The sequence below is a fragment of the Salinisphaera sp. SWV1 genome, from assembly GCF_052044155.1.
GTDB lineage: Bacteria > Pseudomonadota > Gammaproteobacteria > Nevskiales > Salinisphaeraceae > Salinisphaera.
Genome location: NZ_JBQDYE010000026.1, coordinates 1 through 57,671 on the forward strand (window position 1 = coordinate 1; position 57,671 = coordinate 57,671).

Here is a 57,671-nt window from a genome sequence, read left to right on the forward strand (position 1 = left end):
TCTGGATGCTATCGCAGCGCTGTTTGGTCTCGATTCGGTGGCTGAAGTACTGCACGGGCCGTACGAGTGGCTGGGAGTGAGCTGGACCCCGGAATTCGGACAGAGCGCTAAGTGATGATCTGCTCCACAATGGCCGGACAGGGCCAAGGAGCATTTATGCGACGCAAACGCCGCAATCACTCATCGGCCTTCAAGGCCAAGGTGGCACTGGCTGCCGTTCAAGGCGATCGGACGCTCGCCGAGCTGGCCCAGCAGTTTGATGTGCATCCGAACCAGATCACGCAGTGGAAGCGCCAGCTGGTCGAAGGCGCGTCCGACACGTTCGATAAGGGCCCGTCGGCCTCGGACAGTCAGGCTCAGATCGACGCCTTGCACGCCAAGATCGGCGAGTTGTCGATGGAGAACGATTTTTTGGAGCGCGGGCTCGCGCGCTTCGACCCGAAGCGCGGCGGGCCATGATCGATCGCGGCCATGATCTCCCCGTCACACGCCAATGCGCGATACTCGGCGTCGCCCGTTCGACCGTCTATGATCGGCGTCGATCGATCTCCGGCGCGGATCACACACTGATGCAGCGCATCGACGCGCTGCATCTTGAGCGGCCTTTTCTGGGCAGCCGACGCATCGCGGATGCACTGGCCGAAGAAGACGGCCTGGCGATCAATCGAAAGCGCATACAGCGCCTGATGCGAACGATGGGCATCACGGCCCTGTATCCGAAGCCGCGCTTGTCACAACCGGCGCCCGGGCACCGCATTTATCCGTATCGCCTGCGCGGACTCGCCATCGACCGGCCGAATCAGGTCTGGACGAGCGACATCACGTACTTGTCGATGGCTCGAGGCTTTTTATATCTCGTCGCCGTCATGGACTGGTACTCGCGCAAGGTCCTGGCCTGGCAGGTCTCGAACACGCTCGACGACAGCTTCTGCGTCGATGCGCTACAGCGCGCCCTGGCGCGCTATGGGCCACCTGAGATTTTCAATACGGATCAAGGCAGCCAGTTCACCGGCACAGCCTTCACCGGCGTCCTCCAAGACCATGAGATCGCCATCAGCATGGATGGTCGCGGGCGCTGGATGGACAACGTCTTTATCGAGCGGCTCTGGCGTAGCGTGAAGTATGAAGAGGTCTATCTGAAGGCCTATGACAGCGGGCGCGACGCGCGGGCCGGTCTGGCCGACTACTTCGCCTTCTACAATGCCGAGCGCCATCACCAGAGTCTTGATCGGGCCACGCCCGATCAGGTGTACTTCAACAGACAGCCGCTACCGCAGGCGGACTAACCCGGCAGGTCATCACTTAGAAATTCCTGCGGGCTGTCCAACGGATGGGGTCCAGTTCAGTAATAACTCGAAGATAGACCCATTTATTCGCTATCGAGCTATCGAGCTATCGAGGACAAGTTCCATTGCCTCGCTTGAGACACGAAGCATAGCAATCCGCAAGGTTAAGAGCCGAGAAGTTTGAGCAGTATAGTTTTACAGAGAAATCTTTCCTATCTTCTCTGTCTGTCCATTTGCCTGATACATTTCTAGCTGGTTTGGCCCGAGTATAGTTACTAAGACTAGGGTGTAATCCATGAATGCAATCGAAAAAAATAAAAAATTTCATTGGGTTAAAAGACTGATTGCATGGCGAAGCTATGTATATACGTTAGCCATATTCGCCGGCTTACTCGTTCTATTTTTTGTAGCTACGTATTCGGCATGCGATTGCGAAAGATCGTCGCCAGGAGGAAACGGGGAGCGGCTACAAGCGATCCTGCTAGGAGGTATCGTCTTGTGGCTCCTTCAAAATATTTTTACATATAGCCTATCTCGATATCATTGCGTCAGGTTATTAAAGGCGGACATTGATGGGCGCTGGCTCGGTGCCCAATTAGCAGCGGAGCACTTGGATCAATGGGTCGAGAAAAATAAAAATAAGACGCGGAACTACGAAACGCTTTTAATTGCGCGCGAAAATCATTTGGTATATCCCAGTCTCCAAGGACCGCTGCGCTTAGCTCTATGGGGAGGTGAAATTCCAGCGGTTCGGTATTTTTACCAATGCATGGAAGAAGTGGAATTACGCGCCGGCATTATAGCGGACCATTACAAGGATCTGGATTTAACTGGTGCCGGATATGAAAATAAAAATAAAAATAGAATATTTAAAGAAATCAAAAGCAATAAGGAGCGTATTACTGGTATCATTGGCGCGTGGTCAAAGGTCTATGACGAATCTGAGAAAAGTGTCGGCTATATCAGGAAGGTTGTTGCGAGATGGGTAACTGATGAGGACTCTGCAAAAAAAGACGGGGTTACACAAAAAAATCTCGCCAGAAAATTAGTCGCTAATCGCTTCCCGGCATACTTTGTTCTGCTCTTTATTCCAGTTTGGTTCACAGTGACTGTCGCTTGGGTCTACTGGCATAATTTGCAATGTTCGAAAACTAGCGGGTTTTTTGTTTGCATTTCGGCGTTTTTTATAATCGTATCCGGTATCGTTATGATTCTATTTATTTATGAATTGAATAAGAAACAAAAGTTTCAGTCGGATGTTCGCAAAGAAATCATCAGTAAAAAAGTGAAGACGCCGGCGGCCCAGCAGTAGATTAGGTTCGTTCGTTGCTGTGTGTTCAGTTTCAAAGGACGGCCCGCAACTCATCGGCGTACTGACTCGCCTGGCTGGCGGGTACGCGCCACTTAAACCGTAGGCACTGAGCCGCCTCCCATGGTGTATTCCACTCGCGGTATCGAAGCGGCGCGCCGTGAAACTAAAAAATGCGATGCACATAACCCTTGCGGGTCCCTATCAGTCAACGTAGTTGTCGCCTCAACGCAAACAGAAGGTGACGGGTTCTCCCCCGTTAATGCGGGCACTTCAAAGAAGGCTCATCATGGGGCCGAACAAGGAGTGTTTATGCCACGCAAGAAGTACAGCGCCGAATTCAAGGCCGAAGCCGTCGAACTGGTGCGATCGTCATCAAGCAGCGCGAGCACGGTCGCCCGCGATCTCGGACTGAGCCCGACGATGCTCAACCGTTGGTGCCGCGAGACCCGGCGCTCGCCGAAGCCGAGCTTTCAGGGCACCGGCACGCCGCGTGATCAGGAGCTGGCCCGCCTTAAACGCGAACTCGCACAGGTCAAGAAGGAACGCGATTTTTTGCGCGACGCGGCAACGTACTTCGCCAAGGAATCGTCGTGAGGTACGCGACGATCCAACGTTGTCGCTCTGATTATCCCGTCCAGCTGATGTGCCGTTGCCTGAAAGTCTCGACCAGTGGCTTTTATGCCTGGGCGAGCCGATCGCCCAGTGCTCGGGCTCGTGCCAACGCCCGGCTGACCGAGAAGATTCACACGCTGCATCGCGACAGCGACGGTGTGTACGGCGCCCCGCGGATCACCGAAACGCTGCAGTTCGAAGGCGAGACTGTCAGTCGCAATCGGGTGGCCCGGCTCATGGCGATCCAGGGACTGCAAGGCATCCCGCAACGGCGGCGTTGTCGGGCCAAGCCTTCCGGCGTTCGTCCGGCTCATGTCCGCAACCACCTCGAGCGCGACTTCGTCGCGCTGGAACCCAACACGAAATGGGTAACCGACATCACCTATATTCGTACCGCCGAAGCCTGGTTATACCTGTGCGTCGTCGTCGACCTCTATAACAAGGCCGTGGTCGGCTGGTCGATGAGCACCCGCCAGACCCGGGATCTCGTACTCAAGGCCGTGTTGATGGCGCTCTGGCAGCGTGAGGCGTACGACGAGCCGGTCGTGTTGCACTCGGATAGTAAGAATACAGCTATCCGATTTCTCCAGATGGCTTGACTCGCACAGCGATCGACCGATTCTGGACAATCGGATGCCGTAAGGGTCCCCGGATGACCTGACCCGCACTCTGATCGACCTGTCGTGTCTTTCCACGGACCTGTCGGTCATCCGGGGATGCTTTGCGGTGAGGCTTCGCCTCGCCGACGCATGTGACCCGAGAAGGGCCTGAGCACTGTCCCGTTACTGTCTTGTCCAGGCGACCGGTTGAAGTGAAGCCATGTCCTTGCGTTTCGCGTTCAACCGGAGCACGCCATGAACAAGTCTGTCACGGACGACCAGCCTATTGTAGGCGGCGTCGATACACATAAGGAACAGCATGTGGCCGCCGTGGTCGATGCCCATGATCGCGTGCTGGACAGCGGCTTCTTTGCCGCCACACGGCACGGTTACAAGCAGATGGTGCGCTGGATGCGCACGTTCGGATCAGTCGAGCGTATTGGCGTGGAATCGACCGGTTCCTATGGCGCCGGTCTGCTCCGTTATCTCAACCAGGCCGGGCTCGACGTGCTCGAGGTCACGACGCCCGACAAGACCGATCGGCGCAAGCGCGGCAAGAACGATACGATTGATGCCGAGAGTGCTGCTCATGCGGCATTTGCCGGCATACGCACCGTCACGCCGAAGACACGCGATGGCATGATCGAGTCTATACGGGTCCTCAGAACGGGCCGCAAGACAGCCATCTCAGCGCGCCGTGTGGCGCTTCAAATGATCCAGATGAACATCGTCAGTGCGCCGGACGAACTGCGAGAGTTGATACGGCACATGACGCGGATGCGGCTGATCCGGACGCTGGCCGCCTGGCGCCCCGATCTGACGGGCTACCGAGACGTCACCACAGCCTACCGGATCACGCTGAAATCACTGGCCCGCCGGTATATCGAGCTGGATGACGAGATCGCCGACTACGATGCCATGATCAAGATGCTCGTCGATGAACTGGCGCCCGATCTGATCGCCCGCCGGGCGATCGGCTACAACTCCGCGTCTCAGCTGCTGATCACGGCCGGCGACAATCCGGAACGACTCCGCTCTGAGGCGAGCTTCGCAGCCCTATGCGGCGTGAGTCCTATCCCCGCATCATCGGGCAAAACGCATCGGCATCGGCTCAATCGCGGCGGCGACCGGGCGGCCAACAGCGCCTTGCATATCATCGCCATCGGACGACTAAGAACCGAGGAGCGCACACGCGTCTATGTCGACAAACGCATCGCCGAAGGCCACTCCAAGCTCGAAGCCATCCGATGCTTGAAGCGCTATATCGCCCGCGAGGTCTATCGGTTGCTGCGGGATCGCAATCAGGCAATCAATCAGGCACAAATTACCGCTTGACTCTTAGAAGGGCGTCCGCGGTACGCAATTTACGAGCGACGACTACCAACGCTTTCTACGCGGCCACCACCTGATCTGCAGCATGAGCGCGGTCGGCCACTGCGGTGACAATGCCGCGGCCGAAGGCTTCTTCGGCATGCTCAAGCGAGAGCGCGTGAACCGGCGCCGTTACCAGACGTTGGCCGAAGCTCGAACTGATGTCTTCGATTACATCGAGCGCTTCCATAATCCGCGTATCCGAAAACGGATGGCGGCTGAGGACCAGAAGTATCCGTTAACCTTTTCTCAACCGTCCGCGGAAACGGCGTAGAACCCATCCCAGGGCTACTCAGAAGGATAGGGTCGCTGAAACCTGAGGTCGAGACGGTCAGCTGTAACGGCGAGGGACAAGCCCGATCGCGAGGATGTCCAGGCGCGACTCCATCCGCTGACGCATCACATAACCTCTCCGTTCCATGGCCGCCGAGCCAAGACTCTCGATCGTATGTGCGTTGGCAGACAGATTGAGTTTGTGCCGGCGTGTATTCATGGCCTCACAGGCGGTCCCGGTCGGCGATTGGCTGCTGCTGCTGACGAACTCGCAAGCGGGCTGCTGCAAGGCGCCATCGTGATGAGGTGACAACAGGCCCGACACGCGTCGAGCAGTGGTAGATAACTTGTCCAGCGCCGATGGTCCGTACCTAATTCGGTGCGGGGCGGGAGTCGCCTCGGGTTTGGCAACACAACACGGATGATGGCTATGGATGACCGCAAAGCGTGCCAGCGAAGCAAGCAGGGTAACGGGTGTTGTGCTGTTATTCATAAGCACTATGCGCTTGTTGTCAGGCGGATAGAATGATTCGCGGCCGCCCATTCAAGCTCAAGACCTTGTCCAGAGTGGCCGGTGTTATGCGCGGCCGCGGTGTGGCTAGCGAAGATGCGGATGTAGATGCCACGCCATTGCACGCGGAGTTGTTCAGTGTTGAGCAGATGGCCCGGCACGGCCAAGCGCTGGCCGGGTTGCATGTATTGGGCAATGGGCGGCTGATCGACCCTTTGCTGAGGCGGTTGGACGACAACGAGCGGGTGCTGATCGCGACCTGCCGCGTGCTCACTACAGCGACGGCTTCACGGCTGCGGATCGCGCCGGCCGGTGAATGGATGCTCGACAATCTGTACCTGATCGAGGAACAGATCCGTATCGCTCGTCGGCATCTGCCGCGTGATTACAGCCGCGAACTGCCGCGCCTGGCGAACGGTCCTTCCAAGGGGCTGCCGCGGGTTTACGATCTCGCGCTCGAGGTCATCGCTCATGGGGATGGCCGGGTAGATTCTGAACTGCTCAGCGGCTTCCTGGCGGCCTACCAGACGGTTACGGCGCTCACGCTCGGTGAGCTGTGGGCGATTCCGATCATGTTGCGCCTTGCGTTGATCGAGAATCTGCGTCGCGTCGCGGCCCGCACCAGCGCTGCGCGCCTGCAACTGAACCAGGCCCAGGCCTGGGCCGACCAGATGATGGCGATTGCCGAGAAAGATCCGAAGAGCCTGGTTCTGGTGATCGCCGACATGGCGCGCTCGAACCCGCCCATGACCAGCCCGTTCGTGGCTGAACTCGTGCGTTGTCTGCAGGGCCACGGGCCGGCACTCGCGCTGCCGCTGACCTGGGTTGCACAGCGCCTGGCTGAATCGAGCGAGACCATCGACCGGCTCGTGAGCACAGAGAACCAGCAGCGGGCCGGCGACCAGGTCTCGATCAGCAATACCATTACCAGCCTGCGTTTTCTGGGGGCCGAGGACTGGCGCACCTTCGTCGAGACCCACAGCGTGGTCGAGCGGATCCTGCTCACGGACCCGGCCGACTGCTACGCGGCTATGGATTTCGCGACCCGGGATCTTTATCGACAGGTGGTTGATCGGCTGGCCAAGCGCAGCGACCTTTCCGAGAGCGAGGTTGCGCGCTCGGCGATCCGACTGGCCGAGAATGCCGGCAATGGCGCGAATCACGATGCGCCGATCCGCCATATCGGTTTTTATCTGGTCGACGCCGGCATCGATCAATTGGAAGATGCAATTGAGGCTCGACAGACGCTGCTGGCGCGCGTGGGCCGCCATGTCGGCCGCGCCCGCGTACCGCTGTATCTCGGCTCGATCGCCTTGATGACGCTCATCTTCAGCGCTGGCCTGCTGGCGCTGGCTGACAACGGTCGGCCGATGGGGTGGCTGCTGGTGTTGCTCGGCTTGATCGCGCTGCTGGCTACAAGCCAGCTCGCCTCGGCCGTGTCCAACTGGTCGGCGACGGCGATGATCATGCCCAAGCGGTTGCCGCGGATGGATTTCTCGGCCGGGTTGCCGCAATCGCTGCGCACTCTGGTGGTGGTGCCGAGCATGCTCGGCAACAGCGAAGGGGTGGAGTCGCTGCTTGAGGCGTTGGAGGTTCGTTTTCTCGGCAACCGCGACGCCGTGGTGCATTTCGCACTGCTCACCGATTCGAAAGATGCTGATGTCGAGACCGCGCCGGAGGACTCTGCTCTGCTGGAACAGGCGCGGGTCGGCATCGAGACGCTCAACGCCAAATACCCGGGCATGGGTTGCGACCGTTTTTTCCTGTTTCACCGGCCGCGTGTCTGGAACGACGCAGAGCAGTGCTGGATGGGGCGCGAACGCAAGCGCGGCAAGCTGGCCGATCTGAATGCGGCGCTTAGAGGGCAGGGCTGGCAGGCGTTTTCCTGCGTGACGGGCGACGTCGACACGCTGACCGCGGTGCAGTACGTGATTACGCTGGATACCGATACCCAGCTGCCGCGCGATGCGGCGCGCGAACTGGTCGGCACTATGGCGCATCCGCTCAACCGCCCGCGCTATGACGAGGGCCGGCAACGTGTCCGTGCTGGCTACGGAATCCTGCAACCGCGCATGGCAGCAAGCCTGTCGGCCACGAGTCGTTCCCACTATGGCGCTCTGTTCGGCAGCGAACCGGGCATCGATCCGTATACGCGCTCGGCCTCGGATGTGTATCAGGATCTGTTCGGCGAGGGCTCGTTCATCGGCAAGGGCATCTACGATGTCGATGCCTTCGAGACCACGCTCAAGGGCCGTTTTCCGGATAACCGCATTCTCAGCCATGATCTGCTGGAAGGGTGTCACGCCCGCTCCGGATTGATCAGCGACGTGCACTTGTACGAAGCCTATCCGACGCGCTATGCCGCGGATGTCGGCCGGCGGGCGCGCTGGATTCGCGGGGACTGGCAGATCCTGCAGTGGCTGATGCCCTGGGTGCCGCGCGCCGATCACGGCTTCCAGCGCAACCTGTTGCCGTCCTTGTCGCGCTGGAAGATCGCCGACAACCTGCGTCGCAGTGTGGTGCCGGCAGCCCTGGTGGCGTTGCTGGTGTTCGGCTGGTGGTGGGTGCCGCAGACGGCGGCCTGGACGTTGGCGGTGCTGGGGATCCTGCTATTGCCGACGGCGTTGATCAGTGTTGTCGCGGCGGTGCGCCGTCCCGAGGACATCCCGTGGCGCCAGCATCTGGCTGCTGTGCTGATGGTGGCACGACATAGTTTTGCCCAGGCCGGTTTCACGATTGCCTGTCTGCCGTATGAGGCGTTTTTCAGTCTCGACGCCATTGCGCGCAGCCTCTGGCGGATGCTGATCAGCGGCCGTGGTCTATTGGAATGGCGGGTCTCGGGTGGGCCGGATGACGACCACTTGCCCGATGTCCGGACGACCTATCGCGTGATGTGGGCTGGCCCGGCCGTGAGCGTGATTGCAGCATCCGGCATCGTGCTGTTCCAGCCGTGGGCCGGGTTCGCGGCGGCGCCGGTACTGCTGCTGTGGTTGTTGGGTCCGGCGCTGGCCTGGTGGGTCAGTCAGCCGCTTCGACGGGCCGATCCGCACCTGAGTGATGAGCAAACGCTGTTCCTGCGCCGCACGGCCCGCAACAGCTGGATGTTCTTCGAGCACTTCGTGACTGCCGAAGACCATTGGCTACCGCCCGACAATTTTCAGGAGGAGCCGGGGCCCGTGATCGCCCACCGTACCTCGCCGACCAACATCGGGCTGGCGCTGCTGGCTAATCTGGCGGCCCGCGATTTTGGTTATATCACCGCGGGCACGCTGCTCGATCGCACTGCCGATACCTTCGCCACGATGAACCAACTGGAGCGTTACCAGGGCCATTTCTACAACTGGTACGACACCCAGTCGCTACAGCCGTTGCCGCCGCGTTATGTGTCATCGGTCGACAGCGGCAATCTCGCCGGCCATCTGCTCACGTTGCGCGCGGCTCTGGAAGCGCTGCCCGATGAGCCGGTTGTCGAGCCGCGCCTGTTGGAGGGACTGGCAGATACGCTCGCGATGCTGGTACAGGCCGCGCCGGAATCACTGCAGGACGACGTCGCCTGGCTGGATGCCCTGCTGGCACCCACCGGACGCGCCTGGCCGACCACGCTGTCCGGCATCTGGGACCGGCTGAACCCGCTGAGCAAGGCGGCCATCGATCTGGAAGATCGCCTGGACGGCGCGGTGCCCGAGGCGACGCGGGCGACGCTGGCGGCGCTGCTGCGACAAACCCGTGCTGCGCTCGCGGAGCTCGATCGCTTTGCGCCGTGGCTGGGCCTGCCCGAGCCCCCGGGGCCTCTGCAAGGCTTCCTCGATCTGGATGCGATCTACACGCTCCGGGCGCTCACCGCGAGCAGTGTCGAGCTGGTCGCCCGGGTCGATGCGCGTATCAACCTCTGTTCGCCGGCGGACTACGATGCGTGGGTGTGGCTGCACGATCTGCGGGGGGCCATCGTCACCGCGGGACAGCGCGCGAACGCGCGTATCGATCGCTGCGGGCTGCTGGCCGGGCAAGCGGGCGCCTTCGCCAGCATGAACTATGCGTTTCTTTACGATCACACACGTCACCTGCTGGCGATCGGCTATAACGTCGACGATTTCCGCTGTGATGCCAGCGTCTACGATCTATTGGCCTCCGAGTCCCGATTGTGTTGTTTCGTAGCGATTGCGCAGGGGCAGCTACCGCAGGAGGCCTGGTTCGCGCTGGGCCGTCTGTTGACGACTGCCGCCGGGTCACGCGTGCTGCTGTCCTGGACCGGCTCGATGTTCGAGTATCTGATGCCGCTGCTCGCCATGCCCTCCTATGACGGCACGCTGCTCGACCAGACCTATCGCGCCGCCGTGTCGCGACAGATCGCCTACGGCAAGCAGCGCGCGATGCCCTGGGGGGTCTCGGAGTCCGGCTATGGCAGCCTCGATGCCAGCCAGAACTATCGTTATCAGGCCTTTGGCGTGCCGGGTCTCGGCCTCAAGCCCGGCCTCGCCGAGGACGCGGTGGTAGCACCTTATGCCTCGGCGCTGGCGTTGCTGATCGCGCCCGAGGCGGCCTGTGCCAACCTGCAACGACTGGCGGACGACGGTCTGGAAGGCCGCTACGGTTTCTACGAGGCTATTGATTACACGCCCACCCGATTGCTCGCTAGCCAATCGAGCGTGGTGGTGCGCTCGTTCATGGCGCATCACCAGGGCATGAGTCTGCTGGCGCTGGGTTCGCTGCTGCTGGGCCCTCGCATGCAGCAACGTTTCGCATCCGATCCGCTGTGCCAGGCGACTCTGCTGCTGCTGCAGGAGCGTAGTCCCAAGACGCCGATCGTGCATACCCACGTCGGGCAACTGGCGCGCCAGAGCGTGCTTGATGAAGTAGCGGCTGTGCCACTGTGTCTGCCGATCGGCGCACATACACCGACCCCGGAGGTGCAGTTGCTGTCCAATGGTCGGTATCAGGTGATGATGACCAATGCCGGCGGCGGCTACAGCCGCTGGAAGGATCTGGCCATCAGCCGCTGGCGCGAGGACGTCACGCGCGATGACTGGGGCACCTTTGTCTATCTTCGGGATGTCGACAGCGGCGCGGTCTGGTCGGCCACCCATCAGCCGACCCGGGCGCCGGCGACGGCCTATGAGGCGATGTTCTCCGAAGGGCGCGCTGAATACCGGCGTCGGGATCACGACATCGAGACTTATACCGAGATCGTGGTCTCGCCGGAGGATGATATCGAGCTGCGCCGGATCCGCCTGACCAACGGGTCGCGCATGCCGCGCACGATCGAGATCACCAGCTACGCTGAAGTGGTGCTGGCGTCACAGGCGTCCGACATGACCCAGCCGGGCTTCGGCAATCTGTTCGTACAGACCGAGCTCGTCGAATCCCAACGCGCGATCCTGTGTACCCGACGCCCACGCGCGCCCGAGGAAGCCACGCCGTGGATGTTCCACCTGATGGCGGCCAACAGCACGATACTGGACACGGTCTCCTGCGAAACCGATCGCATGCGTTTCATTGGCCGAGGTCGAGATCTGGTCGCGCCGGCGGCCATGGACGCGGCCGGGCCCTTGTCGGGGACCGTGGGCTCCGTGCTCGACCCGATCGTGTCGATTCGGGCTCGGATCGTGCTCGCGCCGGAGCAGTCGGCCACAGTCGATCTCGTCAGTGGCGCGGCCGACGACCGGGCTGCCTGCATGGCGCTCGTCGGTAAATATCAGGATCGACATTTCGCCGACCGAGTGCGCGATATCGCCGCGACCCATAGCGGCGTGACGCTGCGCCAGATCAATGCCAGCGAGGTCGATGCCCAGCTCTACCGGCGTCTGGCCGGCTCGGTGATCTATGCCAACGCCCGCCTGCGCGCCGATGCGGGCTTGCTGGCGCAGAACCGGCGCGGCCAGTCGGGCCTTTGGGGCTATGCCATCTCGGGCGATCTGCCGATCGTGCTGCTCAAGATATCCAGCAGCGAGCACATCGAGCTGGCCCGCCAGCTGATCCAGTGCCATGCGTATTGGCGGCTGAAGGGCCTGATGGTCGATCTGGTGGTCTGGAACGAGGAACACGTCGGCTATCGCCAGAGCCTGCAGGACGCCATCATGGGTCTGATTGCGACCGGCACAGAAGCCAGCGCGGTCGACCGGCCCGGTGGCATCTTCGTACGCCAGGCCGAGCAGATCTCGCACGAGGACCGCATTCTGCTGCAGGCAGTCGCTCGAGTGATCGTCATCGACGGGCATGGCAGCCTGGCGGACCAGATCGAACGGCGGCCGTTCGTGGCCAAGCGCGGCGACCGTCTGGTACCGGCCCGCTGGAGTCGCGCCACGACGCCGATGCGGCGGCGCGTCGTCGCCGATGCGGCGCGCGACCGACTCATCCTAGGCAACGATCTCGGGGGGTTTTCGGCGAGCGGGCGGGAATACGTCATCACCAGCCGCGCCGAGCACCGGACGCCGGCGCCCTGGGTCAATGTGCTGGCGAATCCGGTATTCGGCACGGTGATGAGCGAGAGCGGGCCAGCCTATACGTGGCATGAAAACGCCCACGAGTACCGGCTCACGCCCTGGAGCAACGACGCTGTCGGCGCGTCCGCCGGCGAGGCGTTCTATCTGCGCGACGAGGACAGCGGCGCGTACTGGTCGCCGACCGCGCTGCCCAGCCCCGACGGTCTGGGCTATCGTTGTCGTCACGGTTTCGGCTATACGGTGTACGAGCACGACGCTCAGGGCCTGCGCTCGCAGCTCTGGGTGTACGTCGATCGCCATGCGGCGGTGAAGTTCTCGGTGCTCAAGGTACGCAATACCTCGGGTCGTCGACGGCGGCTGTCGGCGACCGCCTACGTGGAATGGGTGCTGGGTGATCTGAGATCCAAGTCCGCGATGCATCTGGTGACCGAAATCGATCCGGCCAGCGGTGCGCTGTTCGCACGCAATGCCTACAACACCGATTTCGCCGGTCGGATCGCATTCATCGACGCCGACGCGCCCGGTCGTACGCTCACCGGCGATCGAACCGCCTTCATCGGGCGTAACCGCGGGCTCGCCCAGCCCGATGCGATGAGCCGCAGGCGGCTGTCGGGACGGCTCGGCGCCGGTATGGATCCCTGCGGCGCGATCCAGATCCCCTTTGAGCTGGCGGACGGCGCCAGCCATGAGGTGGTTTTCCGTCTCGGGGCGGCCACCGATATTGATCAGGCCCGCGCACTCGCGCTGAGATTGCGCCAGCCCGGCTCGGCTCGTACCGCGCTGGACGCCGTGCGCCAGTATTGGCGCGCTACGCTCGGTACGGTCCAGGTGCATACGCCGGATCCGGCGATCAACGTCATGGCCAACGGCTGGCTGCTGTATCAGACGCTGGCCTGCCGGGTCTGGGCACGCAGTGGCTATTACCAGTCGGGCGGAGCCTACGGTTTCCGTGACCAGTTGCAGGACGGCATGGCGTTGGTGCATGCCGCGCCCGACGTCGTTCGTGCGCATCTGCTGCGGGCCGCCGAGCACCAGTATCCCGAAGGCGACGTGCAGCACTGGTGGCATCCGCCGGTCGGTCGCGGCGTGCGCACGCGGTGCTCGGACGATTATTTGTGGCTGCCGGCGTCCGTTTGCCGCTACGTCCGCAGCACCGGCGATCGCGCCGTGCTCGACGAGGACCTGCATTTTCTGGAAGGTCGGCCTTTGGAGGCGGAGGAGGAGTCTTACTACGAACTGCCGGGCCGCTCGGAGGCGAGTGCGACGTTGTATGCGCACTGTGTTCGGGCCATCGAACACGGCCTCCGCCTGGGCGAGCATGGCTTGCCGCTGATGGGGTCGGGCGACTGGAACGACGGCATGAACCTGGTCGGCATCAAAGGCCAGGGTGAAAGCGTATGGCTGGCGTTTTTCCTCTACGACGTCCTTCGGAACTTTGCGGCGCTGGCCGCCGACTACGGCGATGCGGCATTTTCCGAACGCTGCATCACCCAGGCTCGGCAGTTGCGCGTGCAGATCCATCACCACGCCTGGGATGGCGAGTGGTACCAGCGCGCCTGGTTCGACGACGGTACGCCGCTGGGATCGAAGACAAATGTCGAATGCACGATCGACTCGATTGCCCAGAGCTGGTCGGTGCTCTCCGGAGCCGGCGAGTCTGAACGTTCGCGCCGCGCGATGGACGCGGTCGATGTGCGACTCGTGCGCCGCGGCTCGGAAAGCGGTGATGGCCTGATCCAACTGCTTGATCCGCCGTTCGATACCACCCCCATGAACCCCGGTTATATCAAGGGCTATGTGCCCGGGGTGCGCGAAAACGGCGGTCAGTACACGCATGCGGCGGTGTGGGCCGCCATGGCCTTCGCCCGACTGGGCGACAGCCGTCGCGCCTGGGAGCTGATGGCGATCATCAACCCCGTGAACCACGCGGTGTCTGCCGCCGGCGTGGCGATCTACAAGACCGAGCCCTATGCACTGGCCGCCGATGTCTATGCACTCGCGCCGCACACCGGGCGCGGCGGTTGGACCTGGTATACCGGTTCGGCTGGCTGGGCCTATCGGCTGATCGTGGAGTCGCTGCTGGGGCTGCGGCGCACGGCCGATCATCTGCAGATCGTGCCCTGTATTCCCGACGAATGGCGCAGCTATGCGCTCGACTATAGCTACGGCGCCACGGTTTATCACATCGAAGTCACCCAGACCCTGATCGCGGCGGGCGCATCCACGCAGCGACTGTTGCTGGACGGCGTCGAGCAGGGCGCGGCGGGCGTTGCGCTGGTCGACGACAGCCAAGCCCATACGGTCGAAGTGAGTCTGCGTACAGTCGGGGCAGACGGGATCGACATCAGCGGGGGGCGATCGCCCCAGTTGCTGCTTTGCCACGACCGGCCCACGGCGACGCAGGCCGAGGCCGACGACCACTATCTCGACGAGCCTGCCGCATGAACCGTGATACCCGACCCTCGCGCCGGTCGTATCGCGGCGCTGCTCGACCCCGTCACCGGAGATGACTATGACTGCTATCAATCGTTTACGAAGCCTCGGCCAGAGTCTCTGGCTGGATGGCGTCGGCCGGGGAATGCTCGACGACGGTCGCCTGCAGACCCTGATCGACGACTTCTCGATCACCGGCCTGGCGTCGATGCCCACCCGGGTCGACGGTTTCAGCGGTGCGATCGACGTCGACGATATCGAGCATCGAATACCGTCGACGGCCGGGTTGCACGGCGAGGCGCTGCTCAGGACGCTGGTGCTGGATGACGCGCGGGCCGCAGCCGACCTGTTCCGGCCGCTGTTCGAGGCAAGTGCCGGCGCCGAAGGTTGGGCGTCGCTGGCGGTCTCGCCGAAGGTGGTCGCGGATACGCCGCGTCTGGTCGCAGCGGTCACCGAATGCCATGCCCGCGCCGAGCGGCCGAATCTATTGATCGAGATCCCCGGAACGGCGGCCGGTATGCCAGCGATCGAAGCAGCGATCTTCGCCGGCGTGCCGGTCCGCATCACGCTGCTGTGCTCGCGCGCGCAATATCTCGCGGCCGCCCAAGCCTACATGAATGGTATCGAGCGCCGACTGGCCGCGGGTCTCGATGCCAACGTGGCATCCATTGCGTCGTTGGTCGTCAGCCCCTGGGACAGCGCCCTGCGTCTCGGCCTCCCGGCCGATGTACGCCAGAAGGTCGCTGCGCCCACGACGCGTAGCACCTACTATCGGCGCTATCGGGAAGCGGGGGTGGATTCACAGGTCGCGGCGGTTACCGCGATGCACTTTGACTGGGATCAGCCCAACGAGCGCACGGAAATTCCGCAGGACCTACATGATCGGGTCGGGACGGCAGTGGCTCAGCGCAGTTACCGAGCGTATCGCAAGTTGCGTGATTCCCGCCGATGGCGGCGGCTTGCGGCGGCCGGAGCGCCCCCGCAGCGGCTGCTCTGGTCGGATACCGCCAGCCTGGATCCATTCGCCTCCGATACGTTGTATGTCGACGCGCTGGCGGCCCCTGGGACCATCAATGGCGTGACCGAGAAAACGGTGCGCGCCTTTGCCGACCATGGGCAGTTGCGCGGCGCCATCGCACACCACAGCGAGGACGGCGAAATCGTGCTCGCGCGTTGTACCCGCGCCGGAATCAATCTCGACGCAATGGCCGGCATGCTGCAGCGCGATCGCCTTCAGAGCGCCGCGACTTCGTGGGACGCACTCCTGCAGGCGCTCACGCAGCGGCACGTTACCATCGCGCAGGCAACCGCATGAGCGCATCAATCGATCCGCAGGGCAGGCAACCGATCGGCGCGGCAGCGCCGGTCGACGCGATGGCCCTTTTCGGGCTCTATCTGCATTTGCGGCCGGATCCGGCGGTTGCCGCCCGGCGGGCGACCTTCGGCGCATCGGGGCAACCGGTCGTGTGGCTGCAATCCGGGCCGAGGCCCGGCAGATCGTTGATGGCGCGCCGGCGGGCCGCGCGCTAGCTGGATGACTGCGATGGCGACGACGGTATGGGTCTATTACGACCTGGGCATGCTCGGCCATAACCCACACGGCTGGGATCCGGAGCATCCCGAATGGACCGACGCGGTCAAGGCGATGATCGCGCTGCAATATCCGGACGCAAGCCTGGAGACCTACAGCCACCCGGAACGACCCGAGCGCCTGACCGCGATCGTCGATCGGCTGCTGCTGGAGCCCATCGACGGCGTGCGCTGGGTGCTGCCGGCCGCCGCCACTGCCCGCCAGCTCGAACAGGCCCATGACGCGGCGTATGTGGCCCATATCCAGTCGCTGGACGGTCAATCGGGCTGGCTGGCGCAGGATACGACTGCAGTATCGCCGGGTAGCGTGGTGGCGGCCGGCCTGGCGGCGGGTTCGGGCATCAGCGCGCTCGAGGCCGTGGCGGCCGGTGACGCCCGGCGGGCGTTTTGTATCGTGCGCCCGCCCGGCCATCATGCGCCGGCCGATCGTGCGATGGGCTTCTGTCTGTACAACAACATCGCGGTCGCGGCTGCACATGCTCGCACCACGCTCGGCTATGAACGGGTGCTGATCTGGGACTGGGACATGCATCACGGCAACGGCACCCAGGCCATTTTCTATGACGATCCCAACGTGCTGGTGATCGACAGCCACTGCGCGGCGCCGTTCTACCCGGGCACCGGTCTGCTGGCGGAGACCGGTGCCGGACCCGGCATGGGCACCAACCTCAACGTGCCGCTGCCCGTGGGTATTGGCAACGCCGCACTGCTGGACGTGTTCGCGAAGGTGGTGAGCCCGGCGGCGCGCGCGTTCGGTCCCGATGTTCTGCTGGTATCCGCCGGCTTCGATTGTCACTACCTCGATATGACCTGCGCCATGGACGAGACTGGCTATGCCGCCATCACACAGGGCATGTGCGCCTTGGCCGACGAGCTCTGCGACGGCCGTCTGGTGATGCTGCTCGAAGGCGGCTACAACGCCAAGGCGCTGGCCGACAGCGCATATGCGGCGATCGAAGTGCTGGCGGGGCATCCGGTGGCTGCGATCAATGTTCTGCCCGATGACCCGGGCTGCGCGGCCGTGGCCGAGGCCGCGGCGTTCCATGCCGAGTCCATCGTCGCGCTGGCGCGCTAGCAGGCAGGCGTTTACCGACCCGAGCGCGGCGATCACCGTAAGCCAGCGTGGGTTAGCGCACGGACGCCGACTGCTGGCCGGCGCATCGTCGAGTACGTCCTCCACTGCGCGATGGAAGCCCTCGTCATGAACCCGATCACTCTATTCTGCGTTGCACTCTGTATTGCCGCCGCCGCCGCGGCGGGCTTCTGGGTCAGCCCGTATCTGGCCGGCGTCTTCGTCCTGGCCGCGGTGGTCGTCGCGCTGTCGCTGAAGATGGCCAACGTCTGGCAGAAGTTCGTCATCCTGCGCATGGGTAAGCTGCAGAGCGTCCGTGGGGAAGGGCTATTCGCCATCATTCCGGTGATGGACACGGTTGTGGCCGTCATCGATCAGCGCATTCAGACCACCGGCTTCAACGCCGAACAGGCGCTGACCCGAGACACGGTGCCGGTCAATGTCGATGCCATCATCTTCTGGCACGTGCATGACGCCGAAAAGGCCGCGCTGGCGATCACCAACTACCGCCAGGCCATCGACCAGGTCGCCCAGACCTCGCTGCGCGAGATGATCGGTTCGTCGATGCTCGCCGCGCTACTGTCCGACCGCAAGGACGCCGATGAACAGCTCAAGCTCGAGATCGGCGCCAAGACCGCGCCGTGGGGTATTACCGTGAGCTCGGTTGAGATTCGCGATGTCGCGATTCCCGAAGCCCTGCAGGACGCCATGTCCCGCCAGGCCCAGGCCGAGCGCGAGAAACAGGCGCGCGTGATTCTGGGCTCGGCCGAGGCTGCGATCGCCGGCAAGTTCGTCGAGGCTGCCCAGACCTATGCGGGGCATCCGCAGGCGCTGCAGCTGCGCGCCATGAACATCATCTACGAGACCACCAAGGAACGTGGTGCGACGATTCTTATCCCTAGCGCCATGGTCGACAGCCTCAATCCGTCGTCGGCCACGCTGGCCTTCGCGCTCGCTGGTCAGGCCGTGCCCAATCCGGATGCTGAGGCGCAGCCCCCGCTCCAGCCGGCTGCCGCGGCCTGATATCCGTCGGCCCGCGAGGTCTCTCGGGAGGGGCCGGGCGCCGGAGTGAAGTCGGTCGGGCTTTTAGCCGCCAGCGGTGAATTTTGATGGGTAGATCTGCCGTCGAGGGCGCGATTCTCACCGTTAATGGTGGTTCGTCTAGCATTCGTTTCGCGCTTTTTGCACGGGGCGAACCGCCATTGCTGACGCTACGCGGCAAGATCGAGCGTATCGGTAAGGCCGGGGCCACGCTGTCGTTCACGGACACGGCGACCAACGAATCGGGCGAGACGGCGCTCGACGGCGCCGGGCATGGCGCCGCGGTGGCAGCACTCGTCGACTGGCTTGAACAACGCGGCGCCCTCGATGGCATCGCGGGGGTTGGCCATCGCGTGGTGCAGGGGCTCCAGCACGCCGAACCGGCCTGCATCACGCCCGCATTGCACGCCGAGCTCGAACGCTTGCGCCCGCGTGACCCCGAGCACATGTCGCGCGAGCTCGAACTGATCGAGGCATTCGGCAAACGACTGTCGGACTGTCCTCAGATCGCCTGTTTCGATACCGCGTTTCATCGCCACATGCCACGAGTGGCCACCCAGATCGCGCTGCCGCGCCGCTTTGAGGCGCTCGGCGTACAGCGCTACGGATTTCACGGTCTGTCCTATGCCTACCTGATCCAGGAGCTGGCGCGACTGGGCGACCCGGCGGCCACCCGTGGGCGCGTGATTCTGGCCCATATGGGCAGCGGCGCGAGCATAGCCGCGGTGCGTGCTGGCATCGGCGTCGATACCAGCATGGGATTCACACCGGCCGCCGGCCTACCCATGGGGACGCGGTCCGGTGATCTCGACCCCGGTCTGGTGCGTTTTCTCGCGGACGAAGCGGCGATAACGCCCGCGCAGTTCGACCACATCGTCAACCACGAATCCGGTCTGCTCGGGCTGTCCGAGACCAGCGGCGATATCCGCGATCTGCTGGCCAGCGAGGCGGATGACCCGCGAGCCGCGGAGGCAATCGCCCTGTTCTGCTATCAGGCAAAGAAGACGATCGGTGCCTACGCCGCGGCGCTCGGCGGGCTGGATACGCTGGTCTTCGCTGGGGGTATCGGTGAGAACGCACCCGTCATCCGCGATCGCATCTGTGACGGGCTGGATTTTCTAGGCATCACGATCGACCCGATGCAGAACGCGGCCGGTGCCGCACTGATTTCTCGCCAATCGGCCCGCGTCACTATACGCGTCATCGCCACCGACGAAGAACAGATGATCGCGGCCCTGGTGTCTCGTGTACTGGGCCCGGTCTGATCCGTGGCGACGGCTTCTGTGACCGGGCATTGAAGCGGTGATTGGCTCGGGCAATATCAGCCCTCTCGACTGGTTCGCCGACCATGTTCTAAACAGTCCCTACGCGACGCGTTTGCAGGGGACGCGTTTGCAAGGTATGCCGTGCAGGGCCCGCGCCGTTCTGAAAGACACCAGTCGACGTTCCTGCTCGTCCCATAGCACCAGCGGCACACAGCGCAGGCTTTGCCAGAGCGTAATGCGGCCAACCGCGCGTAGTTCGGGATGGTCGCGCAGCACTTCCGCCAGCCGATAGGAGGGCACCCGGCTGCATAGGTGATGGACATGGTGCACGCCAATATTGGCCGTGAACCAGCGCAGGACAGGCGGCAGGTCGTAGTGCGAGCTGCCGTGCAGCGCGGCGTCGTGAAAACGCCAGTCCGATTCCCGCTCCCAATAAGTGGTCTCGAACTGGTGCTGGACATAGAACAGCCAGACGCCATAGGTCGCGGCGACAAGCGTGATCGGCACTTGCACCAGCAGGAACGGCACGAGTCCGATGCACCAGATCAAAAGGCCAGCCAACGCGATGATCGCCACGTTGGTGCCCTGGGTACTCAACCACGGCATCCAGCCCGCGCGCATGAAACCCACCGGCAAACGGTTGTGGACGATGAACAGATAGGCCGGGCCGAGGCCGAACAGCACCAGCGGATGCCGGTACAGTCGATAACGGAGTTGCTGCCCGCGCGACAGGGCCCTGAATTCGCGCACGCTGAGCGTGTCGATGCCGCCAAAATCCTCGCGATCGAGATTACCTGCGGCGGCATGATGCATGGCGTGGGTATGCCGCCAGAAATCGTAGGGCGTGAGCGTCAATACGCCGATGGCGCGGCCGAGCCAGTGATTGGCGCCCCTAGAAGCAAAGAACGAGCCGTGGCCACAGTCATGCTGGATCATGAACAGCCGCACCAGAAAGCCCGCGGCGGGCACGGCCAACAACAAACCGAGCCAGTAGCCGTGGTCCACCGCCGCCCACATCAAGCACCAGATGCCGGCGAACGGGATTAGCGTGATCATCACTTCCAGTACGCTGCGCCTGGCGCTGGGCTCGCGGTATCCGGCCAGTATGCGGACCCATGATTGCGGTTTAACCGTGCTCTGATCGTGGGTGAATTCTGGTTCCATTACAGACTCATGCCCGGACCGGCGGTCCATGGCGTATATCGGAAGCTTTTAACAACAGGCTTCTGGGGCTATCGCGGGGATATCATCCAGGCTGCGATCTTTCGCTCGGTGTGTTTTTCCCGGAGATGTGTCCGGGACGTTCCGGCTGCCTGCTGAACAGCACCGCCCTCATTTTCCCAGCACGAAATCGCACCGTCGTCAGATCCTGCAGGCAAACGGGTGCGTCGCCGGGTCGCCTCGGTCTCGTTGACCAACGGGATGGTCATTATTATGTGCCTTGAATAGCGGTGGTGTTGTCTATCAGTGTCTGCCGCCGTGTCCGGCGTGTCTGTGCGCCAGGCAACACGGTTGAGCGTCGCGGGGATCGCACCGGCCGTCGCGCGCGGAGTCTGGTGCAGTTCATCGGCTGTGTCAGCCTTTGTGATCGAATGCCCGGTCTGCGGCGCCGAGAACATACGCAGCTCGGCGAGTGTTTCTGTGCGTGTTCATGCGGGTCGTGCCTGAGTTTGATCGATTTCGGCGCCCATCGGCTGCAAGGCCAGCGGCCCGGATGAACGACCTGCTGCAGAGATCACGGCGAGCGGACACTGGATCGGGCCACCCGATAGCGGTGGCACGGAGTTGTCCGGTCGTTATCGCCTGAGCCACCCGCGCTGCAGCCATGTGGGCCAGCGCGGCCGAGGGGTTCGGCGACAAGCCTGTGCGGCTTTTCTGATCGCTTCGGCCTGAGTGGGGTAGGCATGAATCACGCCTGCCATGGTGTCCAGACCGATGCCGGCCACGATCGCAAGCGACAGGTCGTTGATCATTTCGCCTGCGTGTCGCGCCACGATGGTGGCGCCCAGGATGGTGTCGGTGCCTTCGCGGACATGGATTTTAACAAACCCTTCCTCCCCGCCGTCGACGATTGCGCGATCGACCTCGTGCATCGGTACCGTGAAGGTCTTTATCGGGATACCACGCTCGCGTGCCTCGCGGACATACAGACCGACATGGGCAATTTCCGGGTCGGTATAGGTACACCAGGGAGTCGTCAGGGCACTCACGCGCCGGCGCTGCCGACACAGCGCATTGTGGACGGCGATTTGCGCCGAGGCATGGGCGGTATCGACAAACTGGTGTTGCATGCAGACGTCGCCAGCCGCGAAGATTCGTCGATTGCTGGTGCGCAGGAAGTCATCCACCCGGATGCCGGCCGTTGTGTCGAAAACGACCCCGGCTGCTTCGAGGTCCAGTCCAGCCACGGCGGGCACGCGACCGATGCCGGTCAATACCGTGTCGGCGGTGAGGGTTGTCACGTCGCCGTCGTTGACTGTTTCGATGACCTTCCGGCCGTTGTCCATGCGGACATTGATGGCGGTGGTATTCAGATGAATCTCGACGCCGTCCTGAGCCAGCGCGGCGCTGAGCAGCTGGGCGGCATCGCGTTCTTCCCGGGGCAGGAACAGCGGTTCGTCGTGGACGATGATGGTGTGCGAGCCGAAGCGGCAGAAAGCCTGGGCGAGCTCGCATCCCACCGGGCCGCCGCCGATTACCAGCAGGCTGGCGGGTAGTTCGGTTAGATCGAACACGGTTTCGTTGGTCAGGTAGCCGGCTTCGGTCAGCCCCGGAAGGGTCGGCAGCAACGACCGCGAGCCGGTGGCGATGAGCGCTTTCTTGAACGTCAGCCGGGTGCCATCGAGATCGATGGCATCGTCGCTGACGAAACGCGCCGCACCGAAAAACAGGTCGATGCCCAGGGCGGCAACGCTCGCTGCGGAATTGAGATGGCCCAGACGCGCGCGGATGCGACGCATACGTTCCATCGCGAGTGGGAAATCGACGTCGACGTGTGCCGGGGCGCGTGCGCCGTAGTGAGCGGCATCGCGCATCTCTGCGTATAGACGCGAGGTTCTGATCAGCGCCTGTGCCGACACCGAGCCGTAGTTCAGCGAAACGCCGCCCAGCAGATGACTTTCGACCAGCGCGACGCGAGCGCCGAGGGCTGCCGCGCTGCGTGCCGCAGTCAGCCCGGCAGGCCCGGCGCCGATGACCAGCCAGTCGTAGGGCAGGCGGGGCCGCGGGTTGCGCCAGTCGGCCGGCCGAGCGTGGGCGCAGAGTTCCTGATCTGAGGTGCTCGCGCAGGGATAGTCGAGCGCAGGGCCGACTGACTTCATGGCTTGGCCGGTTCGGAGTGCTTCAACCAACCGCCACGAAAGCCGGCGCGGCGCAGGCCGGCTCGAATGCAGGGCAGATTTCGTGTCAGGCGCCAGGGCAGCCCGGACCGGTAGTTTTCGATCATCAACACGATCATGCCCTGGTCTAGACCAAACAGATCGGTCGTGGTCCAGGCTTTCGCGGGGGTGTCTCCGAGCGTGGCATTGAAGCCGCTGGCACGGATCAGATCGACGCCGTGTGCAACACCGTCCGCCTGAAGCGCACGCAACGCCGGCAGAACGATCTCGGGCGCGAAGACCAGCGACGAGGCGGTCGCCGAACCGGCAATCGTGCCGTCGTCGAGGCCGAAGGGCACACCACGCGCGGCATAGCCATAGAAGAACTGCTCGCGCCCGGCCACCTGTCGGGCATCGCCGCTAGGGCCGTCGCCGGCCGACAAGCCCCAATGCTCGGCGTCGTAGCCGGCGAAGCTCTTTGGATTGTGGATCGCATACTCGCGCTGGATATAGGTCGCGCGCCGGCTGTTCTCGAAATAATCGCAGTTCTTCTCGCGCATGAAGTCATCGCGGATGCCGCGGAAATCGATCCAGGCTTGCGAGAACTGGTGAATGAACAGCGGCCCGGCGTACAGGAAATCGTAGCCGTACAGATGTTCCCATTGGTAGGTCATCGTCCAGGCGCGAAAACTCTGTTCGGTCAGCGCATGGGTGGGTGAGCCCAGCCCCAGCGCGTAGAGCAGCAGCGCCTCGCTGTAACCTTCCCAGCCGTAGTGGAGGAAACCGCATTCCGGCTTCCAGCCCTGCATGACGGTGTCGCCGTCGTCCTGCATCCAGCGCCAGTCGACCCGCTCGTAGAGGGCGTTGGCCAGCTGGCGGAGTTCGGTTTCGTCGCGCGTGTCGGCGTCGAAGTAGGCCGCAGCGCTCAGCATGCCGGCGATCAGGAGGGTTGTATCGATCGGCGAGAGTTCGCAATGCCAGACGCGGGTGCCGAGCTGCATATCCAGAAAGTGGAAGTAGAAACCATGAAAACCGCTGGCAGTGGCGCTGCCCGACTGATCGCAGGCCATGAAGAAACGAAGGCTAGCGAGCGTGCGCTGTACCGCCTCGGCGCGCTCGATCCAGCCGTGTTCGACCCCGATGGGTAATGCCGACAGGGCAAAACCAACCACCGCGATACTGCACGGCGCGTCGTCGCGCGTGGTGTCGGCGACCAGGCCGTTGTCGCGGTTGACGCATTGCAGGAAATAATCGAATGCCGTGCGTTGCAGGCGGTCGAGCATCGCGCCGTCGGAGGTGGCGCCGGCAGCGATGGCGGCCGGGTCGGGCGCCGTGGCAGAGTGCGTGGTCACGGTGTGGCGATCGCCTGGTCGACGATGGCCTGCGCTTCTTTCAGAATGCGTTGCAGATGGGCCTCGTCGTCGAAGCTCTCGGCGTAGATTTTGTAGATGTCTTCGGTGCCCGACGGGCGAGCGGCGAACCAGCCGTTGGCGGTCATCACCTTGATGCCGCCGATCGGCGCGCCGTTGCCGGGCGCGGTATCGATGATCCCGGTAATCGGCTCGCCGGCGAGTTCGTGGGCGCTGATGCGGTGTGGCGTGAGCGCGGCCAGCGCTTGTTTCTGCGCCGGGGTGGCCTTGGCTTCGACGCGGTCGGCCAGCGGGCACCCGAGTTCGTCGGTGAGCTTGTTGTACAAGGCGCCGGGATCATGGCCGCAGCGCGCGGTGATTTCGGCTGCCAGTAGGGCGGGCACAATGCCATCCTTGTCGGTGGTCCACACCGACCCGTCGCGGCGCAGGAACGATGCCCCAGCGCTTTCCTCGCCGCCGAAACCGAGCGAGCCGTCGAACAGCCCCGCAGAAAACCACTTGAAGCCGACCGGCACTTCGACCAGCGGCCGGCCCAGCCGCGCGCTCACACGGTCGATCAGGCCGGTGCTGACCACGGTCTTGCCCACTGCGGCCTGCGCGCTCCATTGCGGGCGGTGGCTAAACAGATAATCGATGGCGACTGCTAGATAGTGGTTGGGTGCCAGCAAACCGGCCTGGCCGGTGACGATCCCGTGCCGGTCGTGGTCGGTGTCGCAGCCGAAGGCGATGTCGTAACGATCCTTGAGATCGAGCAAGCGCTGCATTGCATAGGGCGACGAGGGATCCATGCGAATCCGGCCGTCCCAGTCGACGGTCATGAAGGCAAACGTCGGATCGACTACGTCGCTGACCACGGTGAGGTCCAGCCGGTAGTGCTCGGCGATGCGTGCCCAGTAGTGCACGCCGGCGCCGCCCAGCGGGTCGACGCCCATATGCACCTCGGCTGCGCGGATCGCATCCATGTCGACGACCTGGCCGAGATCGGCGACATAGGCGGTGACGAAATCGTGGCGATGCGTGGTTGCTGCCTGCAGCGCGCGGTTGCAGGGGATTCGCTTAATTCCGGCCAGGTCCTTTTCGAGCAGGGCGTTGGCCGCGTTCTCGATGGCGTCGGTGATGTGCTCGTCGGCCGGCCCGCCGTTCGGCGGGTTGTACTTGAAGCCGCCGTTGTCCGGCGGGTTGTGGGACGGGGTCACCACGATACCGTCCGCCAGCCCGGATGTACGCCCGCGGTTGTAGGTCAGAATCGCGTGCGAGATCGCCGGTGTCGGCGTGTATTCGTCGTCGGTGGCCAGCATGGTTTCGACCCCGTTGCCGGCAAGCACCTCGATGGCGCTGGCCCGGGCGGGTTCCGACAGCGCGTGGGTATCGATGCCGAGAAACAGCGGCCCGTCGATGTCCTGGCTTTTGCGGTAGTCGCAGATCGCCTGCGTGATCGCCAGCACATGACGTTCGTTGAACGACAATGCGAACGACGAGCCCCGATGCCCGGAGGTGCCGAAGGCGACGCGTTGCGCCGGCACGCCCGGATCCGGCAGCCCGGTGTAATAGGCGCTCACCAGCCGGGGTACATTGACCAGCAGATCTAGCGGGGCGGGTTTGCCGGCGAGCGGGCTGATGCGTGTGGCCATGGGATGCGCCTCAGATGGCAGCGGTGGGCAAACGGGCCGCATCGTCGGCCCGCTTGCGGCGATAGCGCTCGATCAACGCGTTGGTCGAGCTGTCATGGGTGCGCGGCACGGCGCCGTCGGGCTTGAGCTCCGGCAACAGTCGCTGGGCCAATGCCTTGCCCAGTTCCACGCCCCACTGGTCGAACGAATCGATATCCCAGATCACGCCCTGGACGAACACGCTGTGCTCGTAGAGGGCGACCAGCGAGCCCAGGGTCGCCGGCGTCAGCCGGTCGGCCAGCAGGGTGTTGCTTGGGCGGTTGCCCTCGAAGACACGATGGGGTGCCAGCGCCGCCCCTATGCCTTCGGCCGCGACTTCGCTGGCGGTCTTGCCGAACGCCAGCGCCTGGCTCTGCGCGAACAGGTTGGCCATCAGCAGGTCATGCTGGCCGCCGAGCGGATTCAAGCTCTGGCAGAAGCCGATGAAATCGCAGGGCACCAGCCGCGTGCCCTGATGGATCAGCTGGTAGAACGAATGCTGGCCATTGGTGCCGGGCTCGCCCCAGAGGATCGGCGCGGTCTGAGTTGCTACCGGGGCGCCGGCGCGGGTGATGTGCTTGCCGTTGCTCTCCATGGTCAACTGCTGCAGATAAGCCGGAAAACGCGTCAGGTATTGCGCGTAGGGCAGCACCGCGACGGTGGTCGCACCCAGGAAATTGTTGTTCCAGATCGCCAGCAGCGCCATCAGCACCGGCAGGTTCTGCGCCAGCGGCGCGTGCTGGAAATGCTCGTCCATGGCGTGGAAGCCGGCGAGCATGGCGTGGAAGTGCTCGGGGCCGATCGCAATCATGTTGGCCAGCCCGATCGCCGAATCCATCGAGTAGCGGCCGCCGACCCAGTCCCAGAAACCGAACATCTGGTCGGCCGCGATGCCGAACGCGGTGACGCCTTCGATGTTGGTGGAGACCGCAACGAAGTGTCGTGCCACGGCTGCGTCATCGCCGAGCTGGGCGATACACCAGTCGCGTGCGGCATGCGCGTTGGTCAGTGTTTCCTGGGTCGTGAAGGTCTTGGAACAGACGATGAACAGGGTTTCGGCGGCGTCGAAGCCACGCAGCGTCTCGACCAGATCGGTCGCATCAACATTCGAGACGAAACGCACGGTGAGGTCGCGCCGGCTGTAGTGGCGCAGGGCCTCGAAGGCCATCACCGGGCCGAGGTCCGAACCGCCGATACCGATATTCACGACGTTGCGGATCCGTTTGCCGGTATGGCCCAGCCAGCGCCCGCCGCGTACATCCTCGGCGAACCGCGTCATGCGGGCGAGCACCGTGTGCACTTCAGCGACGACATCCTGGCCGTCGACCACGATCTTCTGGCTCGCCGGTGCTCGCAACGCCACGTGCAGCACCGCGCGCTGTTCGGTGGTGTTGATTGCCTCGCCGCGGAACATGGCGTCCCTGCGCTCGCACAGGCCGCGGTCTTGCGCCAGCGCAATCAGTAGTTCGAGCGTGTGCGCGGTCACGCGGTTCTTCGAGTAGTCAAGGAACCAGCCGGCCGCTTCGGCCGTGAAAGTCGTACCGCGCTCGGCATCGCCCGGGAACAGATCCCGCAGATGCGTGTGACCCATATCGTCATGATGTGCGACCAAGGCCTGCCATGCCGGACGCGCGGTCAGCGCGTCCGAAGAGGTGTGGGGTCGATGGGTCGCGCTGCTCATGGGGTGGCCTCGGCGACCGGCGGGCACTTGGCTTGGATCTGCTTCAGCAGGGTTTGCCACGAGGCCGAGAAGGACTCGGCCCCTTCGCGCTGCAGCCGCGCGGCGAGGGCGTCGGTATCGATACCGGCCTGCGTAAACGTCTGCAGCGCGGTGTCGGCGGCGCCGCCGTCGACGGCTAACGGCTCGCTCGCCCGGCCGTGATCTGCGTATGCATGCAGTGTTTTCTCCGGCATCGTGTTGATGGTGTCGGGGGCAGCGAGCGCCTCGACATAGAGCGTGTCGGGTTCGGCCGGGTCCTTGGTGCCGGTGCTGGCCCAAAGCAGCCGTTGCGGCTGTGCGCCGGCGTCGGCCAGGGCCTGCCAGCGGTCCGAGGCCAGCAGGTCGCGATAGGCACGATAGGTCACACCGGCGATGGCGATGCCCAGACGGTTGTGAAGCACCTTGGGAACTTCCTTGTTCGCGGCGACATCCCAGCGGCTGATGAACAGCGATGCCACCGACCCCACTTTCGGATCCAGGCCGGCCTCGATACGGCGTTCGATGCCGCGCAGGTAGGCATCGGCCGCCGCCAGATACTGTTCGCGTGAGAACAGCAGGGTGACGTTGACCGGGATGCCGGCGAAAATCGATGCCTCGATGGCCGCCAGGCCGGCTGCCGTACCGGGAATCTTGATGAATAGATTCTCGCGTGCGGCCGTTGCATGCAGGTCGGCCGCCGCTTCGATGGTCTTGGGCGCATCGTCTGCCAGCAGCGGCGAGACTTCCAGCGAGACCCAGCCATCCACACCGTCGCTGGCATCAAAGGCCGGTCGCAGCAGATCAGCGGCGCGTTGCAGGTCGTCTATCGCGAGCGCAAAGAAGATCTGCTCGATCGTCGAGTGACGGTCGCGGGCGAGTTCGGTGATCGCCGTATCGTAATCGTTGCCGTGGCCGATCGCGTGCTCGAAGATCGTCGGGTTCGAGGTCAGACCGGTCACCGACAGGTCGGCGATGTAGGACGCCAGTGTGCCGTCGTCGAGCAGGCGGCGGGTGATGTTGTCGAGCCAGAGGCTCTGGCCGAGTTGGTGGAGTGCTTTTGTATTGGGATTCATGGGTGTGCGTCCGGCGTCATGGGTGGGCCGCGTCGGCGACGTTGAGCCAGCGCGATATGTCGAGATTATTCAGGTCACCGATGTGCTCGACCGTGTGGTCGGGCGGCGGATAGCGGTCGGTGGACGTGGCGTCGAGCGCATAGTGGCCCTGGCGCGGGAAGATTGTGATCACCCGTTCGCCCCAGACCCGCTTGATGGCCGTGAGCAACCGCAACTTGTCGTCGACGACGACATAGCGCGCCGCCGGATACCGGGCCTCGATCGCGGCAAGCCGCTGTTCCTTGTGAACATAGATCAGCACGCGGCCATCGACCGCATCCCACAGGCCCGAGCGCTGGATCTTGCGCGGCTGCAACACGACATCGCCGTCGCTCAGGATCACGGTCGGTCCGAACCCGGCCAGGCGCTGGAGGAGGTCGAGCGCGCCCGGGAACAGGCACTCGGCGAAGGGGTAGTCGATCAGGAAGCTCGACAGCTGCAGCAGGCGCTGCTCCTGGAGACCCACGGTTTCGATGTCGGCCCGGTAGCGCTGTAGGGCGCCGAGATAATCGGCATAGCCCAGTTCGGCCCGCAATGCTTCGAAGGCGCTCCAGTAGCACGCCGCGCTGTCAGCGCCGAACGCCTGCTCGAGGCGGTGGTGCAGGTCGGCGACGAAGCGATCGGTGTCGAGCAGGGTGTTGTCGACATCGAGGAGGAACACCCAATCCGGTGTCATGACGGCGGCTCCTCCGGCTGCGGATCGTGCCAGGTGCCATCGCCAGCGATCAGCGTGTCGGCGCCTGCCGGTCCCCAGCTGCCCGGCGCGTAGGCTACTACCGGGGCATGCTCGCCGAGCACCGGCTCGACCACGGCCCAGGCCGCCTCGACGGCGTCCTGACTCGTGAACAGCGCGCCGTCGCCCGCCATCGCATCGCCGAGCAGCCGCTCGTAGGGTGTTTCCGCCTGGTGGTTGTCCTCGTGCAGATAGAGTTCACGCTGGTTACCCACGAATGCCTTGCCCGGCTGCTTGATCCGGGCGGCCAGGGCAATCGACGAGGCCGGCTGCAGCTTGAACCGCAGGTAGTTCGCAGGTCCTGCGCCGGGGTCGGCGTCATCGAATAGATGTTGCGGCGGGGCATGCAGTTGTACCCGGACTTCGACGGCAGTCGTGGGCAGCCGCTTGCCGGCCCGCAGATACCAGGGCACCCCGCCCCAGCGCCAGGAATCGATGAACAGGCGCGCCGCACAGAAGGTCTCGACATCCGAGTCGGGCGCCACATTCGCCTCCTGCCGGTAGCCGTTGTACTGCCCGCGTACCAGGGCGTCGGCCGTCAGCGGTTGCATGGCCCGAAGCACGCTGGCCTTGGCGCTGTGGACGACCGCGAAACTCTGGAAGGCAGGCGGTTCCATCGCCAGCAGGGCGACGATCTGGAACAGATGATTCTCGACTACGTCACGCAGGCAACCGGCGCTTTCATAGAAGCCGCCGCGCTCGCCGACCCCGAATGCTTCGGCCAGCGTCACCTGCACGCTCGCTACGTAGTTGCGGTTCCAGATCGGCTCGAGGAACGAATTGGCGAAGCGGAAGTAGAGGATGTTCATGATCGCATCCTTGCCGAGGTAATGATCGATGCGAAAAATCGCGTCTTCCGGGAAGACCGAGCGGGCGATGGCGTTGAGCTCGCGTGCGGATGCCACATCGCGTCCGAAGGGCTTTTCTACGATGACGCGGGCGTTCTCGGCCAGGCCGGCGGCACCGAGACTGCGGATCACCGTGGGAAACAGGGCCGGCGGAATCGCCAGGTAATGGGCTGGCCGTTCGGCGGCGCCGAGCGCCTTCTTCAGCGCTGCGAAGGTGCCCTCATCGGCGTAGTCGCCGGCGACATAGTCGAGCAGCGATATCAGCTGGTCAAAGGCGGCCTCGTCGTCGATGGCGGCGTCCTGTTCCACGCTGGCGCGTACATGGCGATGCCATTCGTCGGTGTCCCAGGGCGAGCAAGCCACGCCGATCACCGGCACGGTGAGCGTGCCTTTCCTGACCATCGCGTAGAGCGCCGGAAAGATCTTCTTGCTGGCTAGATCGCCGCTGAAGCCGAAAATTACCAACGCGTCCGAATGCGCGGCTTCGTCGGTTGACTGAGATAGCGTGGCCGGACTCATTCGGACGACTCCTCGTGCGGTTTCTCAACATGGCCACCGAACTCGTGGCGCATGGCAGAGAGCAAGCGATTGGCAAAGTCGGCTTCGCCGCGTGAGGCAAAACGTTCGTACAATGCAGTGGTGAGCACCGGCGCGGGCACCGCCTCGTCGATCGCCGCCTGAATGGTCCAGCGGCCTTCGCCGGAATCCGAGACTCGGCCGTCGTAGCCGGACAGCTGGGAATCGTCCAACAGTGCATCGGCGGTCAGGTCGAGCAGCCAGGAGCCGATGACGCTGCCGCGGCGCCAGACTTCGGCGATCTTGGGCAGGTCCAGCTGGTATTGGTAGAACTCGGGCTCGCGCAGCGGCGCCGTTTCGGCGTCGCTTGTGGGCGGGTGCCTGCCGATATCGGCGTGATGCAGAATAGCCAGCCCTTCGGCGTAGGCCGCCATCACGCCGTATTCAATGCCGTTGTGCACCATCTTCACGAAATGACCGGCGCCGCTCGGGCCGCAGTGCAGAAACCCCTGCTCGGCCGGCCCGGGCGTACCGCTGCGTCCGCGGGTGCGGGCGACTGAGCCGACCCCGGGGGCGAGTGCGGAGAAGATCGGTTCCAGGTGGGCGACGATCTCGTTCTCGCCGCCGATCATCAGACAGTAGCCGCGCGTCTCGCCGGCGACGCCGCCGCTGGTGCCGACGTCGACATAATGCGTGCCGGCGACCGCCATCTTCTGCGCGCGGCCGATATCGTCGCGGTAGTAGGAATTGCCCCCGTCGATCACGATGTCGCCGGGTTCCAGATGGATGGTCAGAGCATCCAGCGCCGAGTCGACGACCGCCGCCGGGACCATCAACCAGATCGCGCGCGGCGGGTCCATGGTCTGCACCAGTTCGGCCATCGAAGTCGCGCCGACCGCACCGAGCTTGCACAACGGCGCCATCGCCTCGGGTTGCGTGTCGTGAACGATGCACGCATGCCCCTGGTTCATCAGGCGTCGAACCATGCTCGCGCCCATCCGGCCCAGACCGATCATTCCGAGTTGCATGGCGCTCTCCGATTTATTTGTTGCTGATCGTGGTTGCTGCCTACGATCACGACGATCGAATGCGATTCGCCATCGTCGGTCAGCGTGAGCGTGCCGTGCGGGGCTTCGATACCATCGAGCGTAGTGCTCGAAAGTGCCGAGTCGCCCGCCTGGCATGCGATGTCGTATGACGTTGCGCCGAGGCGATACTGCAGACCGAACGAGGCCCAGTCTTTCGGTAGCAGCGGTCGGACGGTGAGTTCATTTCGACGCCGTCTAAGGCCGAGGAGCGACTCGGTAATCAGTTGATACAACCAGCCTGCCGAGCCGGTGTACCAGGTCCAGCCGCCGCGGCCGGCGTGCGGCGCGAAGGCATAGACATCGCCGGCCACGACGTAGGGTTCGACCTGATAAGTGGCCACAGCCTCGGCGCTTTCGGCGTGGCTCAGTGGATTGAGCAAGGTCAACAGTTCCCAGGCGCGCTCGGCATCGCCCAGCGCGGCGAAAGCCATGGCCGCCCAGACTGCCGCATGGGTATATTGACCGCCGTTTTCGCGCACGCCGGGCACATAGCCCTGGATATAACCCGGCGATGGCTTCGAGGTATCGAAGGGCGGCTCAAGCAACTGAATGAGCCGTGTATCGCGATGCACCAGGTGCCGGTCGAGAGCGTCCATCGCGGCCTGCGCTCTTTCGGTTGGTGCGGCACCGGACAAGACCGCCCAACTCTGGGCGATCGAGTCGATCCGGCATTCGCTGTTCTCGGCCGATCCGAGCACCGTGCCGTGGTCAAACCACGCGCGTCGATACCACCCGCCGTCCCAGCCGCAGGCGTTGACCCGTTCGCCCAGTTGTTGCGCTTCGTGTTCGCACAGATCGGCGAAGACGGAATCGGCGTGCTCACGGGCCAGCGGCGCGAAGCGTGTGAGCACCGTGATCAGGAAGAAGGCCATCCAGACGCTTTCACCCTTGCCCTCGGCGCCTACGAGATTCATGCCGTCGTTCCAGTCGCACGACCCCATGAGCGGCAGGCCGTGGCGGCCGTAGGACAGGCCGTGGCGGATCGCGCGTACAGCGTGTTCATACAGGCTCGCAGTGTCCGCAGACGAGCGGGGGTTTTCGTAGTTCGATGCTTCGCCTGCATGCAAGGGGCGGCTTTCAAGAAATGGGCAGGATTCGTCCAGCACGCCGTCGTCGCCGGTGGTCTCGACGTAGCGGCAGATCGCCAGCGGCAGCCACAGAAAATCGTCCGCACAATGCGTACGCACGCCCTTGCCGTTGGGCGGGTGCCACCAATGCTGGGCGTCGCCTTCCACGAACTGACGTGAGGCGGCGCGCAGCAGGTGCTCGCGTACCAGGCCCGGCGCGGCGTGGACCAGCGCCATCACATCCTGCAATTGATCGCGAAAACCGAACGCGCCGCTGGATTGGTAGAACCCGGTGCGACCCCAGAGGCGCGAGGCGATGACCTGGTACAGCAGCCAGCCATTGGCCAGGGCATTCAGTTCCCGGTCCGGCGTCTGTACCTGGACCGCGCCCAGCGTGCGCTGCCAATAGGCCTGCACCGCCTCGAGCGTCTCCTGTGCCGCCGCATCGCCGCGGGATGCATGGACCCGTTCGTGTGCCTCGGTTGGTGTCTTGCCGGCACCGAGCCGGAAGACGACCACCCGTTCCTGCCCGGGGGCCAGGTCGAATACGACGCGTAGCGCGGCGCAGGGATCGAGTGCTGCGCCGACGCGGCCGGATAACCGCGCCCGGGCGATCGCGGCAGGTGCGGCCAGGGAACCGCCGGCGCCAAGGAAGTCACCGCGGTCGGCGCAGGCTTCTACAGTGCCGTCGGCGTCAGGCGCGTCGACGGTGAAGAAAGCCGTGCGCTCGGCGAAGTCCGTGTTGTAGGCATTGCGGGCGAACAGAGCGCCGGCTGCCTGGTCGAATTCAGTGACCATGTGCATCAGCGTCTTCGCGCGTTCGTCGCCGAGCACCCAGTCGAGATAGCCCGTCACCGAGAGTCGGCGAGCTTGGTCCGAGTGGTTGCGCAGGGTCAGTACCGAGAACTTGATCGGCGCATCGATGACTACGTGGATCGACAGTTCGGATTCGATCCCGTCCTCGGTGTGTTCGAACACGCTGTAGCCGAAGCCGTGGCGCGTGACGTATGGACTGGCGCCCGGGGTGGGCAGCAGGCTGGGGGACCAGAAGTGGCCGCTGCCCTCGTCGCGGATGTAAAAAGCTTCGGTATTGGCGTCGCCGACCGGGTCGTTCGACCAGGGCGTCAGGCGAAACTCGTGCGCGTTTTCGCTCCAGGTGGTTGCGCTGCCACTTTCCGACACCAGGGTGCCGAAGTCCGGATTCGCGATCACGTTGACCCAGGGCGCAGGCGTCATCTGCGCCGTCGATGCCATGATGACGTACTCATGCGCATCGGGCGTGAAACCGCTTTTAAATGGTTTGTCGCTGTTTATGGCACGGTCAGCAACGGCAGTCGGCGTTGAGCGCCCGGGCGGTTCCGGGCTCGCGGCATCCGTTGGAGCCGCCCGCCGCATGACCTGTTCAGTCAGCGACCCGGCGGTGTCATGAACCACGACGCGGGCGACGCTTTGCAACAGGATCCGATCGTCGGCGTCGAACTGCGCGTCGTCGAGCACGAAAATCCCGTCGGGCTTGTCGAGTAATGCCGCACCGGAGCTCGAACCGACTAACGCGCGCACCTGGCCGATGAGGGTCGGATCGCGGTGGTCGGTACCTGCCGCGCAGAGAATGGCCAGTTCACTTGCAAGACCATGCGCTTGCCAGTACGCGTGGGCTTGAATCAGTTGCCGCGTGAGGTCGAGTCGGTCCCGGTCGGTCAGGCGCAGCAACACGATGGCGACATCGCCGGAGATGCCGAATTTCCAGAGATCCGATTGGCCGCGGCGGTTCTGCGCGATGACGTTCGCATCGGCACGCAACGAGCCGTCCATATAAAGGATGGCCGCCGCCATTCGCGCATAGACCAGCGCATCGGCGTTGCTTGCCTGCAATGCCTGCAGCGTGGTTGCTTGATAGGTGTTGGTCTGTTCGAGAATGCCGGCGCTGACGCGTCCGTCGCAGACCGTGCGCGCCAGCTTTACACAGGCCTCATGCGTCGCCGCGATGCCCGTGATCCAGTCGATTGTGACCGATGCCCCCGGATCGAGAACGAATGGGACCCGGATGGCCGCGATGGCGTCGAGCACCGGGCCTGCGCTGCCCGAGAGCGGCGCGCTTGTATCCAGCGCCAGCGGATCGGCGCTGCTGCGCCCGCGACCGATAAAGCGTTTGCGGTCGGTCTCATAGGAAACTGGACTGGCGTCGCCAGTGCGGACCCTAGCCAGATGAAACAGCCATGGCGTGGGATCGTCAGGCGTGCTCGGGCGCCGGGTCGCCAGAATGGCTTGGAGGTCCGGCTCGATCTGGGTCTGGATAAATAATTTGCTGAAGGCCGGGTGTGCCGAGTCGGTGGCCGCAGGGGCCAGAACGATCTCGGCATAGCTGGTCGCGCTGAGGGTTCTTTTTTGGTCGGAATGATTGGTGACGACGAGACGGCGAAGCTCGACGTCGGCATCCACTGCCACGGCGATCTCCGTGCGCGCCTCGATGTCGTGGTCGAAACGTCGAAATGTCGCGCGACCGGCCGCAAAGTCATATGAGTAGACTTCGGGGGGCTGCCGCGACGGCTGTAATGTAGTCGACCAGCTCGCCTCGCGCGTTTCGTCGCGCAGATAACAGAAGGTTCCCCAGGAATCGAGCGTTGCGTCTTCACGCCAGCGGACGAGCGCGAGCCCCTGCCAACGGCTGTAGCCACCGCCGGCCGCCGAGATCATCACGTGGTAGGCACCGTTCGACAGCAACTGAATGTCGGGCATGACTGAAACGATTCGCGGAGTATCCGGACATAAAGATGCCTTCGCGGCGGCCGTGCGTCTGTGCGCTGGCAGACGGACGCAGTGGCGGACCGGGCCCAGAGTTCGGCCATGGATACGGTTGTTTTCGGATCTGCGGTTAGCGTGCCGTCGCGAAAGGGGAGAGCCTCTGGAACGGTCGACAATCGGTGGGGTAATGCGCAGGTGGCGCCGTTCCGTGGACCGCCATGCTTTCGCCTGTAGCACGCAGCGAGTGGCCAGCGCAGGCATGGTTTGTATGTTTCCGTGACGCGAGTGAAGGCCGACGTTCGACCGATGCTCTACGTCGATGTGCGTCAACGACGCGCCCTGATCGAGTCATGCCAGAGGTGGCTTCATGTCCCATTCGCTTGAATTGGAATGCATCAATACACTGCGCTTCCTCGCGGTCGACATGGTGCAGAAGGCCAACAGCGGCCACCCCGGCTTGCCGCTGGGGGCCGCGGCCATGGCTTATACGCTGTGGACGCAGCAACTGAAGCACCACCCGGACAACCCGAACTGGGCCGACCGTGACCGCTTCGTGTTGTCGGCCGGGCACGGTTCGGCGTTGCTTTACAGCCTGTTGTATGTGACCGGCTATGGCCTGTCGTTGGATGATCTCAAGCACTTCCGCAAATGGGGCAGCCAGACCCCGGGTCACCCGGAGCGCGGGCATACGCCGGGCGTCGAAATCACCACGGGCCCATTGGGCCAGGGCCTGGCGAACGCGGTTGGCATGGCCATCGGCGAAGCGCATCTTGCCGCGCGCTACAACCGCGATGGCCATGTGCCGATCGATCATCGCACCTGGGCCATCGTCAGCGATGGCGATCTCATGGAAGGCATTGCCTCGGAGGCGGCCTCGCTGGCGGGGCACCTGCGGCTCGGCAAGCTGGTCTGTCTCTACGACGACAACCGGGTCACGCTGTCGGCCGGCATCGATATCACCTTCTCGGAAGACCGCGCGCAACGTTTTGCGGCCTATGGTTGGCAGACGCTGACCGTGGCCGACGGTAACGATGTAGCCGCTATCGGTGCCGCGTTGGAGGCGGCCCGCGCCGATACCGACCGGCCGACGCTGATTCTCGTGCGGACGCATATCGGCTTCGGTTCGCCCGAGCAGGACAGCTACAAGGCACATGGCTCGCCATTGGGCGTGGCGGACGTGAAACAGACCAAGGAGACGCTGGGCTGGCCGGTCGATCCGCCGTTTCTCGTGCCCGCCTCGGCGCTGGCGTTCTTTCGACAGGCGTGTGAACGTGGAGCGCAGGCCGAGGCGGATTGGACCGCGCGCATGAGCGCCTATGAGCGCGCTTTTCCGGAACTGGCCGCGGAACTCGAAGGGCGGCTGTGCGGCGATCTGCCGCCGGGCTGGGATACAGATATGCCGGTCTTCCCGGCCGATGCCAGGGGCATGGCGACGCGCGTAGCCGGCGGCACTGTGATGAACGCCATCGCGCCGCGCTTGCCGACATTGATAGGCGGCTCGGCCGATCTCGACCCGTCCACCCATACCGAGCTCAAGGCGTTGGGCGACTTTGAACCGGCCGAGATGGCCGCCGTCGACACCCAGGGCAGCGACGGCGGCGGCTGGAGCCGTGCCGGGCGAAACCTGCATTTCGGCGTGCGCGAACATGCCATGGGCGCGATCGTGAACGGCTTAGCGGCCCATGGCGGTTTCCTGCCCTATGGCTCGACCTTTCTGATCTTTTCCGACTACATGCGCCCGGCGATCCGGCTGGCGGCGCTGATGGGGCTGCACGTGATTCACGTGTTCACGCACGACAGCATCGCGGTGGGCGAAGACGGGCCAACGCACCAACCCGTGGAGCAGCTGGCGAGCCTGCGGGCCATTCCCCATCTCAGCGTGATCCGGCCCGCCGATGCCAACGAGACCGCCGTTGCGTGGCGAGTCGCCGTGCAAACTCGTGATCGACCGGTGCTGCTCGTGCTGACACGGCAGAACCTGCCGACGCTCGATCGCACTCGATACGCCAGCGCCGAGGGCCTGCGCCGTGGCGCCTACAGCCTGTTACCGCCAACGCCCGACGCCGCCGCGGACAACGAGCTGCCGGCGCTGATTCTAATGGCTAGTGGTTCTGAAGTCGGGCTGATTCTGGCGGCAGCCGAGGTCCTCCAGAGCCAAGGTGTCGCTGTGCGCTGCGTATCGATGCCGAGTTGGGATTTGTTCGATGCCCAGTCGCTGACGTATCGCGAGGAGATATTGCCGCCTGCGGTATCGGCCCGCCTGGCGGTGGAACTCGGCGCGACGCAGGGCTGGCACCGTTATGTGGGCGATCGCGGCGATGTGCTGGGTATCGACAGCTTCGGCGCATCGGCGCCTGCCGACATTCTGCTGCCCGAGTACGGCTTCACGATCGAGGCGGTGGTGGCGCGTGCCCTCCGGTTGGTCGCCGTTAATCGCGGTTCATACGGTACGCATTCTGTGCCGACGACGTGGAGCCCAGCGACTGATCCAACAGAGAGGGGATGATCCCGGCTAACGTGCGATGCGTGCAGTCCGGGAATCATTCTCGACACGCCTGACGAATGCCGTATTGACCGCTGCCAACGCACCAGCCGTTGTCTTCGACGATTATTGGCGACTGGCTGGGGGATCGGAACAACCAGGCGTGTCGAAATACCGCGCACGCCGCTCATTTATTGACGCAGATCACGGTCTAGGCTCGGCAGCCATGGTCTGATCACCCCATGTCATCCAGGAACCTTGTTGGAGTGCTGCCATGGGTGGAATCAGGAAACTGCCGTCGACCCTGTTGGTCGCTGCTACGGCTGTGGCCACACCGGCCTGGGCCCAAACCGGGAATGGCTATTACGGCCCGGGCATGATGTGGAATGGAGGCTGGATCGGGATGTTCTTTGCCCCTCTGATGATGATTATCTTCTTCGGCGCCGTCATCGTACTGGTGGTGGTAGCGGTCCGCTGGCTGACCGGGATGGGCGCGCACCAGACTCACCTGGACGCGGGTCCGCAGAAGAATAAGGCGCTCGAGATTCTGAAGGAGCGCTTTGCGCGGGGGGAGATCGACAAGGAGGAGTTTCAGGATAAGAAGAAGCACTTATCCGATTGATAACTTGAAAGATCGCAACGGCTTGCATACCGCGCCCGAGCCACCGGTGATGACCCATTTTTCACATCATCCTGTTTCTGCCTTTGCTGACACTGTCGGTGTTCTGGCTGCTCCCGCTCGTCTGGGCAATACCTCTTTATCTGATCGCATTGGCCGTATCGCTCTGGCTTTATTGGAGCGTGCTGCGTCCCATGCGGCGGCACGGGAGGTCCGGTCCGAAGTTGATCGTAAGCCGTCATGGCTCGGTCAAACACGGTGAGGGTGGCTCTCTGATGGTGCGAATCCATGATGAACTCTGGAAAGCCACCTCGGACGAAATATTACATAGCGGAGACAACATCATAGTGATTGGACGTCACGGTCTGGTTGTGCAGGTTCGTCGTGATATCCCGGAAAAATCCAATCCATAACACGCCGAAGGCACATGCGATGACTCAGCTGCAAGTCCGGAATCAAACCGATTCGCTGCCCCACCCGGGCACGTCACGCGCAAGCGCCGTCTACACCTGTCCCATGCATCCGGAGGTCGAGCAGGACCAACCTGGCGATTGCCCGAAATGCGGGATGGCGCTGGCGGCGAGTGCGCCGCCGCGACGGCAGACACAATACACGTGTCCCATGCATCCCGAGATCGTCCAGGACGCGCCCGGCGATTGCCCCAAGTGCGGCATGACACTGGAACCGATCACCGTGTCCAGCGGCTCGGAAGACGACGCCGAACTCAAGGCCATGCGCCGACGCTTCTGGGTAAGCGTGCCGCTCTCCGCGGCGGTGCTGCTGCTGGCCATGGGCGAGATGGTGCCGGGCCTGGGTATTCGCGACCTGTTGGGTGCCGCCTTCGGCTGGATTCAGTTCGCGCTGGCCACGCCGGTAGTGCTCTGGTGCGGTGGCTTCGCTTTCAAGCGCGGCTGGAAATCCGTCGTCAATGTCAGTCCGAATATGTGGACGCTCATCATGCTCGGGGTCGGTGCGGCCTACGGCTTTTCGGTCTTCGCCCTGGTGGCCCCCGAGCTGCTGCCGGCCGCTTTCAAGAGCCACGGTAACGCGCCGATCTATTTCGAGGCGGCGGCGGTGATCATTACGCTGATCCTGCTGGGCCAGGTCATGGAGGCCCGCGCCCGCGGTGAGACCTCGCAGGCACTGAAATCCCTGCTGGACCTGGTGCCGCCCAGCGCGCACCGGATCGACGCCGACGGCAACGACGAAGAGGTCGCCCTGGATACGCTGGAAGCAGGCGATCATCTGCGGGTACGCCCGGGCGAAAAAGTGCCGGTGGACGGCGAGATCCTCGAGGGGCACTCGACCCTGGACGAATCCATGATCACCGGGGAGCCCATCCCGCAGGAAAAAAGCGTGGGCGATGCGGTCACTGGTGGCACCGTCAATCAGACCGGCAGCTTCGTGATGAACGTGGCCCGCGTCGGCGAGGATACCGTGCTGTCCCGTATCGTGGACATGGTTGCCCAGGCGCAACGCTCGCGCGCGCCGATCCAGGGGCTTGCGGACAAGGTCGCTGGCCTCTTCGTGCCCGCCGTCGTGGGCAGCGCTGTTGTCGCGTTCGTCGTCTGGGCGCTGGTGGGGCCGGCGCCAAGCCTGGCTTACGCTCTGGTGGCGGCCATTTCGGTGCTGATCGTTGCCTGCCCCTGCGCGCTGGGTCTGGCCACGCCCATGTCGGTGATGGTCGGCGTCGGCCGCGGGGCGCGCGAGGGCATCCTCATTCGGGATGCCGAAGCACTCGAGCTCATGGAGCAGGTGGATGTGCTGCTGGTCGACAAGACCGGCACCCTGACCGAGGGCCGGCCGGTACTTGTCGCCGTCGAAACCGCGGGCGGATTCGATGAGTCCGAGCTGGTCCGCCTGGTGGCTTCGCTGGAAAACGCCAGCGAACATCCGTTGGCGCGCTCGATCGTGGAGGGAGCAGCCGACAGAGGCGTGAAGCCGGTTGCGGTCAGCGACTTCGAGTCGATCACCGGTCAGGGCGTGCGCGGCAAGATCGACGGCCGCCTTGTGCTCGTTGGCAACAGCCGACTGATGACCGACAACAATGTCGACCCCAGTGCGCTGGAGGCCGCCGCAGACAAGCGGCGCGACGAGGGCGAGACGGTCATGCTGAGCGCTGTGGACGGCCGGATCGCGGGCCTGATCGCGGTCGCGGACCCGGTCAAGAAGACCACGCCGGAAGCCGTCCGCATCCTGCACGAGGCTGGCCTGCGGATAATCATGCTCACCGGGGATAACGAAAACACGGCGCGGTCCGTGGCCCGACAGCTGGCTATCGACGAGGTCCACGCCGGAGCGCTGCCCGAAGACAAGCATGCGCTGGTCGAGAAGCTGCAGCGCGAGGGCCACAAGGTGGCCATGGCCGGCGATGGGATCAACGATGCGCCGGCGCTCGCGAAAGCCAATGTTGGTATCGCCATGGGCACCGGGACCGACGTGGCCATGGAGTCCGCCCGTATCGCCCTGGTCAAGGGTGACCTGCGCGGTATCGCCAAGGCGCGCCGATTATCCGAACAGAGCATGCGCAATATTCGGCAGAACCTGTTTTTCGCCTTCATCTACAACGGCGCCGGCGTACCGGTCGCCGCCGGTGTGTTGTATCCGCTGTTCGGCGTCCTGTTATCGCCCATGGTGGCGGCGGCAGCCATGAGTTTTTCTTCGGTGTCCGTGATCACGAATGCGCTGCGCTTGCGGCGCTCGCGACTTTAGCGGTCACCCATCGCCCCGATCGCCAGTTGGAGTGTTTTCAGAAATGGCGGCATTAGCGTGGGTTAACCCGAACGGATATCCGTTTGTAGCGGAGGGCATGGGGTTGGGTCCTGTATGCGTGTTCCAGCGCACAGACGGGCCGCGGCCGAGCCCAGCAAAGATATGACGATGTGGCCAGGCAGAACCGGGCTATCGCTTCTCCTTCGCGCCCGAATCAGGCGCCACTGGAGCCGCGTCTGTGTGAGCGCTGTCGCTCGGCACAGCGCAAACGCTGTTCACGCGAGAGATCATGAGTCATGAAGGCCAAGCCAACCACACTGATACCGGAAATGCTTCGGCGAATGGACGCCTATTGGCGTGCTGCCAACTATTTATCGGTGGGCCAGATCTATCTCTACGACAACCCGTTGCTCAAGGCGCCGTTGTCACTGGACCACGTCAAGCCGCTGGTGGTCGGCCATTGGGGCACCACGCCGGGCCAGAACTTCATCTACGTGCATCTGAACCGGATCATCAAGCAATACGACCTGGACATGATTTACGTCGCCGGGCCCGGTCATGGCGGGCCGGCGATTGTCGGGAACGTCTATCTCGAAGGTACCTGGAGCGAGGTCTATCCGGATGTCACCCGGGACGAAGCCGGCTTGAAGCGCTTGTTTACCGAGTTCTCCTGGCCCGGCGGGATCTCTAGCCACGTGGCGCCGACCACGCCCGGTTCGATCCACGAAGGCGGGGAGCTGGGCTACTCGCTCAGCCATGCCTTCGGCGCGGTGTTCGACAATCCCGCCCTGATCGTGGCCTGCGTGGTCGGCGACGGCGAGGCCGAAACCGGCCCGCTGGCGACCGCCTGGCAGTCCAACAAGATGCTCAACCCGATCAGCGATGGCGTGGTGCTGCCGATTCTGCATCTCAATGGCTACAAGATCAGCAACCCGACGCTGCTGGCGCGCATCGACCACGACGAGCTGGAACAGTTCTTCCGTGGTTGTGGCTGGACGCCATATTTCGTCGAGGGCGACGACCCGGCGACCATGCACCAGCAGATGGCGGCTGCGATGGATCAGGTCGTCGCCGATCTCCAGGTCATCCGCGAGCAGGCGCGCGAGTCGGGCGCGGGCCGCCGACCACGCTGGCCTATGATCGTGCTGCGGTCGCCGAAGGGCTGGACCGGGCCGAAAGAGGTCGACGGACTGCCGAACGAGGGGACGTTCCGGTCACATCAAGTGCCGATTCTGGTAGACGCGGCCCATCCGGATCACGTTGCCCAACTCGAAGCCTGGATGAAAAGCTATCGGCCGGAAGAGCTGTTCGACGATAACGGCCGCTTGATGCCCGAACTGGCCGAACTGGCGCCCACCGGCGAGCGCCGCATGGGCGCCAATCCGCATGCCAACGGCGGACTGCTGTTGCGCGACCTGCGCATGCCTGACTTCCACGACCATGCCGTGGACGTGCCCGCGCCGGGGGCTGTCGAAGCCAAGGACACATTCATATTGGGCGGTTTCCTGCGCGATGTGGTCCGGCTGAACGACGATCGCCGCCATTTTCGGGTCTTCGGCCCGGACGAGACCCTATCCAACAAGCTGGATGCCGTATTCGAGTCTACTAATCGGCAGTGGGATACCACCCGCGAGGCGAACGATGAATTCCTCGCCCCTAACGGCGGCGTGCTCGATTCCATGCTTAGCGAGCATCAGTGCCAGGGCTGGCTGGAGGGCTATCTGCTGACCGGTCGCCATGGCATGTTCAACAGCTACGAAGCGTTCATCCGCATCGTGGACTCGATGTTCAGCCAGCACGCCAAATGGCTGAAGGTCACGCGAGAGCTGCCGTGGCGCCGGCCGATCGCCTCGCTCAACTATCTGCTGGCCTCGCACGTCTGGCAGCAGGATCATAACGGTTTCACCCATCAGGATCCGGGCTTTCTCGATCATGTGATCAACAAGAAGGCCGATATCGTCCGCGCGTATCTCCCGCCCGATGCCAACTGCCTGCTGTCGGTGTTCGACCACTGCCTGCGTAGCCGCCATTACGTCAACGTCGTGGTGGCCGGCAAGCACGCCATGCCGCAGTGGCTGACCATGGAACAGGCGGTTGTGCACTGCACCCAGGGCATCGGCATCTGGCCTTGGGCCAGCAACGACCAGGACAGCGAGCCCGACGTGGTCATGGCCTGCTGTGGTGATACGCCGACGCTGGAAGTCTTGGCAGCGGTCTCCATTCTACGTGCGCATCTCCCGGAGCTGAAGATCCGCGTGGTCAACGTGGTCGATTTGATGAAACTGCAGTCGGCCTCAGAACATCCGCACGGCCTGAGCGATGCCGACTACGATTCGCTGTTCACCACCGACAAACACATCATCTTCGCTTTCCACGGCTATCCGTGGCTGATCCACCGGCTGACCTATCGACGGCGCAACCGTAATCTGCATGTCCGCGGTTACAAGGAAGAGGGCACCATCACCACCGCCTTCGACATTCGGGTACAGAACGAACTGGATCGTTTCAATCTGGTGCAGGACGTGGTCGATCGCCTGCCGCATCTGGGCTCCAGGGGCGCCTATCTGAAACAGCAGATGCGCGACACGCTGATCGAGCACAAGCACTACATCCACAAGCACGGTCAGGATATGCCCCAGGTCCGCGACTGGCAGTGGGGGAGCCCGGCATGACTGCCAAAACTGAGGCCGTCGCAACTGATGCGGAAAAAACGGACGCGGCACCCGATGCCGGGGACGATCTGAAAACGCTGCCGCTGCCCGATCTTCAGAAGAAGCTGGACGCCTCGCCGGACGGCCTCACCCAGGCCGAAGCGGAAAAGCGGCTGGGCCAGTATGGCCCCAACGAGATCACCGAGAAAAAGACCAGTGCCTGGCTCAAGTTCCTGAGCTATTTCTGGGGCCCGATCCCGTGGATGATCGAAGTCGCGGTGATCCTGTCAGGTGTGGTCCAGCACTGGCCGGATTTTTTCATCATCCTGCTGTTGCTGGTCGCCAATGCGGTGGTTGGATTCTGGGAAGAGCGCCAGGCCGGCAACGCCATCGATGCACTCAAGGCAAATTTGGCGATCAAAGCAAGGGTTTTGCGTGATGGCCAATGGGTCACACCGCCCGCGCGTGAGCTGGTGCCGGGAGACATGATCCGGCTGCGTCTGGGCGATATCGTGCCGGCCGATGCCCGTCTGCTCGACGGCGACCCGGTGGAAGTCGACCAGTCGGCGCTGACCGGCGAGTCCTTGCCGGCCACATGCAAGGTGGGCGATGCGGTGTTTTCCGGCTCGATCATTCGCCAGGGTGAGGCGGGCGCGATGGTGTACGCCACGGGGGCCAAGACCTATTTCGGTAAAACGGCGCAACTGGTGGGGGGCGAGCAGACCGTCAGCCACTTCCAGAAAGCCGTGCTGAAGATCGGCAACTACCTGATCATTCTCGCCATGGTTCTGGTGGCAGTGATCATCGGTGCGGGGATCTATCGCGGCGATCCGATCCTCACCACCTTGCAATTCGCCCTGGTGCTGACAGTGGCGGCGATTCCGGTGGCGATGCCGACAGTGCTGTCGGTGACCATGGCGGTAGGCGCGCGCCTGTTGTCGAAGAAACAGGCCATCGTCAGCAAGCTGGTGGCAATCGAGGAACTGGCCGGGGTCGATGTGTTGTGTGCCGACAAGACCGGCACGCTGACCCAGAACAAGCTGACGCTGGGCGAGCCCTTCGGGGTCGAGGGCGTCGATCCGTCGCAGGTGATCCTCAGCGCCGCGCTGTGCTCGCGCGCCGACAACAAGGACACCATCGACCTCGCGGTGCTGGGCGGCGTGACCGACGATACCGAGCTCAAGACCTACGATGTCCAGCACTTCCAACCGTTCGACCCGGTCCACAAACGGACCGAGGCGACGGTCAAGGATAAGGGCGGCAAGACGTTCAAGGTGACCAAGGGCGCGCCACAGGTGATCCTCGCGCTGGCCGCCGACGCTGCCGAGGTGAAATCCGCAGTCGACCAGGCGGTTAACGCGTTTGCCGCGCGTGGCTTTCGGTCTCTGGGCGTGGCCCGGGCCGACGGCGACGGAGACTGGCAATTTCTGGGTGTGCTGCCGCTGTTCGATCCGCCGCGCGAAGACGCCAAGACCACCATCGATGCAGCGCGCGCTATGGGCGTGACGATCAAGATGGTCACCGGCGATGCGCTCGCCATCGCCGTGGAGACCGCGAAGAAGCTCGGACTAGGCGCGAACATTCTCGACGCCAGCAGCCTCGGCGACGTCGAGAAGGAAGAAAGTGATGCGGTCGTTGCGGACATAGAGAACGCCGACGGCTTTGCCCAGGTGTTCCCCGAGCACAAGTTTCATATCGTCGACGTACTCCAGCAGCACGGCCACATGGTCGGCATGACCGGCGACGGCGTCAATGACGCGCCGGCGCTCAAGAAGGCCGACTGCGGCATCGCCGTGGCCGGGGCCACCGACGCCGCCAATGCAGCCGCGGCCATCGTGCTCACCACGCCCGGCCTGTCGGTCATCATCGACGCCATCAAGGAGAGCCGCAAGATCTTCCAGCGCATGAACAGCTATGCGATCTATCGCATCGCCGAAACGCTGCGCGTATTGCTGTTCATGACCCTGGCGATTCTGGTCTTCAACTTCTATCCGCTGACCGCGGTGATGATCGTGATGCTGGCGCTTCTCAACGACGGCGCGATTCTGTCGATTGCCTACGACAATGTGCGTTACAAAAACCAGCCCGAAGCCTGGAACATGCGCCTGGTGCTGGGTATTGCCACGGTGCTGGGTCTGGTCGGACCCATCGCTGCCTTCGGTTTGTTCTTTCTCGGCGACCGCGTGTTTCATCTCGATCATTCGCATCTGCAGCCGATGATGTACCTGATGCTGTCGGTGGCCGGCCATCTGACCATCTTCCAGACCCGCACACGCGGCCCGTTCTGGTCGATCCGACCGGCCCGGATATTGTGGATGGCCGTGCTGGGCACCCAGATCGTGGCGACCCTGATCGCCGTTTACGGCCTCCTGATGACCCCGCTGGGGTGGGGGTGGGCAGCCTTCGTCTGGGGCTATGCTTTGCTGTGGTTCTTCATCACGGACCCGGTAAAGCTGCTGGCCTATCGCTTGCTAGATCCAGACAAGGCTGCAGCAAAGCTCATACCCAAGCCCGCTGCGACGGCGGCAAAAGGCAAGCCTGATCCCGAACCTGCAGCCCAACCCCCGGCGAAGGCCGCTGGCGCCCCGGAGGCCGATGCCAAGCCGGCGGCAGAGCCGCAGCCCAAGGCGCCGCCCGCAGCCAACGCCCAGGCCGGAGCCACGTCTGATCCCGGCAAGGCAAACGCCGCACCGACCGCCGCGGACGTCGTACGCCCAGCGGCCGATGCCAAGCCCGCAGCGGAGTTGCCGCCCAAGGCGGCGCCCGAAGCGCCCGCCGATCCCGCGGCCGCGCCCGATGCCGACAAGGCAGATCCCGCGCCGACTGCCGAAGCCGCCGCGCCGCCAGAGCCCGAAACAAAGGTCGCTCCGCGGCCCCAGCCCGAAGCGGCCGACCCAAGCGATAGCCCCGACACCCATGTCCCAGCAGAACCGGCTGCTGCGGCGACGATGCCGGCGGCGGAAGCACCGCCCGAGCCGACGCCACAGCAGATCAAGCGCGTCCATCAACTCTACGAGCAGCTCGGGCGCGAGGAGGTTGAGGCCGTGCAAGACCTGGAGCGGACCGAGCGGGATTCTAAGCAGCACAAGCCCGAGGCCGACTCGCGGGATTGACCCGAAAACTCGACCAACACCGACCGCATCGCTGGCATGAGCACGAACGAAGATCAAGCACGACGCCGCGTACATCGACGCATGCTCGATCCGCAGCTATCGCCCAACTTCCTCAACTCGAAGCTGGAGTGGCGACGGCTGTTCGCTGAACTGTGGGGTACGTTTCTGCTGGTTATGGTAGCGGCTGGCGGCGGCGTCGTGCGCGCGGTCAGCGACGGGCAGCTGAGTCTGGCGATGATCGTGGTGGCGCCGGGGATGATGGTGATGGCCATCATCTACTTCATGGGGGCGGTTAGCGGCGCACACCTCAACCCGGCGGTAACGCTGGCCTTTGCCGTACGCCGAAATTTTCCGTGGCGCCGCGTGCCGGGCTACTGCCTGGCACAACTGGCCGGTGGGGTCGCTGCCGCCGTCTTTCTGCGCAGCCTTTTCGGCACGGCCGGCCTGCTCGGGGCCACGGTGCCCGGCCCCGGCATCAGCAGCTGCACGGCCCTGGTGATCGAAGTGGTGCTGACGGCAGGATTGGTGAACACGATCCTTGGCACCGCATCCGGGGCGCGCAATATCGGTACCAATGGCGCGCTGGCGGTGGGCGCCTATATTGCGCTTGCCGGTCTGTGGGCCGCTCCGATCAGCGGTGCGTCGATGAACCCGGTGCGGTCGCTGGGGCCGGACCTGATCCGCTGGAATTTCCAGACCTCCTGGGTCTACGTCGTCGGCCCGGTGCTGGGCGCGCTGGTGGGTGTCGTTTTCGAATGGCTGCTCCGGGGCAAGGCCACCTCCGCCGGTGCAATCGCGGCCCAGGGGTCGTTGGAATTCGAGGATTCGATGCGGACGGACGAGCCGCGACCGTACGCCGGTCCGAGCCGGACGCGTCACGCGATCGACCCTGCGAACGCAAAGGCTCGAATCCACTCGTCACGCGACCCGGATTGAACCCCGGCTGGTCTGCCGCGGGGTGCCGTCACAGCTGCGCTCGACTGCGGGTCGCAGATGATGGTGATCATGTTGTCGGCGAAGGGCGGCTGGGCCGGCATCGACCAGGGCGTCCGCCATACATTGGCTGCCCACAGTAGACCGGTGGTCGGCTACGACTGGCTGCGCTATTACGGCAGCTCATGTCGGCCAAAGAGGCAGCGCGCGGTCCGTGTGCCGGGTCATGCGGTCTGACCGCAGTCATTGGCACAAACCGCATGTGCTGTTGATCGGCTATTCACGGGGCGGCGATGTGATGGCGTTTCGGGCCAACGGGTTGCCGGCCGACGGTCTGAACGCTGTTGTGTGCGCCGGGATGTCCGGTTTCGGGGCCGAAGCTCAGTTCGAGTTCCATTTTTTCATTCCGGCCGGCCGCTCGCCTGTGTGGGGCGGCGTACAGACGGCGGGGTGCGGTCGCCGCAGGCTGATAGTAGGCGCAGCTGCGAGTCGAAGAATTGAAGTTCACTTCACCGTCCTCACGGCAGCGCCGCGACAAGCTGACCAAATCGGAGGGGAATCGCGGGGCATACCGCATCCGAACAGGAGGGCCGACGATGAGTAATGGGCTCCGTGGTACGTCGCCGATGTTTCCGGGCGCCGGTCTGACTGCACGTTCGCGCCAGTGCGCGCCGAAACGGGGATCGCGCCGTGACGGCTGATCCGCAAGCTACCCCGGACGGTGTCATCGTGGCCGTGCGCGGCAGCGTGGTGGATGTGGGCTTCGCGGCGCATCTGCCACCCATCTATACGATTTTATACGCTGGCGACGACGGCGAGATCGTGATGGAAGTGTTGTCCCAGCTTGATGCGCGCCGGGTGCGCGCGATCGCGCTGACGTCGACGCAGGGCCTGGCGCGTGATATGCCGGTGACCGACAGCGGCGGGCCGCTGCGCGCGCCGGTGGGTAAAGCCTTGTTGTCGCGCATGTTCGATGTGTTCGGCCAGGCTATCGACGGTTTACCGCCGCCGCAGAACATGGCCTGGCGCAGCGTGCATCAGGCGCCGCCGCCGTTGGTCGAACGCTCGACCCGGTCCGAGATCTTCGCCACCGGCATCAAGGCCATCGATGTGCTGGTGCCGCTGGAGCGGGGCGGCAAGGCAGGTCTGTTCGGTGGCGCCGGTGTTGGCAAGACGGTGCTCCTGACCGAGATCATTCACAACATGATCGGACGGGCGCACGGCGTGAGCCTGTTCTGCGGCATCGGCGAGCGTTGCCGTGAAGGCGCCGATCTCTACCATGCCATGGAAGCAGCGGGCGTGTTGCCGAACATGGTGATGGTGTTCGGGCAGATGAACGAGCCGCCGGGTGCCCGTTTCCGGGTCGGCCATGCCGCCCTGACCATGGCCGAGTATTTTCGCGACGTCGAACATCGTGACGTGCTGCTGCTGATCGACAACATCTTTCGTTTCATTCAGGCCGGTATGGAAGTCTCGGGCCTGATGGGTCAGATGCCGTCCCGGCTGGGTTATCAGCCGACCATGAGCACGGAACTGGCCGGGCTGGAGGAGCGGATTGCCAACACCCGAGCCGGCGCGATCACCGCGATCGAGGCGGTCTATGTGCCGGCCGACGATCTCACCGATCCGGCCGCCGTGCATGTGTTCTCGCATCTTTCGTCGTCGATCGTTCTCTCGCGCAAGCGCGCCAGCGAAGGCCTGTACCCGGCGATCGATCTGCTGCGATCCAACTCCAAGATGGCGACGCCCGGGATCGTGGGTGCGGCGCATTACGCGCTGGCGAGCGAGATCCGTCGAACCCTGGCCCAGTACGATGAGCTCAAGGACATCATCGCCATGCTCGGGCTTGAGCAGTTGTCGGTCGATGACCGCAAGGTCGTTGCCCGGGCACGCCGGCTCGAGCGTTTCCTCACCCAGCCGTTTTCCGCCACCGAACAGTTCAGCGGTATTCCGGGGCAGCAGGTCAGCCTCGCGGACGCGCTCGACGGTTGCCGGCGCATCCTCAGTGACGAGTTCGCCAACGTGCCGGAACAGGCGCTGTACATGATCGGGGCCATCGGCGACGTCGCCGACGCGGCATCGACAACGGCCGGCTCGGCACCCGCGGCCGCGTCCGAACCGGAGGCCCGCCATGCGTCTTGAAGTGTTGCTGCCGTTCAAGGTGTTCGCCGATGTGCCGGACGTACTGCGCGTGATCGCCGATACCGCGGCCGGCTCGCTCGGGCTGTTGCCGCATCGGCTCGACTGTGCGGTCGCGTTGCGGCCCGGCATTCTGACCTACGAGACAGCCGCGGCCGGTGCGGTCTATATCGCGGTTGATGCTGGCGTGCTCGTCAAGACCGGAACGGCCGTTTTGGTCGCCGTGAGGCAGGCCGTCGGCGGCGCCGATCTTGAAACGCTGCAGGATGCGGTGGCCAACGAATTTCTCGAACTCGACGCCGCCCAGCGCCAGGCGCGGGCTGCCAGTGCCCGGATCGAAAGCGCGTTCATGCGGCGCATTGTGGGGCTCGGCCATGAACGACGATGATCGCCAGAAACGGCTGGCGGCTAGCGAGGACCGCTTCACCCGTCAAATTGCTGCCAAGACGGCACGAAAGCGGCGAGCGCTGAACCGGCGCCGTACCGGCGTCTGGTATGGCCTGGGCATGTCCGGACTGATTGGCTGGTCGGTCGCGGTGCCAACCGTGGGGGGGGCGCTGCTCGGGCTTTGGCTGGACGGGCGCCATCCGGGCGGTCAGTCCTGGACGCTGGTGCTGCTGGTGGCCGGGCTGGTGATTGGCGGCGCCAACGCCTGGCATTGGGTGGCTCGCGAACAGAAAGCGTTGCGCAACGACGACGAGGATGAGGAGGACTGTGATGAGTAATCTCCCGGAACTGGGTCTTGCGCTGCTGGCGGGCGGTGCACTGGGTACATTCTTTTTCGGCGGCCTGTGGTGGACACTGCGGCGCGGCCTCGCGTCCCCACAGCCGGCGCTGTGGCTTGGCCCGAGCCTGCTGGTGCGGATCGGCGTGACGGTGGCCGGCTTCTATGTCGTGGGCCAGGGCGACTGGCACCGACTGCTGGCCTGCCTGATCGGGTTCGTGATTGCGCGCTTCATCGTGACCGCCTGGCTACCCATTCGGTCGACAGCGGGGACGGCGCCGTGAACCTCAGCTCCGATCAGGTTGTGCTGTGGCGGATGGGTTTCGCCACGTTCAACCTGACCATCGTCACCACCTGGGGCTTGATGGCGATACTCACCCTGGGTTCGTATCTGATCACGCGGCGGCTGGTCACGGATGGACCGATATCGCGCTGGCAGGCAGCTCTCGAGTTGATCGTCACGACCCTTATCGCCCAGATCGGGGAGTCAGGCCTCGAACAGCCGCGACGTTATCTCGTCTTTCTGGGCAGTTTGTTCCTGTTTCTGGCCACGGCTAACGTTTGCACCGTCATTCCCGGCTACCAACCACCGACCGGCTCGCTTTCGACCACCGCAGCGCTGGCACTGTGCGTATTCGTGGCCGTGCCGTTCTTCGGCATCCGCGAGCAGGGCATGCCGGCCTATCTCAAGACCTATCTGCAGCCGACCGCGATCATGCTGCCATTCAACATCATCAGCGAGCTGTCGCGCACGCTGGCGCTGGCGATCCGCCTGTTCGGCAACATGATGAGTGGTGCCATGATCATCGCCATTCTGATCACGATCACGCCGCTACTGTTCCCGATCGTCATGACCGCCCTCGGCCTGCTCACGGGCATGGTGCAGGCTTATATCTTCACCATTCTGGCGGCTGTCTATATCGCCGCTGCGACCGTTGTGCGACATCCGAAAGCCGAACCCGACACGACCGCGCCACCGCCGTCCGCCCCCTGACTGCCACACGAGAACGTCCATGGACAGCAGCACAATGATCGCCATCGTATCGATCTTCACCGCCGGATTTACGACCGGTATCGGTTGTCTCGGCCCGGCGTTCGGCGAGGGTCGGGCAGTCGCCAGCGCGCTCGCTTCGCTGGCCCAGCAGCCGGACGCCGCGGCCACCATCACCCGGACTCTTTTCGTGGGTCTGGCCATGATCGAGTCGACCGCGATCTACTGTTTCGTCGTGTCGATGATTCTGATCTTCGCCAATCCGTTCTGGGGCCACGTCACGGCCGCGGCCGGCGGGCAGTGAAACATGCTGATCGACTGGTTCACCGTCGGCGCCCAGCTGGTCAATTTTCTAATCCTGGTATGGCTGCTCAAGCGGTTTCTGTATCAGCCGATCATGAAAGCCATCGACGCGCGCGAGGCGCTTATTGCCTCGGCGCTGGCCGATGCAAGCCGCAAGCAGTCAGCGGCGGACGCGGCACGCGAAGACTTTCTGGCGCGCAATGCCCAATTTGACGCCGATTGCGACGCGCTGATGGCCAAGGCCGCCGATGATGCCGCCGAAGAAGAGGCCCGGCTGCTGACCGACGCGCGTGCGGCGGGCGACGCGCTGCGGGCCCGCCAGCGGGCGGCGCTGCAGACCGAGCGCGCGAATCTGAGCGAGGCCATTGCGGGGCTCACGGGCCATGAAGTGCTGGCTGCAGCCCGCAAGACGCTGGTGGATCTGGCCGACGCCGAGCTGGAAGCGCGCATGGCCGCTGTCTTCGTTCGTCGCTTGCAGGAGATGGATCCGGCAGCGCAGGCCGCGTTGGCGGATGTATTGCGCGTTGCCACCGAGCCGGCCTGTTTACGCAGTACGTTCGAACTGGACGGCCCGGCAAAAGCTGCGATCCAGCGGGCGCTGGATACGGTGGTCGGCGCCCCGGTCCCAATTGCCTTCCAGACCGCGCCGGACGAACTGTGCGGTATCGAATTGACGGCCGGCGGCCATAAGCTGGCGTGGCGCATCGAAGATTATCTTGCCGCGCTGGGCGACAAGCTCGATAAGCTGCTTGCGGCGCAAGTCGCGTCGGCGGGCCCCAGCGACACGGCGCCAGCCGCCGATCCGGCAGCACAGACGGCACCGGATGCTGCGCCGGTCAAATCCTCATGAGCGTGTCGGCCCTGGTCCAGCCAGCCGTCGAGCGCGGCCTCGCGGGGCTGCGTGCATTGAGCGACGACGGCGCGCCGCAACTGGCGCTGCGCGAAACCGGTACCGTCATTGCCGTTGCCACCGGTATTGCCACCGTGTCGGGCCTGCCGGGGGTGGGTTCGGAGGAATTGGTCCGGTTTCCCGACGGGCTGCTCGGCATTGCCTTCAACGTCGATGCCGATGCGATAGGGGTGGTTCTGCTCGGCGACTATCAACGGCTGCAGGCTGGTGACGCGGCCGAGCGGACCGGCCGGGTGATGGACGTGGCGGTCGGCGACGCGCTGCTCGGCAGGGTGGTGGATGGCCTCGGCGAGCCGCTGGACGATCTGGGTCCCGTAGCGGCAGGCCAGCGGCTGCCGGTCGAACGTCCGGCGCCGGCGATCATGGCCCGCGCCCCGGTGGAGGTGCCGTTACAGACCGGGCTGAAGGTCATCGATGCGCTGATCCCGATCGGGCGGGGCCAGCGCGAGCTCATCCTCGGTGATCGCCAGACCGGTAAGACCGCGATCGCGCTCGACGCCATTCTCAATCAGCGCGGCCAGGACGTGATCTGCGTGTACTGCGCGATCGGCCAGCGCGCGGCGGCGGTGGCTCAGGTGGTGGCGACCCTGCGAGAGCAGGGCGCGATGGACTACTGCGTGGTGGTGGTGGCCGAGGGCGAGCAGGCGCCGGGGCTGGCGTACATCACGCCGTATGCCGCGACCCGGATCGCCGAGTTCTTCATGGAAGCCGGGCGTGACGTGTTGATCGTCTATGACGATCTGACCCATCACGCCCGGGCCTATCGCGAGCTGTCGCTGTTGCTGCGCCGACCGCCTGGGCGAGAAGCATTTCCCGGCGATATCTTCTATATCCATTCGCGCTTGCTCGAGCGCGCGACGCACCTGGGCGAGGCCCTGGGAGGCGGTTCATTGACTGCACTGCCGATCATCGAGACCAATGCCCAGGACATCTCGGCCTATATCCCGACCAATCTGATCTCCATCACCGACGGCCAGATCTATCTGTCGCCGTCGCTGTTCGACCTCGGCGTGCTGCCGGCCGTGGACGTGGGCATGTCGGTATCGCGAGTGGGCGGGGCCGCCCAGCGTGCGGCCTATCGCGCCGTCGCCGGCAATCTCAAGATGGACTATGCCCAGTTCGAGGAACTGGAGACGTTTGCCCGCTTCGGCACCCGGCTGGATGATGCGACCCGCAAGGTCATCGCCCACGGCGAGCGTATCCGGGCCTGTCTCAAGCAGACCAACGAGGCACCGGTGCCCGTGGCCGAGCAGATTACGGTGCTGCTGGCGCTTGCCGATGGGTTGCTCGATCCCGTCGAGCTCGCGCGGCTATCGGAGGCGGAGCAGGCGCTGCGGCGGGCAGCAGCCGACATGCCCGCGCAAGTCGCCGCGCGCCTGCTTTCGGCGGACAGGCTGTCGGATGCCGACCGTCAGGCGCTTGTTGCGGTGGCGACAACCGCGCTGGCGCCGTTTTCACCCGCAGAGGCGGCATCATGAGCGAATCGATCCAGGATCTGCGCAAAAAGATCGGCGGTGCCGGTGATCTGCAGTCGGTGGTGCGGTCGATGAAGGCCCTGGCCGCGTCCAGCATCGTGCAGTATGAACAGGCGGTCCGGGCGCTGGGGGGCTACGAACAGACGGTCGCGACCGGTCTGGCGCTGTGCCTACGTCGTTCGATGGGTGCGGATGCCATGATCCAGCCCAGCCACTCGGGCCAGCCCGTCATCGGCGCTATCGTGTTGGGTTCCGATCAAGGCCTGGTTGGGCGCTTCAACGAGGTGCTGCTGGATTTCGTTATCCAGCACATTAGAGCAGTTGACGGCACGCCGGGGCCGATCTGGGTCGTCGGCGAGCGAATGCAGGCACTGATCGTCGACCGAGGCTTGAAAACGCTACAGCTGTCGCCGGTACCGACGTCCTCGCAAGGGATCGCGCCGTTGGTGGGTGAGCTTCTGGTCGAAATCGAGTCCGCTCAAGCGCGGGGGCGGTTCAGCGCACTCCATATCTTTCATAACCGGCCTCAAAATAGTGGCACCTACGCGCCGGCCGCCCGGGTGCTGTTGCCGCTGGACCCGGCCTGGCACCGTCAGCATGCCGAGCGCGCCTGGCCCGGACATCATGCTTGGCCCGAGGTGCTCGACGGAGATCCGGCGGCCTTGCCGGCCTTCATCCGCGAATACCTGTTCGTGGTGCTATTCCAGGCCTGTGCCGAATCGCTGGCCAGCGAGAACGCCAGTCGTCTGGCTGCCATGCAGCGGGCGGATAAGAATATCGAGGATATTCTGGAGAGCCTCAATCAGCGTTTTCATCGCCAGCGCCAGGCCGCCATCGATGAGGAGCTGTTCGATGTCATCGCCGGTTATGAAGCGTTGTCTAAATCGGGGTCGGAGGTCGGTGCTCAGGTCATCGCATGCCAGGCTCGGAAGACCGCAATATGAATAACGCTCCCCGCGATTTTCGCGCACCGGAGCGCCGACGGTCGCCAGCCACCCGTAGCCGGCCGAGACCGAGTCGGTTCCATGGCGCAAAGACGCCGAACCGCAACAGGCTACAGGAAAACGCTGCAACCTCTTGCATGGTTAGTCCGCTCGAGCCGATCGATATTACATCTTTGGCGGTGGCCCGATCTATGGCGATAGCCGTGCGGACACAAGCGCCGGACTATCCGGGAACCGGCGGCAGAAGTGGTCCAGCACGGCGAGTGGCGCACACCTCGGCTGTCGTGCTATCGGAGGCCTGCTCAGTTGGGCGGTTTGTTGGCTTCGATGAGGTTCTGGTGCACCTCTGCCGTGAGCGACTCGATGCGTTTGCTGATTTCGTTGCTGAGTTCGGTTAGTTGGTTGTTCTGTTCCATCAATCCCAGAAGCTGTGTGCTCTGCTCCGACATCAGGGTCTGCCGATGCTCGCTCAGTGCTGCCAGCTCTTCGCGGTGGAGGGCATCGGCTTCGGCGTTGGCCTTGTCGCGATCGGCCTGTCGAGTTTGGGCCAGCAGGATGAGCGGTGCTGCGTAGGCGGCCTGCAGGCTGAAGGCGAGATTGAGCAGAATGAACGGATACAGATCGAACCGGGCGAAGCCCACGCCGTTGGCCAGGATCCAGAGGGCGACGATGAGTGTCTGTGCGATGAGGAAATGCGGAGTACCGAAATAGCGTGCGAACGCCTCGGCTTTCTGTCCGAACCAGTCGCTGCCGAATACCGCACCCAGATGGCGATGGCCGTGATGGAAGCGTAATGGATGCCGGCTTAGAACATTTCGCGAGCCCGTGCGGTCTGGGGGAAGGTCTGCATTGGGCGCCATGGTGTATCTCCGAAGAAGCGCGGCGCGTCAGCCGTCCGCCACTATGCGGTCCGGCGGGCCATCCCCGCCGCTGCCCTGCAACTCGAAACAACCTTTGCCGTCGAGCTCGTGCTTGCGCCGTACACACAAGATATAACACCAATTATCGCCGTCAGAGGTGATGCCCGCGCGGCCTGGCAACGCCCGTTTCCAGACGCCTGCTTGGCCTCCGCCACGGCTTTTGCACCACTCGACCATGGGCCGCCCCCGCGCTCGGTCTCTGTGTCATGGCGCGTGACCGGGCGGCTTCGCGTTCATGCGGGCGGTTGCCTGCGGCCCACGTCGCGGTCGATCGGGCCGTGCGCGGTATACAGGCCTCTATCGTGGGCGCCGTCCTCTGGTGGCGCGGACGCATCGTAAATGGGGGCGGTCTCGACCGCGCTGCGCGTCAGATCGACCGAGAGGGTTCGATCCAACCAACTGACGTCGTCGATCCATTCCGGCGCAATCAGGACCTGATGGCCATGCCACCAGCTGCCGATGTCGACAATGACGTAGCGAACCGCCCAGCTGTGCTCATCGACCAGCAGTCCGCAAACATGGCCGACAGCACCGTCGCTGGCTTGGACGTGATAATCGATGATCGCTTTCGCGCTGCGCAGATGGTGGTCTTCATCATCTGTGTCGGCCAAGGCTTCATCATCTTCTACGCCGGCGCCCGCGAGCGTTATGCCTGCATACGGTGCGCCGCCCCAGAGCCCGGCGTCGCCCCAGTAAAACGGGAAGTTGTAATACGTCAGCAGCAGGGATTCGTGTTGGCGCGACACCGGCTTGCGGGTGTCGATATCCGGGCTCTCCTTGACCTGAGCGCGGGTGATTGTGACCGGGAG

General features: G+C 64.0%; 40 protein-coding genes and 2 pseudogenes (1 of these 42 running past the window's edge). 29 read left to right on the forward strand and 13 right to left on the reverse strand.

Going from position 1 to position 57,671, the window contains the following annotated elements:
* Nucleotides 1–129: 129 nt before the first annotated feature.
* The 5 genes and pseudogenes from ACS8YF_RS12965 to ACS8YF_RS12985 all read left to right on the forward strand — a co-directional run.
* Nucleotides 130–1,286 (forward strand): IS3 family transposase gene (locus ACS8YF_RS12965; RefSeq protein ID WP_440850662.1). Its coding sequence is split into 2 segments (ribosomal slippage): nt 130–418 and nt 418–1,286, totalling 1,158 coding nucleotides; the frame shifts between segments, so codons are not numbered across the junction.
* A gap of 295 nt (nt 1,287–1,581) precedes the next feature.
* Nucleotides 1,582–2,598 (forward strand): hypothetical protein, encoded by a 1,017-nt coding sequence (locus tag ACS8YF_RS12970; RefSeq protein WP_440850622.1) that lies wholly within the window; start codon nt 1,582–1,584, stop codon nt 2,596–2,598.
* A gap of 309 nt (nt 2,599–2,907) precedes the next feature.
* A pseudogene (locus ACS8YF_RS12975) lies at nt 2,908–3,770 on the forward strand (IS3 family transposase); the annotation flags it as partial.
* A gap of 294 nt (nt 3,771–4,064) precedes the next feature.
* Complete coding sequence (locus ACS8YF_RS12980; protein ID WP_440850623.1) at nt 4,065–5,144, forward strand: IS110 family transposase; 1,080 nt, start codon at nt 4,065–4,067, stop codon at nt 5,142–5,144.
* 16 nt (nt 5,145–5,160) lie between these two features.
* A pseudogene (locus ACS8YF_RS12985) lies at nt 5,161–5,454 on the forward strand (IS3 family transposase); the annotation flags it as partial.
* 57 nt (nt 5,455–5,511) lie between these two features.
* Here the strand turns inward: ACS8YF_RS12985 and ACS8YF_RS12990 are convergent.
* Entirely contained in the window at nt 5,512–5,946 is a 435-nt protein-coding gene (locus ACS8YF_RS12990) for a hypothetical protein (RefSeq protein ID WP_440850624.1), read from the reverse strand.
* Between the two features lie 86 nt (nt 5,947–6,032).
* Here ACS8YF_RS12990 and ACS8YF_RS12995 point away from each other — a divergent pair, with 86 nt between their 5' ends.
* The 5 genes from ACS8YF_RS12995 (at nt 6,033) to ACS8YF_RS13015 (ending at nt 19,805) form a co-directional block, all read left to right on the forward strand.
* The gene (locus ACS8YF_RS12995; protein ID WP_440850663.1) at nt 6,033–14,849 is read left to right on the forward strand and encodes a GH36-type glycosyl hydrolase domain-containing protein; all 8,817 of its coding nucleotides are present in this window, start codon (nt 6,033–6,035) and stop codon (nt 14,847–14,849) included.
* 67 nt (nt 14,850–14,916) lie between these two features.
* Nucleotides 14,917–16,152, forward strand: coding sequence for a transaldolase family protein (locus ACS8YF_RS13000; protein WP_440850625.1), 1,236 nt, complete (start codon nt 14,917–14,919; stop codon nt 16,150–16,152).
* Nucleotides 16,153–16,380: 228 nt separating this feature from the next.
* Nucleotides 16,381–17,502, forward strand: a complete 1,122-nt coding sequence (locus tag ACS8YF_RS13005; protein ID WP_440850626.1) for a histone deacetylase family protein — start codon at nt 16,381–16,383, stop codon at nt 17,500–17,502.
* A gap of 126 nt (nt 17,503–17,628) precedes the next feature.
* Entirely contained in the window at nt 17,629–18,522 is an 894-nt protein-coding gene (locus tag ACS8YF_RS13010) for a slipin family protein (RefSeq protein WP_440850627.1), read from the forward strand.
* A gap of 86 nt (nt 18,523–18,608) precedes the next feature.
* Nucleotides 18,609–19,805 carry an acetate/propionate family kinase gene (locus tag ACS8YF_RS13015; protein ID WP_440850628.1) on the forward strand — a complete coding sequence of 399 codons (1,197 nt, stop codon included), beginning with the start codon at nt 18,609–18,611 and terminating at the stop codon, nt 19,803–19,805.
* A gap of 99 nt (nt 19,806–19,904) precedes the next feature.
* On the opposite strand, the gene ACS8YF_RS13020 is transcribed toward ACS8YF_RS13015, so the two are convergent.
* The 10 genes from ACS8YF_RS13020 to ACS8YF_RS13065 form a co-directional block, all read right to left on the reverse strand.
* Nucleotides 19,905–20,969: a fatty acid desaturase gene (locus tag ACS8YF_RS13020; protein WP_440850629.1), complete on the reverse strand. Its 1,065-nt coding sequence runs from the start codon at nt 20,967–20,969 to the stop codon at nt 19,905–19,907.
* 632 nt (nt 20,970–21,601) lie between these two features.
* Nucleotides 21,602–23,125 carry a mercuric reductase gene (locus tag ACS8YF_RS13025; protein WP_440850630.1) on the reverse strand — a complete coding sequence of 508 codons (1,524 nt, stop codon included), beginning with the start codon at nt 23,123–23,125 and terminating at the stop codon, nt 21,602–21,604.
* The gene (locus ACS8YF_RS13030; protein WP_440850664.1) at nt 23,122–24,405 is read right to left on the reverse strand and encodes a glucoamylase family protein; all 1,284 of its coding nucleotides are present in this window, start codon (nt 24,403–24,405) and stop codon (nt 23,122–23,124) included. The genes ACS8YF_RS13025 and ACS8YF_RS13030 overlap by 4 nt, the downstream gene beginning before the upstream one ends.
* Before the next feature lie 65 nt (nt 24,406–24,470).
* On the reverse strand, nt 24,471–26,123 hold the full coding sequence (gene pgm, locus ACS8YF_RS13035; RefSeq protein ID WP_440850631.1) for a phosphoglucomutase (alpha-D-glucose-1,6-bisphosphate-dependent): 1,653 nt from the start codon (nt 26,121–26,123) through the stop codon (nt 24,471–24,473).
* Nucleotides 26,124–26,133: 10 nt separating this feature from the next.
* Entirely contained in the window at nt 26,134–27,822 is a 1,689-nt protein-coding gene (pgi, locus tag ACS8YF_RS13040; RefSeq protein ID WP_440850632.1) for a glucose-6-phosphate isomerase, read from the reverse strand.
* The gene (gene tal / locus ACS8YF_RS13045) at nt 27,819–28,913 is read right to left on the reverse strand and encodes a transaldolase (RefSeq protein WP_440850633.1); all 1,095 of its coding nucleotides are present in this window, start codon (nt 28,911–28,913) and stop codon (nt 27,819–27,821) included. The genes pgi and tal overlap by 4 nt, the downstream gene beginning before the upstream one ends.
* Nucleotides 28,914–28,929: 16 nt before the next feature.
* Nucleotides 28,930–29,628 (reverse strand): HAD family hydrolase, encoded by a 699-nt coding sequence (locus tag ACS8YF_RS13050; RefSeq protein ID WP_440850634.1) that lies wholly within the window; start codon nt 29,626–29,628, stop codon nt 28,930–28,932.
* Nucleotides 29,625–31,052, reverse strand: a complete 1,428-nt coding sequence (zwf, locus tag ACS8YF_RS13055) for a glucose-6-phosphate dehydrogenase (RefSeq protein ID WP_440850635.1) — start codon at nt 31,050–31,052, stop codon at nt 29,625–29,627. The genes ACS8YF_RS13050 and zwf overlap by 4 nt, the downstream gene beginning before the upstream one ends.
* Nucleotides 31,049–32,077 (reverse strand): phosphogluconate dehydrogenase (NAD(+)-dependent, decarboxylating), encoded by a 1,029-nt coding sequence (gene gnd / locus ACS8YF_RS13060; protein WP_440850636.1) that lies wholly within the window; start codon nt 32,075–32,077, stop codon nt 31,049–31,051. The genes zwf and gnd overlap by 4 nt, the downstream gene beginning before the upstream one ends.
* Nucleotides 32,062–35,940 (reverse strand): GH36-type glycosyl hydrolase domain-containing protein, encoded by a 3,879-nt coding sequence (locus ACS8YF_RS13065; protein WP_440850637.1) that lies wholly within the window; start codon nt 35,938–35,940, stop codon nt 32,062–32,064. The genes gnd and ACS8YF_RS13065 overlap by 16 nt, the downstream gene beginning before the upstream one ends.
* Before the next feature lie 373 nt (nt 35,941–36,313).
* Between ACS8YF_RS13065 and tkt the strand changes: the two genes are divergently transcribed.
* From tkt to ACS8YF_RS13160, 19 genes are all read left to right on the forward strand, one after another.
* Nucleotides 36,314–38,452: a transketolase gene (gene tkt, locus ACS8YF_RS13070; protein ID WP_440850638.1), complete on the forward strand. Its 2,139-nt coding sequence runs from the start codon at nt 36,314–36,316 to the stop codon at nt 38,450–38,452.
* Between the two features lie 250 nt (nt 38,453–38,702).
* Entirely contained in the window at nt 38,703–39,050 is a 348-nt protein-coding gene (locus ACS8YF_RS13075; protein ID WP_440850639.1) for an SHOCT domain-containing protein, read from the forward strand.
* A 4-nt stretch (nt 39,051–39,054) separates the two neighbouring features.
* Entirely contained in the window at nt 39,055–39,309 is a 255-nt protein-coding gene (locus tag ACS8YF_RS13080; protein ID WP_440850667.1) for a hypothetical protein, read from the forward strand.
* A gap of 13 nt (nt 39,310–39,322) precedes the next feature.
* Nucleotides 39,323–39,460 carry an NfeD family protein gene (locus ACS8YF_RS13085; protein ID WP_440850665.1) on the forward strand — a complete coding sequence of 46 codons (138 nt, stop codon included), beginning with the start codon at nt 39,323–39,325 and terminating at the stop codon, nt 39,458–39,460.
* 19 nt (nt 39,461–39,479) lie between these two features.
* Nucleotides 39,480–41,759, forward strand: a complete 2,280-nt coding sequence (locus ACS8YF_RS13090) for a copper-transporting P-type ATPase (RefSeq protein ID WP_440850640.1) — start codon at nt 39,480–39,482, stop codon at nt 41,757–41,759.
* A 296-nt stretch (nt 41,760–42,055) separates the two neighbouring features.
* Nucleotides 42,056–44,431: a phosphoketolase family protein gene (locus ACS8YF_RS13095; protein WP_440850641.1), complete on the forward strand. Its 2,376-nt coding sequence runs from the start codon at nt 42,056–42,058 to the stop codon at nt 44,429–44,431.
* A complete protein-coding gene (locus tag ACS8YF_RS13100) occupies nt 44,428–47,523 on the forward strand; it encodes a plasma-membrane proton-efflux P-type ATPase (protein ID WP_440850642.1) in 3,096 nt (1,031 codons plus the stop codon). The genes ACS8YF_RS13095 and ACS8YF_RS13100 overlap by 4 nt, the downstream gene beginning before the upstream one ends.
* Nucleotides 47,524–47,604: 81 nt before the next feature.
* Nucleotides 47,605–48,459, forward strand: coding sequence for an MIP/aquaporin family protein (locus ACS8YF_RS13105; protein ID WP_440850643.1), 855 nt, complete (start codon nt 47,605–47,607; stop codon nt 48,457–48,459).
* A gap of 57 nt (nt 48,460–48,516) precedes the next feature.
* On the forward strand, nt 48,517–48,693 hold the full coding sequence (locus ACS8YF_RS13110) for an AcvB/VirJ family lysyl-phosphatidylglycerol hydrolase (protein ID WP_440850644.1): 177 nt from the start codon (nt 48,517–48,519) through the stop codon (nt 48,691–48,693).
* The gene (locus ACS8YF_RS13115) at nt 48,683–49,060 is read left to right on the forward strand and encodes an AcvB/VirJ family lysyl-phosphatidylglycerol hydrolase (RefSeq protein WP_440850645.1); all 378 of its coding nucleotides are present in this window, start codon (nt 48,683–48,685) and stop codon (nt 49,058–49,060) included. Before ACS8YF_RS13110 ends, ACS8YF_RS13115 begins: the two co-directional genes overlap by 11 nt.
* Before the next feature lie 86 nt (nt 49,061–49,146).
* Nucleotides 49,147–50,598, forward strand: coding sequence for a F0F1 ATP synthase subunit beta (gene atpD / locus ACS8YF_RS13120; protein ID WP_440850646.1), 1,452 nt, complete (start codon nt 49,147–49,149; stop codon nt 50,596–50,598).
* On the forward strand, nt 50,588–50,983 hold the full coding sequence (locus tag ACS8YF_RS13125; protein WP_440850647.1) for a F0F1 ATP synthase subunit epsilon: 396 nt from the start codon (nt 50,588–50,590) through the stop codon (nt 50,981–50,983). Before atpD ends, ACS8YF_RS13125 begins: the two co-directional genes overlap by 11 nt.
* Nucleotides 50,970–51,320, forward strand: coding sequence for an AtpZ/AtpI family protein (locus tag ACS8YF_RS13130; RefSeq protein ID WP_440850648.1), 351 nt, complete (start codon nt 50,970–50,972; stop codon nt 51,318–51,320). The genes ACS8YF_RS13125 and ACS8YF_RS13130 overlap by 14 nt, the downstream gene beginning before the upstream one ends.
* Nucleotides 51,313–51,603, forward strand: a complete 291-nt coding sequence (locus ACS8YF_RS13135; protein WP_440850649.1) for an N-ATPase subunit AtpR — start codon at nt 51,313–51,315, stop codon at nt 51,601–51,603. Before ACS8YF_RS13130 ends, ACS8YF_RS13135 begins: the two co-directional genes overlap by 8 nt.
* Complete coding sequence (locus tag ACS8YF_RS13140; RefSeq protein WP_440850650.1) at nt 51,600–52,313, forward strand: F0F1 ATP synthase subunit A; 714 nt, start codon at nt 51,600–51,602, stop codon at nt 52,311–52,313. The genes ACS8YF_RS13135 and ACS8YF_RS13140 overlap by 4 nt, the downstream gene beginning before the upstream one ends.
* 19 nt (nt 52,314–52,332) lie before the next feature.
* Complete coding sequence (locus ACS8YF_RS13145; protein WP_440850651.1) at nt 52,333–52,614, forward strand: F0F1 ATP synthase subunit C; 282 nt, start codon at nt 52,333–52,335, stop codon at nt 52,612–52,614.
* A gap of 3 nt (nt 52,615–52,617) precedes the next feature.
* Nucleotides 52,618–53,463 carry a F0F1 ATP synthase subunit B family protein gene (locus tag ACS8YF_RS13150; RefSeq protein ID WP_440850652.1) on the forward strand — a complete coding sequence of 282 codons (846 nt, stop codon included), beginning with the start codon at nt 52,618–52,620 and terminating at the stop codon, nt 53,461–53,463.
* Complete coding sequence (locus tag ACS8YF_RS13155; protein WP_440850653.1) at nt 53,460–55,001, forward strand: alternate F1F0 ATPase, F1 subunit alpha; 1,542 nt, start codon at nt 53,460–53,462, stop codon at nt 54,999–55,001. The genes ACS8YF_RS13150 and ACS8YF_RS13155 overlap by 4 nt, the downstream gene beginning before the upstream one ends.
* Entirely contained in the window at nt 54,998–55,942 is a 945-nt protein-coding gene (locus ACS8YF_RS13160) for a F0F1 ATP synthase subunit gamma (protein WP_440850654.1), read from the forward strand. Before ACS8YF_RS13155 ends, ACS8YF_RS13160 begins: the two co-directional genes overlap by 4 nt.
* Nucleotides 55,943–56,244: 302 nt before the next feature.
* Here the strand turns inward: ACS8YF_RS13160 and ACS8YF_RS13165 are convergent, their stop codons facing one another.
* Nucleotides 56,245–56,802, reverse strand: coding sequence for a DUF1003 domain-containing protein (locus ACS8YF_RS13165; protein ID WP_440850655.1), 558 nt, complete (start codon nt 56,800–56,802; stop codon nt 56,245–56,247).
* Between the two features lie 293 nt (nt 56,803–57,095).
* Nucleotides 57,096–57,671, reverse strand: the 3' portion of a protein-coding gene (locus tag ACS8YF_RS13170) for a PRC-barrel domain containing protein (RefSeq protein ID WP_440850656.1). Its footprint extends 135 nt past the window's final position; the window shows 576 of its 711 coding nt (coding positions 136–711); the start codon falls outside the window, past its right edge — the gene reads right to left on this strand; its stop codon occupies nt 57,096–57,098.

Bases quoted from the DNA above. Each gene is read 5' to 3' on its own strand.
- ACS8YF_RS12970 (WP_440850622.1), top strand. From the start codon at position 1,582: ATGAATGCAATCGAAAAAAATAAAAAATTTCATTGGGTTAAAAGACTG.
- ACS8YF_RS12980 (WP_440850623.1), top strand. From the start codon at position 4,065: ATGAACAAGTCTGTCACGGACGACCAGCCTATTGTAGGCGGCGTCGAT.
- ACS8YF_RS12990 (WP_440850624.1), bottom strand. From the start codon at position 5,946: ATGAATAACAGCACAACACCCGTTACCCTGCTTGCTTCGCTGGCACGC.
- ACS8YF_RS12995 (WP_440850663.1), top strand. From the start codon at position 6,033: ATGCGCGGCCGCGGTGTGGCTAGCGAAGATGCGGATGTAGATGCCACG.
- ACS8YF_RS13000 (WP_440850625.1), top strand. From the start codon at position 14,917: ATGACTGCTATCAATCGTTTACGAAGCCTCGGCCAGAGTCTCTGGCTG.
- ACS8YF_RS13005 (WP_440850626.1), top strand. From the start codon at position 16,381: ATGGCGACGACGGTATGGGTCTATTACGACCTGGGCATGCTCGGCCAT.
- ACS8YF_RS13010 (WP_440850627.1), top strand. From the start codon at position 17,629: ATGAACCCGATCACTCTATTCTGCGTTGCACTCTGTATTGCCGCCGCC.
- ACS8YF_RS13015 (WP_440850628.1), top strand. From the start codon at position 18,609: ATGGGTAGATCTGCCGTCGAGGGCGCGATTCTCACCGTTAATGGTGGT.
- ACS8YF_RS13020 (WP_440850629.1), bottom strand. From the start codon at position 20,969: ATGGAACCAGAATTCACCCACGATCAGAGCACGGTTAAACCGCAATCA.
- ACS8YF_RS13025 (WP_440850630.1), bottom strand. From the start codon at position 23,125: ATGAAGTCAGTCGGCCCTGCGCTCGACTATCCCTGCGCGAGCACCTCA.
- ACS8YF_RS13030 (WP_440850664.1), bottom strand. From the start codon at position 24,405: ATGCTCGACCGCCTGCAACGCACGGCATTCGATTATTTCCTGCAATGC.
- pgm (WP_440850631.1), bottom strand. From the start codon at position 26,123: ATGGCCACACGCATCAGCCCGCTCGCCGGCAAACCCGCCCCGCTAGAT.
- pgi (WP_440850632.1), bottom strand. From the start codon at position 27,822: ATGAGCAGCGCGACCCATCGACCCCACACCTCTTCGGACGCGCTGACC.
- tal (WP_440850633.1), bottom strand. From the start codon at position 28,913: ATGAATCCCAATACAAAAGCACTCCACCAACTCGGCCAGAGCCTCTGG.
- ACS8YF_RS13050 (WP_440850634.1), bottom strand. From the start codon at position 29,628: ATGACACCGGATTGGGTGTTCCTCCTCGATGTCGACAACACCCTGCTC.
- zwf (WP_440850635.1), bottom strand. From the start codon at position 31,052: ATGAGTCCGGCCACGCTATCTCAGTCAACCGACGAAGCCGCGCATTCG.
- gnd (WP_440850636.1), bottom strand. From the start codon at position 32,077: ATGCAACTCGGAATGATCGGTCTGGGCCGGATGGGCGCGAGCATGGTT.
- ACS8YF_RS13065 (WP_440850637.1), bottom strand. From the start codon at position 35,940: ATGCCCGACATTCAGTTGCTGTCGAACGGTGCCTACCACGTGATGATC.
- tkt (WP_440850638.1), top strand. From the start codon at position 36,314: ATGTCCCATTCGCTTGAATTGGAATGCATCAATACACTGCGCTTCCTC.
- ACS8YF_RS13075 (WP_440850639.1), top strand. From the start codon at position 38,703: ATGGGTGGAATCAGGAAACTGCCGTCGACCCTGTTGGTCGCTGCTACG.
- ACS8YF_RS13085 (WP_440850665.1), top strand. From the start codon at position 39,323: ATGGTGCGAATCCATGATGAACTCTGGAAAGCCACCTCGGACGAAATA.
- ACS8YF_RS13090 (WP_440850640.1), top strand. From the start codon at position 39,480: ATGACTCAGCTGCAAGTCCGGAATCAAACCGATTCGCTGCCCCACCCG.
- ACS8YF_RS13095 (WP_440850641.1), top strand. From the start codon at position 42,056: ATGAAGGCCAAGCCAACCACACTGATACCGGAAATGCTTCGGCGAATG.
- ACS8YF_RS13100 (WP_440850642.1), top strand. From the start codon at position 44,428: ATGACTGCCAAAACTGAGGCCGTCGCAACTGATGCGGAAAAAACGGAC.
- ACS8YF_RS13105 (WP_440850643.1), top strand. From the start codon at position 47,605: ATGCTCGATCCGCAGCTATCGCCCAACTTCCTCAACTCGAAGCTGGAG.
- ACS8YF_RS13110 (WP_440850644.1), top strand. From the start codon at position 48,517: ATGATGGTGATCATGTTGTCGGCGAAGGGCGGCTGGGCCGGCATCGAC.
- ACS8YF_RS13115 (WP_440850645.1), top strand. From the start codon at position 48,683: ATGCGGTCTGACCGCAGTCATTGGCACAAACCGCATGTGCTGTTGATC.
- ACS8YF_RS13125 (WP_440850647.1), top strand. From the start codon at position 50,588: ATGCGTCTTGAAGTGTTGCTGCCGTTCAAGGTGTTCGCCGATGTGCCG.
- ACS8YF_RS13130 (WP_440850648.1), top strand. From the start codon at position 50,970: ATGAACGACGATGATCGCCAGAAACGGCTGGCGGCTAGCGAGGACCGC.
- ACS8YF_RS13135 (WP_440850649.1), top strand. From the start codon at position 51,313: ATGAGTAATCTCCCGGAACTGGGTCTTGCGCTGCTGGCGGGCGGTGCA.
- ACS8YF_RS13145 (WP_440850651.1), top strand. From the start codon at position 52,333: ATGGACAGCAGCACAATGATCGCCATCGTATCGATCTTCACCGCCGGA.
- ACS8YF_RS13150 (WP_440850652.1), top strand. From the start codon at position 52,618: ATGCTGATCGACTGGTTCACCGTCGGCGCCCAGCTGGTCAATTTTCTA.
- ACS8YF_RS13155 (WP_440850653.1), top strand. From the start codon at position 53,460: ATGAGCGTGTCGGCCCTGGTCCAGCCAGCCGTCGAGCGCGGCCTCGCG.
- ACS8YF_RS13160 (WP_440850654.1), top strand. From the start codon at position 54,998: ATGAGCGAATCGATCCAGGATCTGCGCAAAAAGATCGGCGGTGCCGGT.
- ACS8YF_RS13165 (WP_440850655.1), bottom strand. From the start codon at position 56,802: ATGGCGCCCAATGCAGACCTTCCCCCAGACCGCACGGGCTCGCGAAAT.